Below are 57,160 nucleotides of genomic sequence, written 5' to 3' on the forward strand. Positions count from 1 at the left end.
CCCCCCCCCCCGTCTCGGGATCAGTGGCCACCACCCGGTCTCCCAGCTCCACCTCCTCGATCGGCTTGGTCGAGCCGTCGGCCAGCAACACCAAAGTGCCGGGGGCGAAACTATTACAGTCGCCCGCGTCGTGTTTCTTGCGCAGCTCTTTCAGCTCTTCCTGGAGCTTGCTCTCCAGCTTCGGGCAGTTCTTCTTCGCATCCGCTACTTTGTTCGCCCACTCGACCGTCCTCTCGACCACGCCCGGGGATCTTGGCCGCGTGGGACAGCTTCTTGAGCGGGATCACATTAGCCAACGCCGAGAGGCACGAGCCGAAACTTTCACCGGACAAACAGCTTTCGACTTCACCGATCCCCAGAAAGTCTTCGGCTATAAACTCCCGCCATCCGCTCCCGTCGCAAACCACGGCGCCGTAAAACCACCTAGCTGCATGCTTACAAGGCCTACGACATCCCGCTCTACACGCCTAGCTCCGCACCGTGGAATCGTCACCCCTATCGCCTGCAAAGGCATCGACACCAGCGACACACTGGGCAAGCACCGATGGGTCATCGAACGCATGGGCGCCTGGCTGACCGGATACCGGCGCCTGACCCTGCGGTAGGAACGCGAAGCCACCCACCTCCACGCCTTCCTCACCCTCGCCTGCCACAACAAACTCACCAAATGGGACAAGCTGTAAAAACCGTGTCTTATGTGGTCCTATTCAGCTTCAAGACCATCTACATGCCAGGCATACTGCAACTGCTCGGCAGGATCCCAGCCTTCGGGGCGCGCCGAGCTTTCTACCCAACGATACCCCGACTCTCTCCATTTTTTCCTAGCACGAACGACACCCGCAGGCGTCGCGTCTTCATATCCAAATTCAACCCCACAGCAATCACAGATCTCGTAACTTGGATCCTTTCCGTCTTCGCCCCATGGCGGCTCACTCTGCAAGAGGCCACAGACTCGACAGTGCAGACCACCCTTATTATTGGTCATTGAAATAGTCCATATTAGTCGCGTATCCGTGAGATTCTGGATTCGGCTTGAAATAGGTCCTTGGAACTCCAGAGGAGCTCATGACCCCGAACTCGTCCGTAGCTGGATTAAATCGAACTATGTCTCCATTTGCCCTCGTTCGCGTCAAAACATTCGGGTTGGCACTGCGGAGGAAATTTGTCGCTGCCTCAACATATTCCTTTGCGTTGTTGAGATTCGGGAACTCAGACTTGTGTTTGTCCCAGTGACCATAGGCATTCTCAACGGACGACTTCTTCTTCGTCGTGCTCCAACAGCTTGCGTTGTGAACCAACACCGGGGTGGCGCCCGCCAGCACATGGTAGGTGTGGACACCGTTGATGGTGAGGTTGTGGACCCGGGTGGTGGCGGTGTAGGTGCGGACGTCGACGACCCGGACCTTCTCACCGTCAGGGGTGCGGAGTTGGTCTCCGGGATCGAGGTCTTCGGCGTCGTACCAGCCCGGTGCTTCGCCCCACGGGCCGTGGGCGGCGGGCTGGAGGAGGCGGCCGTGGTCGTCGACCCAGAACGGGTGCTCCGCGGTCGCGGTGATCGTCTCCACCGCCTCACCGGCATCACCGTCGACATCGACGGTGATCTCCACCAGGTCCTTGTGGCCGTGGCCGACGATCGTGGCCACCACCTTCTGCGAGACGGTCTCACCGGTCTCGGGGTCGGTGGCCAACACTCGGTCTCCGAGCTCGACCTCTTCGATCGGCTTGGTCGAACCGTCGGCCAACAACACCAGAGTGCCGCGGGCGAAACTATTACAACCAGCTGGCTATCATGCAGAACACTAGCCAAAACTCAGGGCTGAGAACGGCGCCAAACTCGCTAGATGAAACGGTCTCTATTTCCCTATTAGCACCAGATCAGGGAGCCTAAGGGGGAGTCCATATACCGACATGTGCCCCCCCCCCCCCCGCTTGAACCTTGTGATACTAGCTGATAGTGCTACTGACCACATACTTCCACCTCGGCATTACTAATCGCACATCAGGTGAAATTCAAGTGGAACCGCCCACTAAACCCCATAGGAACAAGTACCATGACGATGCTAAGCTAATTCAAGCAGAACCCGATCAATCCAATCTCCACCATTAGCGTAGATTCGAATACCCACCGTTGATTTCGAACACTGCACGATAAGAGAGACGGAATCTTCCGGATCGTGAACTCTGAGAACCCCATGCTTCGTATGAATGTTCCCCGAAAACCGAGACTCAAGATCCCTCACCTCTTCACTAGGCGCTGGTTCATCGTAGACGCTAACCTTCACCGGTCCGTCGACTGAGGGAATTACGCCCAAGTAGATGGAATCGGGTTCAATGCTTACCAAGCTTGCGGATTCTCCCCATTCCTGATGTCGAGCCCGAGATTCGGGGTCTTCGATTATCAACATTCCATGCTGAAAGTACACGGTAAATTCGCCACGGAAACCAGACTTAGAAGTCATAGTTATTCTGATCCATCTGTCTCACTACCCCACCTTGCTGCCTGGCACAGGATAAGCAATGCGGGTATGCAGTCTGTGGTGTCCCCCTCGGCACCAACTTTGTCGGCGGCTGGTGATCTCTAAGAGCATGTCTCATTTCGCGAGTTTCTTGAAGCAGGTGAGGGCTGCGGCGAGAGTGAGGAAGGCGCAGAAGTGGTTGGCGTAGCGCTCGTAGCGTATGGTCAATCGTCGGTATCCGAACAGCCACGCGATACATCGTTCGATGACCCAGCGGTGCTTGCCGAGTTTCTGGCTGGATTCGATGCCTTTGCGGGCGATGCGCACGGTGATTCCTTGCTTGCGTACCCAGTCTCGGAGTTCGGCCTGGTCGTAGGCTTTGTCGGCGTGGAGCTTGTCCGGCTTGCGCCGGCGGGGCCCCCGCCGGGATTTCACGGCGGGGATGGCCAGAATCAGCGGTTTGAGGGCGTGCGCGTCGTTGGTGTTCGCGGCCGAGATCGCGACCGCCAGCGGCAGTCCCGCCCGGTCGGACAGTGCATGGATCTTCGAGCCGGGTTTCCCGCGGTCCACAGGACTGGGACCGGTCAGAGATCCCCCCTTTTGGCCCTGACGGAGGCTCCGTCCAGGACCGCGCGGGACCAGTCGATCATTCCCTGGCTGCCGAGTTCATCGAGTACCGCGCGATGCAACCTGCGCCATAATCCGGCTTTCGTCCACTCGGTGAAGCGACGATGCGCGGTCGGGACCTTCACTCCGAAGCTGGGTGGCAGGTGTCGCCAAGCGCACCCGCTTGTCAGCACGAACACGATCGCGGTGAACACAGCACGATCATCCACGCGCGACCGTCCGCCTCCCTGCGGACGAACCTGATGCGCAGGGACCAGCGGTTCGACCAGTGCCCACAGCTCATCAGGCACCAACCGCCGCGACAACTCATCAACCACGAACCAAGATCATGCCCGCAACCCAACCAAGATCCAAACGAGACACGCTCTTAGCTAAGCGCTAGCTCGGTCCAAAACATCCAGGTCACCTTCGAAGGAGACCACCACAACCCACGATCTATCCTCTGCGAGGAAGTAATGGTGCTCCGGAACCTCAAGAAGCGCGACCGTAACCGAATCGACTTCGCTCTCAGTAAAACGCACACCGTAGGGTGAAAGCCCATCTCCCACATGCTCTACCACAGAGCCGGACTTGATTCGCGCACGAATCTCCCTGGAAGCACTCTCTGCAAGCAACCGCTCATCGTCGATTCTCCAATGCTGATGCCTGCCAACCACACGACTCCAGTCAATTTTTCCCGCAGAAAAAGGCAAGTGACCTTCCAGCCAGCTAAATACTTTTGAATCATCTATCCTCTCCAGGTAAGCCAGGGGTGAAACAGAAAATACTTCCTCTTCCCAGTAATTTTCAGACAAATTACACCTCCATTAGCCACATCCATGCAGGCGTTGAAGCTTCGTCACAGTTTTTTCGGTAGCATCGAACTGGAAGTGTGGCCCCTTTTCCTTTCCTGCCCATACATTTATGTGAGCCCCACTCCGCTCGTCGAACTCGATCCGAAACCCGACTTTTCCATTCACTGTCTGCATTCCGACCGGCCTACCCTTGATGGCGCCGAACTTTCCAAGCGTAACCTTCTCGGCTTTGAACCCACGCGGAATCAGCCAATCTAAAGCCTGGTTTCGCGCTTGATTGAAGTCATCGGCGGCAGGCTTGCCACCCTTATTATGCACCAATACTGGCGCAGTCCCCGCCAGCACATAATACGTGTGGACACCGTTGATGGTGAGGTTGTGGACCTGGGTTGTGGCGGTGTAGGTGCGGACGTCGACGACCCGGACCTTCTCACCGGTGGGGGTACGCAGCCAATCTCCGGCATCGAGGTCTTCGGCGTGGTACCAGCCCGGGGCTTCGCCCCACAGGCCGTGCACGGCTGGGTTGAGGAGACGACCGTGCTCATCCACCCAGAACGAATGCTCCGCGGTCGCGACGAGCGTCTTTAAAATAACTTGGGCTACCCATCGTAATTTTTAACAAAGGGGCAAGAGAACCAATCTGGTACTTTTTGATCGCGAAAAGTCAAAGAGATGTAATCATTTAACGCCTCTCTCGCTCGCAAGAAATTTCCAAACTCATCGCACCATTCTCTGTCCGAAATATAGTCCGGAATTCCTTGCACGGCGACAACCTCGACTCCCAACTCACCCCAGCATCCCCATTTGCCCGAAGGGCCTGACACCGCAAAGACGCGAGCCGAGAACACGAGCGCACCCGTTGGATCGCCATCAGGTTCATAGCTCACCGAATTCCAGTAGTCATCCTCGCTGGAATCAACAGGCAAAGAAATCGCTGGATATATGCCGTATCCTTCACGATAGTAGGTTTCGGCATCAGGTTCGAGGACCAAGAAGTCGATTCGATCGTCACCATGCACACGGGCCAGCCGCTGAATAGCAGGCCAAAAACTCGGCCCCATAACTCCCAGGTCCTGGCAAAACAAAGTACGTGGTTTGGGATTTTTAAATACCGACTCAGGAAAACGTCTGTCCAGATGGAAATCCTTGGAGACAGTCTCCCGAACAACCTCGAACTCTCGGCGCTCGGACACTAGTCCAGTCCTCATTAATTCTCACCCCCTAGTCTGATCTTCACGGTTTTTTTGCCGGATGCAAAGCGATCCAAATTCCATCCTTCATGACTGTTTGCATGCTCGCGAAGAATGTACTTATCACCGTCTTTAGTGTAGATGTAAACCTTACCATCTTTGGATGGCTGCCTACTCCACCCGGATTCAATCAAGTTCTTGTCGACCTCGTTATGATCGACATCCGTAAGCCTATTAGGAATACTTTTTCCTTTTGTTATGTCCTCATATTTAACGAAGGCACGTGGACAGTTGTCGTTGTGTGTGAGGACGGCCCGGCCGCCTACTACCACATGGTAGGTGTGGACACCGTTGATGGTGAGGTTGTGGACCGTGGTTGTGGCGGTGTAGGTGCGGACGTCGACGACCCGGACCTTCTCACCGTCAGGGGTGCGGAGTTGGTCTCCGGGATCGAGGTCTTCGGCGTCGTACCACCCCGGGGCTTCGCCCCACAGGCCGTGCACGGCTGGGTTGAGGAGACGACCGTGCTCATCCACCCAGAACGGATGCTCCGCGGTCGCGACGAGCGTGGACACCGCATCCCCGGCCTCACCGTCGACATCGACGGTGACCTCCACCAAATCCTTCTCACCATGGCCGACGATCGTGGCCACCACCTTCTGCGAGGCGGTCTCCCCCGTCTCGGGATCAGTGGCCACCACCCGATCCCCCAGCCCAACCTCCTCAACCGGCTTGGTTGAGCCGTCGGCCAGCAACACCAGAGTGCCCGGGACGAAACTGTTCCCCCCAAGACAACTCGTCAGCTTGGCCTGCTCAGCCCGAATCTCACCCTCAAGCTCCGGGAAACTCCGCCGAGCGGCCTTGACCCTGGCCCGCCACTTGAACGCATCCGACACCGCATCGAAGATCTTGCCCGCATACCGCAACTTCGACACCGGAATCGCACCGATGATCGCCGCGACACACGAACCCAGACTCCCCGAAAAACAATCCTGAACATCCGACAAACCCGTCAGATCCGCAGCCAACTCCGGCAACTGCGCCAAGACATAGTCGAAGAAGCTTTGCTTCGAATTGGCCAGCGCCCGCATCTCCTCGTACTCGGCGGCGCTGATCCCCCTCTCCGCCAACACCTGCTCACGCGCGATATGCGGCGCATACGACTTCCACGCCAGCCGCTGGAAACTGCGCACCACCGCCGGCGAATCACCGCGCTTCCGCATCCAATACGACCGCGTCTCGATGTAGTCCCGGCGATCCATCCCGGCCGGCCTGCCACACAGAATCCCGTCCGGACCACACGCCGCGCCCCACAACAACCCCGACGGATCACTGAACGTCACCGGCGAGTTGTTCGAATACGCATACCCGTGCATCTGCTGCGGATCCGTCAAATCCATGATCGGATCCACCGAGATGAACCGCCCCAGCGTCGGGTCGTACTCCCGCGCCCCCAAATGCGTCAAACCCGACACATCACGGGTTCCACCGACGAACCCGTGATCCGTCGGCCACGACTCCGGACGCTCGCCCCGCGGAGCGCCGAACGGTGTGAAGTATCGCCGTGACACCGACAATTCCGGCTCGGATTCGATCGACTCCGTCGCCGTGCCCTGGTGATCGCCGAACAGCATCGTCAGCCCGCCGACCGACGACCGCACCGCCACCGTCGTGCCCGCGTGCTCGTAGAAGCGCTTGGCCGTGACCTCACCCGATTCGACGTCCAGCGTCAGTTCCATGCCGGGCAGGAACAACACCGTCCGCTTGGGATCCTTCGTCAGCAGCCGGTTGCCGTCGGCGTCGTACACATACGAACTCTGAGACCCGTCCGCATACTCCACGCGCTCCACGCGGTTCTCGGTGTTCCACTCCAGTTCCTGCGTGTCCCCGGCAACCGTGCGCGAGACCGTGTTGCCCACCGCGTCGTAGGCGAACTCGTCCCGCGACGTCCCGCCGGGGCCCTCCTGCGTCACCGCCGTCAACGTGTGCGGCTGCGCCTGCCCCGCCGACGGATACTCGTAGGTCCGAGTCGTGTCGCCCTCGGCCTCGTGCCGGACCTCCGACAACCGGTTACCGGCCTTGTCGTAGGTGAACTCCATCCAGTACGGCGCCGTCCCACCGAGCCCCGCGACACTCGGCTCCGTCTCGCAGTCACCCGAGGCGGGCGTATGCGCCGAGGCCAATCGCCGCAGGTAGTCGTAGGAGAAGCACTGCACATCTCGCGGCCCGTCCTTGGGCGTGTTGGCGATGCTGGTGATGTTGCCCGCCGGGTCGTAGGAGTAGTGCCGATCCGCGACCCGGTAACCGGTATCGGTGTTCCGGTCCAGGACGGTCTGGTCGAGCCGGCGCGTGCCCTCGGTGAAGTAATTCGTCACCCACGCCCGCCGGCCACCTTCGCCGATCGTCAGCCGCAGCGTCTCCCCGTACGGGGAGTACAGGTGCTCCTGGGCGTAGACCTCCCAACCGTGGGTCTTGGTCGGCAGTCCCAACTCGTTGTACTCGTAGCCGATCGCCTCGGAATCCAGACCCCCCGCCGCCGGCATCGAGTACGCCTCCACCAGGTCGGAGTTCGAGAAGTACCTGGTGCGGAAGGTGTACGTGCCCGCGAGTTCGTCCTCGACCTCGGGGATGATCACCTGTTCACTGGTGACCCGGTTCTGCTCGTCGTAACTGGCGACCTTGGTGGTGTAGGCGTGTCCGTCGACGAACCGGGTGGAGGCCGTGGGCAACCCCTTCTTCAGGGTGTCGTAGGTCCACTCCGCGATCTTGGTGCCGTCCGGGCCGCCCTCGAACATCGCGGTCCGGCGGCCCAACTCGTCGTAGGTGTAGGCCAGCGTCCTCCCGCGTGCGTCGGTCGTGGAGATCAGCTGGTCGAGTTCGTCGTAGACGTACGTCGTGGTGCCGCTGTCGGGGTCGTGCGAGGAAATCTTGCGCCCCAACACGTCGTAGGAGTAGCTCCAGGTGTTGCCCGCCGGGTCGGTCACCGACTCCAGCTCACCGCGTGGGGTGTAGGTGTAGGTCGTGGTGTCGAACTCACCGCTGGGCTCGTCACCGTGGTACTGCCGACGCTCGACCATCTCGCCCTGGGCGTTACGGATCACCGTGGTCGGTGTTTCCCCGTCGGGCGGATCGATGTGTACCCGGTCGCCGCCGTACGTGGTGGTGGTGCGCCACTGCTCCTCACCGAGCTTGCGGAAGATCACCGCGGTCGGCCGTTCCAAGGCGTCGAACTCGGTGATCGTCTGGTGAGGTACCGCCTCGTCACCCACCCCCAACAGAGCGTCGCTGGGTGGTTCGTCGTTGAAGTAGGCGTCGTTGACCTTCCACGCCAGGCCGCGCGAGTCGTACCACGTGTCGGTGACGATCCGTCCGCCGGGAGCGCCCGCGAAGTCCTCGTCGTCACGGGGATCGGACGGGACTTCCTTGTTGTCCCCGGCTGCCGGAAGTTGACTCTGGCGTTCGCGAAGGAAGCCGTCGTAGAAGGTGTAGGAGGTGTTGTATCCGCCGTCCTGCCGGAGCGAGTGAGTGGCGACCACCGTCGCGGCGTCGGTGCGGTAGTGGTACTCGTACTCGACGTTCGCCGGATCGCCCTTGCCCCTGTCCTGTCCGGGTAGCCACGCCTTCACCAGCCGACCCAGCGGGTCGTAGACGGCCTCGCTGCGCTCGCCGTTCGGCCCCGTCTCGACCAGGGGTTCGCCCCACGCCGGTTCCAGTTCGGTCGTGGAGGTGTGTCCGAGGGGGTTCGTCGTGACGACCTGCGTCGTCGCCCCCGTGTCGGGCACGTAGTCGATGCTCGTCGTCGCTCCCGACGCGTCGGTGCGGGAGGTGATCCTCCCGTAGACGTCGTAGGTCGTTTCGGCGACCGTCCGGTACTGCTCGCCGTCCCACCGTTGGACGGTCGTGATCTCGCCGCGCGTCGGTGCCGCGCCGAACTCCTGTCCGTCGTAGAGGTTGCGGACGTCGCTGATGACGTCGTTGCCCTCGCCCTCGCCCGCCGAACACGGCAACGCGACCTCCCGCGACCGCGAGACGTAGTTCAGCATCCAGGCGTCGGTGTTCCGCACATAGCTGGTACGCGTGCATTTCTCGTCACCCTCGACAGCCACGTCTCCGGCGTCGTCGATCTGGGTGACCAAGCCGTGCTCGTCGTAGGTGCGGGACACCTTGGTACGGCGCCACGTACCGTCCTCCACAAGCTCGCGTCCCCGAACCTCGGCCACGGCGAGCGCGTAGGCCTCGTCGTCACCGTCGACGGCGGTCGGTCCGTGCAGCCACGGATCGGTCACCGAGGCCGACACCACCTCCTCGCCGTCGTACTGCAACGTCTCTCGTGCGAACCCCGCGAGCCGATCGTGGTCCTCGATGCGTCCGCCTTCGGAGTCCTCGACCCACACGTCACGCTTCTTGCCGCCCGGCAGGGTGTCGTCGTCCATGCCGCGCAGGTACAGGGTCTCGGTGACCGACTGTGTGGTGCCCGGTTCCCCGACGACGGTGCGGACCCGTCCGTACCCCCGCCACGACGACCAGGTGCGGTGTTCGGACTTGAGGAAATCACGGTCGTCGAACCGCCACGCGGCTCCGCCCAGGTACTCGTACGTCGTTTTCCGGAGTGCCGACCCGCCGGTGCGATCGTCCTCGGTCACCGCCGTGACCACGTACTTGTGGAACCAGTCCAACATCGGTTCGGGTGCGTGCTCAGGCGACCACCACACCGGATAACACCGCATGGTGTTGGTCTCCGGCTTGTCCGGCATGTTCTCGCCGCGCACACACTCCGGCCCGGAGTACTTGATTTCGATGTGACCGCCGGTTTCGTTGCGGATGTCGGTCAGCCGGTACCGGGTCAACGGAGCGATGCCCTCGTCGGCGTCGACACGGTTCTGCAGCGAGTGCCCGCCGAACACCATCTCCGGAACCGACTCCGTGCCGCCGACATGGCCGGTCCGCTTGATTCCCGCCAACCACAGCGCCGGCGCCAGGCCATCACCGGACTCGGGGAACGACTGCCGCAGGGTCCAGGAGTCGACGTCGTGCCACCCGGATGCCCTGTTCACCTGCGTGGTGATCTTGGTCAGGCGCTTGCGGGTGAAGAACGACGGGGAAGTGCGGTACTCACACGATTCGTCCGCGGCACAGATGCGGTCGAACGGGACATCCGGCCACGACTCCGCGGTGTCCTCGGTGAGTTCGTCCGGTCCACAGTTCACTCCGATACTCGGCAGACACCGCTCGGCCATCGTGAACCGCACCCGCGCGGCGGCATCGCCGAAGAAGTCGTCACTACGCAGACCGTACTCGATTCGATCGAGGTATCCACCGCGCACATACCTGGTACCGGCGTCGGCGTCCAGATTGCGCCCGTAGTAGTTGGACTCGGCCTTGTAGTAGAAGGTCGTGACGTTGCCCTGTGGATCGATGCTGTAGTCGAGATTCCAACGCCACGCCTGCCGACACCAGGAATCGGCGTAGCTCTCGGCGTGGCACGGCTCGCCCGCGTGGTTACCGAACACCGGGACGGTCCACGCCGAGGAGGTCTCCGGGTCGCCTTCCTTCCACCCCGGCATCCGGTTCATGCCCAGGAAGTACTGGGTGCCGTCCTTGGTGGTGACCTTCCAATACTCACCGTTGTTGTCGCCGTTGTCGGCGCCGAACAATCGCTCGATGCGCGAACCGTCGTCCGACTTGGGGCGCCACCGGCCGGTCTTCTCGTCACGGACCAGCTCGGTCGACACGCCACCCAACATCATGGTCGCGTTGTCGCTGGCCCAACACAGATCGCCGGTCTCGCGCGTCCCCTGGTTGCCGTTCAAGTCCTGCGAACACGCCGTGTACTGGCGCTCGATGTAGCCGCCGGCGGAAAGTTCCCACCCGTCACCGACCACCGAGGCCTGGTTGTTGGTCGTGCTGGTGCGGCCGTCCAGTGACGCGGACGAGTACTGCAGCGACACGTTCGGCGCTTTCCCACCGGGGGACGGCGGCATCACCAACGGATAGGAGAAGTTGAACGCCCCGCCGGAGCCCCCGGCAGACCACGACGAGGAGGGCGAAAGCGAGGTCGCGGTGAACGACCCCGCCGACGACTCGGCGTCCGCCGCCACGGCCAGGAGGACACCGGACTCCTTCGCCTCGGGAAGGGCGACGTCGGCCGTCACCGTGCCGTTTCGCTCGTCGTTGACGGTCTCGATCGGCTCACCCGCTCGGCACTCCGCCTCGTCGGGGGTCTTCAGAGCACACTCCGGCAACCGCGTCAACTTCAGTCGCGATCCGTAGTTCGCCCCGTAGGCCGCCGCGAACTTGGAGTAGTCGACCCGGACGGACACCGTGTCCCCGGCCGTGCCCCCGGCGTCGGACACTCGAAGCAGCAGGCCCCGCAAACCCACGTCCGCCGCGGTGTCCTGGTCGAAGGTCTCGACCTCGACCTTGGCCGATTCGGAACTCGCGGCCGCGACGGCACCGTCCTTGGCCGACAGTCCCACCAGGACGGGGAGCTCGCCGGCTCGACGGTATTCCGGTGCTTGCTCGTCCTCGCTTCGGGAAGCCGTTCGGGCGGCGGCGAGGTCCACCACGGCGTTGTCGTTTCCCGGCCACACCGGTCGAGGCATCGCCTCGATGGCCTTCTTCGCCGTCTCGCTCTCCGGCAACGGAGCCACCGTCACCGGTTCTCCGGGCACGGAGCGTTCCCGTTGCAGTGGCGGGAGTTTTTGGTCGGTGTCGATTCCCGGCGGAGCTGCCACTGCCGGGGTCAACGAGCCCAGCAGTGACACGCCGAGCACCAGGATCAAACCACGCTTGGCGAACCGGCTCACGCGCACGGGTCGTCCTTCCTCAATTGACGAAACGAGTTGAGCTGGCAGAGCTACCGGAACGAGAGCTGGAAGATCTCCCCGTCGCTGGGCACCCCGGCGAACACACGAACCTCGTCGACGGCCCCGTACCAGGGGTCGGCCGGAAGGCCTGTCCAGACCGTACGGCCGATGAGAAGTTCCCCGGAGTTGTTCCACGAGTGCACGTCGGTGGCCTTCCCGGCGAACCTGCCGTTGATGTAGAGCCGGACCTCGCGTTTCTGGGCGTCGTACACGCCGGTGAGGTGGACCCATTCGTCGGCCCTCGGGCGCTCGACGCTGCTCGCCACTCCTCCACCACGTTCACAGCCCTTGCTCTCCGGGCAGGTGACGGCCATCGACCACCGGCCGGTGTCGATCCGGTAGCCGAGGGAGAAAGGCGTGTACTCGGCATCCCCCATGCTGACAGCGGCTTCCTGGCGGGTCAGGTCGTCCGCCTTCACCCACGCCGCCACCGTGTAGGACTTGTCGGTGCGGATGTCCGGGCGCGGCGCGGAGAGGTACTGCCAGTCCGTCTGGTCGTAGCTCAGCCGGACCGAGGTGAACTCCCCGACCTCCCAAGACGCGGCACCGTGGAAGACGGCCTCCTGCCCCGTCACCTCGTCGCGCGTGGTGGTCCCGCTGCCCTCTTCCATCGCGTAGTGCGCCCTTAGCACCGCCTGTTGAGCCAGCAGTGCCACCTCGGAGTTGGTCAGCACGCGGTCATACACCCGGACCTCGTCGATCGAGCCGGAGAAGTGGTCGACGTGGTTGTCGCTCCACAGCGCTCGCCCGATGGCGAGTGGGCCGCTCGCGGTCCACGCGCCGCTGTGTGCCCGCACGCCGGCGGGTCTTCCGTCGACGTAGAGCCTCAGCTGCTGCGCAGCGGCGTCGTACACACCCGCGACGTGGGTCCAGACCTCGGGCTCCACCCGTTGCGACGAGCGCACTCGGCTGTGGACGTCACCTCCGCCGACGGCGTCCTCGCCGAACATCGCGAAGGCCCATTCGCCGTTTGACGTGGACTGGAGCTGGAATCCGCTGACGTGTTCCCCGTCCTGGGAGACGATCGTGCGATTTCCTTCCGCCGTGCTCGGCTTCACCCACGCGGCCACCGAGAAGCTTTCGGCGGTGTCGACACCGGTCGGCTCCCACAACCAATCGGTCGCCCCATCCAGCAGGGCCGCGGAGTTCTCGTATCCGGGCGCGTCGAGGACGGGAGCCCCTTCCGCCGACAGAGTGCGTCCCTGAGCACTCTCGTCCGCCAGGTCACCGTCGAGTTTCCAGTGGCCCGTCAAGCCCGAGGTCAGCGGATCGTGTGCCCTGACGAAGACCTTGTACCGGTAGATCTCCGATCGGTTGCCCGCTCGGTCGACCGAGCGCACGAACAGGGTTTGAGGCCCGTCCAACGTCGGTGTCCAACGGATCCACGCCTGTCCGTCCTGTGCCGGGACGCGGGTCTGCGGATCGTCGGTCTGGTCCTCGGTGAACGAGTACAGGAAGTGATCGACGTCGGTGCCGTCCTCCACGGCCAGCAGGAAGTCACCGGTCTGTCCGAGGCCGCCCGCCGGGGTGTCGTACGGGTAGTCCTCGGACGTCACGGTCGGTGTGTCCGGAGCCACCGTGTCCACCTCGAACTCGCAGTCGTCCGACCACGACGTCAGCTGTCCGTCCGTGGACCGGAGTCGCCACGTGTACAGGCCGTCCTCGGTGATCATGCCGTCCTTCACCGTCACCTCGGCGAACGAGCCGGACGGGACGTTTCCGGTGACGATCTCGTCACCGTCCCAGGTGGCTTCCGAACCGACCCCCACGAGCAACCGGAATCCGGCCTCGAGCATTCCTCGGTCGGGATCGGAGACACGGGCCCGCAGGCGGGGAGTTTTGGTCGGAACCGCCGGACGTTCGGGACTCGTCGCGCACTCGACGAGCCCACCCTGCATGGACATCTCCGTGGGCTTGTTCGGGTAGGAGTTGTATTCGACCTCCAGCACGGGATCGAGGTCGAAGCGCCGCCAACTTGCTCGGGACGTGTCCACCGCCTTGAGCATGAAGGTCAGCTCGGACCTGCCGTTGGCCACGGCTCCCTTGACGGTGTTCGTCAATTTGATGTCGACGCCGCCCTGGCTCGGGCAGTACTGGACGTTGTTGTGGACGTTGAAGTCGGCGAGCTTCGAGTTCCAGCTCGGCTGATCGTTCCACGTGGTGCTGCGCGAGATCGACTCCGTCAGCCAAAGCTCGGTTCCGCCTCCGGAACAGCCGTGGGAGTGTCTCACCCTGGTGCGAAGGGTGGCCTCGTTGATGCGTTTGCCCTTCACACCGGAAAGGTCGAGCTCGACGTAGGAGCGGGAGATTCCCGAGGCGTCACCGGCGTTGCCGACCTTCAGATCGTTCAGGTCACCGGTGCGTTTGTCGTAGTTCCGCTCTTCTGGATATCCACTCTGGACAACGACGTGGTGATTCGTCCTGCCGGCCCAGTTGTAACTGGGGTCGACGAACACGGGGTACCGGGTGTCCGGGTCGGTGAGGAAAGCCCGATCCGGCCGCACGGTGATCTCGTCGCCGGACACGTCCGCGCTCATCGTGGCCTGCTCGGCGGAGGCCGGGGGAGCGACGACCTCACCGGAGGCGTTGGTACCGGAGGAGTCCCACATCCGCGAGGCGTCTCCGACGAACTTCACCCTTCCCTCGGCGTCCCTCGCCTCCAAGCCGTCGGCATCACCGCTCACCGTCACGTTGCGGACGTGGGAGCCGTAGGTGATCTCCTCCAGTTCCGGATGCTCGGCGGCTTCTCGTGTCTTGATCTTCAGGACTTGGCCGAAGCCTTCGGGATTCGCCGTGACGACGAGATCGACGTCCGGCAGCACGTCCGGATACGTGGCGACGGGACCGTCCAAAATGGGCTCGGGTAATTCTCCCCGCCACTTCAGACCCACCTCGTAGCCGTCCTTCGAGGCGACCACCAACGGCTCGGTCGAACCGCCCGGTGACAAGGTGAGGGCCACCGGTGTCGCGACCGTGCGAACGACACCGTCGTCGCCACGCTCCCAGGTCGTGTCGATGGAACGCCACTTCCCGTCCCGCTTCACGCGTTGCGGAGTGAGGCTCTGCCGCCAGGTGAAGGTGCCGTCCGGATTGGCCAGCACCTCGACCGTCTCGGTGGTCTCCTCCTCGACACGGACGGGCTTCCCTTCCGCTTGCGCCCGTGCCGTCGCGGACATCACCTCGACCGACTCTTCCGCACGAGCCGCGGGAACGAGGACCACCAGTGTGGCGACGACAGCGAGTACCACCGAAACGGCGACCGACCGCACTCCCACGTGAGCAGGGCACGGCGACAACCGCGTATGCACTTGCCAGAACCCCCAGTAGATCGTCTCGCGCAGACCCCTCACGCTGCGCGACTAGTCGCACGCAGCCTGGCACCCGGAACGGGCCCCCGAATCGGCCAAACGGGTCAATACCCGCTAAAAAGATGTGATTTGGATTGCAACAAGAACGAGCGCACGACGACTTCATCAAGCTTCGGTATCGAAAACGAGCCGCCGTGCCCGGCCCGAGATCGAAACGACATCACCCGCCGCTTCAGCGTTCCGTCGACGTGCGTACCGAGCTCTCCCGCACCTTCAGGCGAGTCGGCAGTACCTTTCTCTCCGGTTCGGCGTTCGGGTCCGCGATCCTGCGCACCAACGCCTCGGCCGCCACTCGCCCCTCGTCGTAGGTCGACCGACCGACGGTGGTGACGGTGGGTCGTACGAGTTCCGCCCACGGCAGGTCGTCGAATCCCACCACACCGACCTCGTCGGGCACGGACAAGCCGTGATCGGCCAGACACCGCAACACCCCGAGCGTCATGAGATTGTTGGCGGAGAACACCGCATCGGGCCGTTGTGGACACTCTAAAAAGGACTCCATTGCGGCGCGGCCGCCCGGCTCGCGGAAGTCGGCGAAGCGCACCAACGACTCGTCCACGTCACGCCCGGCCTCGATGAGCGCCGCGCGATAGCCGCTCAGGCGTTGCGCGGCCGTGCTGTACTCCTCGGGCCCGGTGACGCACGCGATGCGTTCGAAGCCCTGCTCCACGAGGTGCCGGGTGGCGACGTAGGCGCCCTGTTCGTTGTCGGCCAGCACCGCGTCGGCACGTACCCCGTCCAGTTCCCGGTCGACGAGCACCACCGGACACCCCGCACTCACCAGGGAATCGACATGCTCGGTACGGGACGACGACGGCGACAGGATGACTCCGGCCATGCGTTCGGCCAACGCCACGTCGATGTAGTCGGCCTCCTTCGTCTCGTCCTCGTCGGAGTTGCACAGCACCACCGAGTACCCCTCGGCGGAGGCGACGTCCTCGATGCCCCGCACCATGTCGGTGAAGAACGGGTTGCGCACGTCGGCGATGATCACCGCCCACAGGCGGGTACGCCGAGTACGAAGATTGCGGGCGACGAGGTTGGGGCGATAACGCAACGCGGCGACCGCCTGCGTCACGCGCCGCGCGAGCACGGGATCGACCGAACCGCCGTTGAGCACCCGCGACACCGTGGCGACCGACACGTCCGCATGCCGCGCCACGTCGTAGATCGTCGCCACGGGATCGTCTCCTTGTCGGCCCGTCCGGGTTGACCGATGTTAGCAGTGGGTAGTCACCACGTTCGGGGAAAGGAGGGGCGGTGTCGCACGGTCACCAGCACACCACCTCGGCGGAACACCGACACCACGGCGCCCCCGCGGCCGGGTGGAGCATGGCCGTGTCGGCGACGTTGCACTGCCTCACCGGCTGCGCCGTCGGCGAGGTCCTGGGGATGGCGATCGGGACGGCGTTGGGCTGGAGCACTCTCCCCACCCTCGTCCTGGCCGTCGCCCTGGCGTTCTTCTTCGGCTACGCGTTGAGCATGCGCGGTGTCCTGCGCGCGGGCGTGGGTTTCCGGCAGGCGTTGCGGGTGGCACTCGCCGCCGACACTGCGTCGATCACGGTCATGGAACTCGTGGACAACGGCGTGTTGCTGGTGATCCCCGACGCGATGGACGCCGCGTTGAACTCTCCGCTGTTCTGGGGCTCACTCGCCGTGGCCCTCGCGATCGCGTTCGTGGTCACGGTGCCGGTGAACAAGTGGCTCATCAGCCGGGGCAAGGGCCACGCCGTGGCACACGCCTACCACCACTGACCCCGACCCGCTCCTCCGCGAGCGACGGCACGGCCTCGCGCGGGGGCGATGCGGTGACCGGCGCACCACCGACCGGCTTCGCGTTCCGACGCCACGGAACCGACCGTGGTGCGCCCTCGCAACGCCGTGCGGAAACCGCACGTCTCACCGCTTGACGGCCACTCCCCCGAGCATGAGGTGCTCCTCGGGCCACGGCTCCCTCGTCCGAGGTCCGGCGGGCCACCAGTCGTCGAGCCGCACGAGGCCGGGGGACAGCAACTCCAGCCCGGCGAACATATCCTCGATCTGTTCCCGCTTGCGCCAGTACCCCGAGCCGAGGCCCGCTTCCCGCACCTTGTTCTCCAGCTCCCGCGCCTTCCGCGACAGCTCCGGGTCCTCGTCAGCGGGGTCCCAGAAGTGCGTGATCGCCAGGTAGGAGCCCGTCGGCAAGGCATCGACGTAGGTGCGCATGATGCCCACCGGGTCCTGCTCGTCGGACACGTGGTGCAGCGTGCCGATCTGCATGAGCACGAACGGCCGGTCGAGTTCGAGGTGTCGCGTGATCTCGGGGTGCGAGAGCACGTCCTTCGGTTTGGTGAGGTCGGCCTCGACGAACCGCGTGTACTCGTTCTCCTCCAGCAGCGCCCTGCCGTGCGCGTTGCAGATCGGGTCGATGTCGACGTAGACGACCTTGGCCTCGGGGTTGCTGAACTGCGCGACCTCGTGGGTGTTCTGCACCGTGGGCAGGCCGCTGCCGAGGTCGAGGAACTGGTCCATGCCCGCCAGCTCGGTGAGGTAGCGCACGACCCGCACGAGGAACCTGCGGTTCATCCAGCTCACGTCGCCTTGGTGGGGCGCCACCTGCTTGACCTGCTCGAAGACCTGCCGGTCGACCTCGTAGTTGTCCTTGCCCCCGAGGCTGGCGTCGTAGACACGGGCGACCGTCGGTTTGGTGGGGTCCAGCTTCGCCGAGGGCGGAATCTGCGGTGTTACGTCCTGCACTGCGTCGGGCTCCTTCCAGTGGCGGTGTCGATGTTGATCAACACTGTGCCACCGTGCGTGATGGATCACGCCGAGTGTGTCACCTCACGAGGCGTCGCGGAACCCTTATTGATCACAGGGACAAACCGCCCCAAAATCGACACCTCGTGCTCAGTCAAGTACGACGCGCCGAAAGTTGCGGGAAAATTAACCGAATCGTTGTGGTGCACATCAAGTTTAGTAGAGGGCGATCTTGTCGTCCTCGCATAGTCGCCAGTGCCCCGATTCGAGTGCGTCGGCCCCCCACCGATGTGCTTTCCCCCGACACCATTGGAGTTCGCACATAATGCGTGCGCGTCATGTCCGGCGAGCCGCACCGATCGCGCTGCTCGCCTCACTGACCCTGATTTCCACCCCCGGCGTCAGCTTCGCCGACCCCGCCCCCGCCCCCCAGCAGAACGTCCAGGTCCGGCAGGCCGCCGCGCAGGACGAGAAGCCTCTCGACGAGCAGATCGCGGAGGCGGAGAAGGCGCTGGAGAACGCCAAGAAGCAGGCCGAGGACACGAAGCGGAAGCTCGACAACACGACAGCCGAGCACAACAAGGCGAAGCAGGCCACCGCCGACGCTCGCGACAAGCTCGCCAAGGCCCGCGACATCGCCGCGGACGCCGAGGCCCGGCTGCACCGGGCTGAGGAACGCGTCGACGCGCACTCCGGGTTCAGCTTCGCCGGTGTCGTCGACTCGGTGCTGTCCCTCCTCGGCTCCGACATCACCAACTCGATGAGCCGGGAAGTCGACGACAAGCGCGACGCCGTCTCCGACGCCGAGAAGACCCTCGGCAAGGCCGAACGCGAGGAGACCAAGGCCGAGCGCGCCAAGGTGAACGCCGAGAAGGCTCACGAACAGGCCACGGCCAAACAGGACGAGAAACAGTCCGAATTGGACAAGCTGAACGAGCGGAAGCAGGCCGAGGAGGCTCCCGCCGACGGTGGCGCCGCCCCGGCCGCCGCGCCGGACATCGTGAAGCCCGCGGAGGGGACCTTCACCTCCGGCTACGGCGCCCGCTGGGGCACCACGCACTACGGCGTGGACATCGCCAACAGCATCGGCACCCCGATCTACTCCGCCATGTCGGGCACCGTGATCTCCTCCGGTCCCGCGAGCGGTTTCGGACTGTGGGTCCGCGTGCAGCACGACAACGGCCTGATCACCGTCTACGGCCACATCAACGAGTCGTTGGTGTCCGTGGGCCAGCGCGTCGAGGCGGGCCAGCAGATCGCCACGATCGGTAACCGTGGTCAGTCCACCGGCCCGCACCTGCACTTCGAGATTCACGAAAACGGCGTGAAGATCGACCCGCTGCCCTGGCTGGAGGCCCACGGCATCACGCTGTGACCCCCCGCCCGAGGCTCGAAGGCCGTCGCCACCGTGACCCGGTGGTGACGGCCTTCTTTCACTCTTCTTCCACGCGCGGTGCGCGAGCGGCCGACGTGCCCTCACGCACCAGTTCCCCGGTGAGGTTGCCGTTGGCCCCCGACCCGAGGAACACGATGAGCCGCGCGACGTCGTCCGCTGTGGACAGTCGGCGAGACGGGATCGCGGCGGCGAAGTCTTCCACCAGAGGCGAATCCGCGCTCGGGGCTCGCTCGGTGAGCGTGAAACCGGGCGCGACGACGTTGACGAGCACACCGTCCGCGCCCGCGTTCCAGGCCAGCGCCCGTGCCATGCCGTGCAGGCCCGACTTCGCGGTGCCGTAGGGACCGGGTCCCGGCAAGCCCTCCTCCGCCACCCCCGAGGACACCAGCACGATGCGTCCCCAACGTCGTGCCCGCATGGACGGCAGCACGTGTCGCACCACCTCCACCGTGCCGAGCAGGTTGGCGTCGACCATCGCCTGCCATTCCTCCGGCGACACGTCCTCGAACCTCAGCGAAGAGTCCGGTGGCGTGGCACCCCAGCGCACGGCGTTGGCCACCAACACGTCCACTCCACCCCAGCGCTCCACGACTGTCGACACCGCCGCGCCGATCCCCGAGCGGTCTTCGAGATCCAGCCGGACGGTCAGGGCCTCGCCACCCGACCGCTCGACGTGCGCGGCCACCTCCTCGGCCTTCTCCCGATTCGTTCGGTAGGTGAGGGCAACCCTCGCCCCCTCCGCCCCGTACAGGCGAGCCGTGGCCGCGCCGATTCCCGTCGACGCCCCGGTCACCAACACCGTGCGCCCTCGCAAGCCCATGTCCATCGCACATCTCCCCATATCGTTCGACAACGAGATGAGTTTATTTACAGATGATTTTGAATCAAGACTATTTTTCCCGGGCTGTTACCGTATCGACGTGAGCCGACTGCACAACGACCTGCACTGGGCACTCGCCCGGCTCAAACTGGCCCTCGGCACGGCGGAAGCCGAGGTGGTCGCTCGGCACGGCATGGATCTGTGGGGCTACATCGTGTTGATGGCCGTCGCCGACGCCCCCGCCCGGACTCAGCTCGCGCTCGCCCACACCGTGTCGGTGGACAAGAGCAAGCTCGTCGCGATCCTGGACGAACTGGAGGCCGCGGGCTACGTCGTCCGCAAACCCGATCCGGCCGACCGCAGGGCCCGCATCATCGAGGCCACGCCCGAGGGCATGAGAGCGCTGGAAACCGCGGCCGCCGAGGTCGCCGCCGTTGAGGACGAACTGCTGGCCGGCCTCGGGGAGACGGAGCGGGAGACGTTCCGCGCCGCCGTTCGCACGCTCGTCGGCGACCCCATGAGCCGGCTTGCCGGGGACGCCCCCGGCCCCGGCGCCTGTGCCGCGCAGCGTGGCTGCCCGGCCGCTCACAGTCCGAACACGAGCCGCGCCACGACGAAGTAGATGACGAGCCCCGTGGCGTCGACGAGCGTGGTCACCAGCGGCGCGGAGATCACGGCGGGGTCGATGCCCACCCGCTTGGCCAGCAGCGGCATCGTCGAGCCGATGGTGGCCGCCCACCCGCACACCGCCACGAGCGACGTGGCCACGCTCGCGGCCACCGTGATGTCCACGAGCAGGGTCCCGATGACGAGCGCCACCACGGCGAGCATGGAGCCGAGCAGGAAACCGACCCGACACTCCCGCCACGCGACCCGCAGCACGTCGCGCGTGCGCACCTCCCCCACGGCCAGGGCCCGGACCGCCGCCGTCGCCGCCTGCGCCCCCGCGTTGCCGCCCGTGCCCACTAGCAGCGGGATGAACAGCGCCAACGCGGTGACGCTCGCCAACGTGTCCTCGAAGAACTGCAGCACGTTCACCGTCAACGTGGCGGCGATGATCAGCAGCAGCAACCACACCGCCCGCGATCGGGCCAGCTCCACCACGCTCGCCGACATGTAGTGACCCGCCCACGGCGCCGACCCCGACTGACGAGCGATGTCCTCGGTGTCGGCGGCCTCGATGACCTCGAACGCGTCGTCGATCGTGAGCAGGCCCAGGACCCGGTTCTCGCTGTCGGTGACCGGCAGGTCGAGCACGTTGGTGTCCTGCATCAGCCTCGCGGCCTCCTCGACGTCGGCCGTGGCGCGCACGTGCGGCGTGTCGGCGTCGGCGATCTCGGAGACCGGCTTGTCGGGAGGGCTCAGCACGAGGTCGCGCAACGACACCGTGCCCAGGAAGCAACGGCGGTCGTCGATCACCGGCAGCGTGTACACCGTCTCGGCGTCCCCGCCCTTCCGCCGCACCACCGCCAGGGCTTCGGCCGCGCTCATGTGGTAGCGCACGGCCACCGTCTGGGGAGTCATGTAGCGGCCGACGGAGTGCTCCGGGTAGCCCAGCAGCGCGGCGGTGTACTCGCGTTCGCGCGGGCTCAGCCCCGCGAGCACGTGTCGGGCGAACTTCGCGGGCGCCTCCCCGAGCAGTCTCGCCCGGTCGTCGGGCGCCATCCGCTCGACGACGTCGCGAAACGCGGGCTCCCGCAGCCCGGCCAGCACCTTCTGCTGGTCGGTGGGATCGAGTTCCTCGAAGACGGTGAGCGCGCGGTCCTTGTCGAGCAGCCGAAACAGGAGAACGGCGTGAACGGCGTCGGCGCGTGCGATCTCGTCGGCGATCTCGTACGGCTGGTGCTCGACGAGCCAGCCCTGAAGGCCGGGGAGATCGTTGTCCTCCAGCAGGTCCCGCAGTGTCTGAGTCGGCTGTGCTGCCATGGCGGCCACGTACTCCCTCCAGTCGGTGCCCAGCGGGATACCCCGGGGACAAACGTGACTACCTCCCTCCCCACCGGCGTGTCCGCAGGCTGTGCACCCGTGTCCGCAGGCTGTGCACCCGTGTCCGCAGGCTGTGCACCCGTGTCCGCAGGCTGTGGACGTGAGGTCGCGCCGCAGGCTGCGGACACGAGTACGAAACCTGCGGACACGCGTGCATGAGGTGCGGACACGAGTACGAAACCTGCGGACACGCGTGCATGAGGTGCGGACACGGCGGGGCGCCACGCCTTGGCCGGCGGCGGCCGCGGCCTAGGATCGCGGAGGTGGGGAATTCGCAGACACTCGACGTCCTCAAGCGCGTCTTCGGCTACGACTCGTTCCGCGACAACCAGCAGCAGATCATCGACCACGTCACCGACGGCGGGGACGCCCTCGTGCTGATGCCCACCGGTGGCGGCAAGTCGCTCTGTTACCAGATCCCCGCGCTGGTGCGCGACGGCGTCGGAGTGGTGATCTCCCCACTGATCGCCCTCATGCAGGACCAGGTGGCCGGGCTGCGCACCGCGGGCGTGCGCGCGGGGTACCTCAACTCGACGCAGGACCCGGACGAGCGCCGGATGGTGGAGGCGGAGTTCCTCGCGGGCGAGCTCGACCTGCTGTATCTCGCGCCCGAACGGCTGCGGTCCGAGTCCACGTTACGGCTCATCGAACGCGGCCCGGTGTCGGTGTTCGCGATCGACGAGGCGCACTGCGTCTCGCAGTGGGGCCATGACTTCCGTCCCGACTACCTGGAGCTGTCGACGCTGCACGAGCGCCGACCCGACGTGCCGCGCGTGGCCCTGACGGCTACGGCCACTCCCGCCACCCGCGACGAGATCGTCACCCGGCTGAAGCTGGAGAACGCGCGGGTGTTCGTCTCCAGCTTCGATCGGCCCAACATCCAGTACCGGATCGTGCCGAAGAAGGACCCTCGCAAGCAGTTGCTGCGTTTCATCCGCACCGAGCACGTCGGTGACGCGGGCATCGTCTACTGCCTCTCGCGCCGCTCGGTGGAGGAGACCGCCGAGTTCCTCACCCGGAACGGTGTCGAGGCGCTGCCGTACCACGCGGGGCTCGACGCGGGGACCCGCGCCCACCACCAGGCACGGTTCCTGCGCGAGGACGGGCTCGTGGTGGTGGCCACCATCGCGTTCGGCATGGGTATCGACAAGCCCGACGTCCGCTTCGTGGCACACCTCGACCTGCCCAAGTCGGTGGAGGGCTACTACCAGGAGACGGGGCGGGCGGGGCGCGACGGACTACCCGCGACGGCATGGCTCGCCTACGGTCTCGCGGACGTCGTGGCGCAACGGCGGTTGATCGACACCTCGGAGGGCGACGCGGCACACCGGCGACGCCTGTCCACCCACCTCGACGCCATGCTCGCCCTCTGCGAGACGGTCGACTGCCGCAGGGCCCGCCTACTGGCCTACTTCGGGCAGGACGGCGCCGTGAGTCGTTGCGGCAACTGCGACACCTGCCTTTCGCCCCCGGAGTCCTGGGACGGCACCGTGGCCGCGCAGAAACTGCTCTCCACCGTGGTGCGCCTGCGCCGGGAACGCGGGCAGAAGTTCGGGGCGGGCCAGATCATCGACATCCTGCGTGGCAAGCGCACCCCCAAGGTCTCCCAGTACCGGCACGACGCGCTGTCGGTCTTCGGGGTGGGGACCGACCTCGGCGAGGGCGAGTGGCGCGCGGTGATACGGCAGTTGCTCGCCCAGGGCCTGCTCGCCGTCGAGGGCGACTACGGCACGCTCGTCACCACGCCCGCCTCCGACGAGGTGCTGTATCGGGGCCGGACGGTGCGCATGCGTAAGGACCCGGCCGGGATCACGGTGCGCTCCTCCCGCACGACGACGTCGAAGGGCGCCGAGACGCAGGAGCTGGACGCCGAGGCGTCGGCCGTGTTCGAGCGGCTGCGGGCCTGGCGTGCCAGCACCGCCAAGGAACAAGGGGTCCCGGCGTACCTGATCTTCCACGACGCCACGCTGCGGCAGATCGCGACGCTACGACCGTCGAATCGCGACGAACTGAGCACGGTCAGCGGTGTGGGCGAGACCAAGCTGAACCGCTACGGCGACGAGGTGTTGGGCGTACTGGCGTCGTAAGCGCCCCTTCCAAGGACGGGAAGCAGACCCTCGCATCCGAACAGTACACATAGGACCATAACGACGTCCGAGACGTCCACCACGGGCGACAATGAGCGGAACACGAGCGGCTTTTCACGATACTCGCGGCAAACTTTCATACTATCGGGCCATTTGCACACCCTCCACCCAATACGCTTCGCTCTTCACCAGACACCGAAACGGGTAACACCCCCTGCGCAATCGAGTGTCCAACTACGAAACGCAACCTGCATTTATTGCATATCCGCTGGTCGGAGCACTCCTGGGTGCTTATCAAAGGAATCAAGTGATTCACATCACCACAGAACGGGTGATCCCCTTCGGCTTCATTTTGCCGTGTGCCCCCGTTGTCGTGCTTGTAGATTCGTGGTCGGTTGCGGTGAATTCCCAACCGCAGCAGAACGTCACTCGAGTCGATAGGAATGGGTTAAGGTGTTCAAGAAGACTGCTATTGTCGCCTCCGCTGCGGCCGGACTGCTGATGATCGGCTCGCCCGCTTTCGCGACCACGCCGGCGGACGTGGAGGCCAACGACAACACGAACCAGATTGGCCTTATCAACGTTGATGACGTGCTGAGCAACAACGACATCAACCTCTGCGACACGCTGGACCTCAACCTGATCGCTCTGCTGGGCGCCAACGTCACGGGCGACACGGTCTGCACCAACGCGGAGGCGAACAACGACTGAGCGTCGTTACTCCAGCCACGGGTGGGAGGCCACAGGTCTCCCACCCGTTTCCATGTTCGGGTCAGTCCCTCCACCGCGCGATCGCGCGCAACAGCGGCTCGGCCAGCTCGGGACGGCAAATCAGCAGGTCGGGAAGGTACGGCGACACGCCGTTGTAGCTCAACTCGGAGCCGTCCACACGCGAGGCGTGCAAGCCCACCGACCGGGCGACACCGACGGGCGCCGCCGAATCCCATTCGTATTGACCCCCCGCGTGCACGTAGGCGTCGGCCTCCCCACGCGCCACCGCCAGAGCCTTGGCTCCCGCGGACCCCATCGGAACCAGTTCCGCGTCGACCTCTTCGGCAACTTTTTTCGCGAATTCGGGTGGTCGTGTGTTGCTGACCAGAATTCGTTTCTTTTTTCCGGGTAATTGTGAGGAACTTTTCCTCGGCTCGTCGGTGCTCATCACCAAACCCGAGTCCGGTTGAGCGACGGCGGCGGCCGTGATCCCGATTCCGGCTTGCCACAACGCGACGTGCACGGTCCAGTCCGGTCGCCCCAGCCCGTACTCCCGTGTCCCGTCGAGCGGATCGACGATCCACACCCGAGACGCGCGCAGCCGTTTCGGGTCGTCGGCCGACTCCTCGGACAACACGGCGTCGCCCGGCCTGTGCTCGGCGAGTGTCCGCACGATCAGGGCGTTCGACTCCGCGTCACCCCGACGTCCCAGTGCGCGGGGGTCCCGGACGGGTTCCCGGCTCGTCTCGTCCCTGATCCGGAGCAGCAGTTCCCCGGCTTCGGCGGCGAGCCGCGCGGCAAGTCGTGCGTCGGTCATCACGTCGAGCAGCGTAAAGGCCCCGAGAACGTGGGTATCCGTAGGTAGCGACCGCGGAAGGGGAGGAAGATGGCTGCCCAGCTAGCCGTGATCACGGGTGCGTCGACGGGAATAGGCCGCAAGCTTGCCGAGGAGTTCGCCCGGAACGGGTTCGATCTCGTGCTGGCCGCCGACGACGACGCACTGGACGCCACCGTGGCCGAGCTCGAATCGTCGGGGCGAAAGGTGTGGGGCGTGGCCAGCGATCTCTCCCGCTACGGGGGCGTCGTGGAGCTGGCCGACCGCGTCGAGGCGCTCGACCGTCCGGTGGACGTGCTGGTGCTCAACGCCGGGACCGGGGTCGGTGGGCCGTTCGCCACGAGCACGGAGTCGTTGGACGAGCAGTTGCGTGTCGTCAACCTCAACGTGGTGGGCACCGTGCATCTGGCCAAGCGCCTGGTACCCGCGATGGTCGAGCGGGGCGGCGGACGGCTCGTCGTGGTGTCGTCGACGGTGGCCGGACTGCCCGGCCCCTACCAGGCCACCTACAACGCGTCGAAGGCGTTCCTGTCGTCGTTCGCCGCGGCCCTGGGCGAGGAACTACGCGGGAAGGGCGTCACCGTCACCACGGTGTTGCCCGGCGTCACCGACACGGAGTTCTTCGCGCGATCGGGGATGCTGCGCACGAAGATCGGCGCGACGTCGTTCAAGGACGACCCGGCACGCGTGGCACGCGAGGCCTACCGGGCGACGATGGCGGGACGAGCCCACGTCGTCACCGGCCCGTTCTACAACTGGGCGTTCGTCCTGGCCGGACGGCTGCTTCCCGATCGCCTGCTCGCCCGGATACACCGTCCGTTCTCGAAGCCGGGCTCCGCGCACGTCGCCGGGTAGGGCGCTCCCGCCCCGCGGCGACGGTGACGGACGGAGCGCCCCACGGAATCCGTTGCACTTGTATCTGTAAGACATCGCGAAGTGCGAGGGACCACCATGCCTGCCAAGACCGGCGAGCGTGGCATGGTGCTGGCGAACGAACGTCAGTTGAATCAGGCCCGGCGGGTGGTCGAAGCGCTTCCGCACGCTCGGCAAAGCTTCACGGCCACCGCGCCGAGTGGCGAATCGATCCCGCTACCGCCGGAGCTGTCGGCAATCATGAGCAGAATCCTGCGTGCGATGGCCGGGGGCGGGACGATCACGGTCAGCGCGATGCCCGAAGAGCTGACGACCACGATGGCCGCCAAGCAACTGGGCGTGTCCCGACCGACCTTGATGAAGATGATCCGGGAGAGGGAGATCAAAGCGCGCAAGGTCGGCACCCACACCCGACTGCGCACCGCGGACGTGCTGAAGTTCCGGCGGCAACGTCGTGAGCGCCGGAGGCGGGCCTTCGCGGAGCTGCGTGCCCTCGAAGAGGAGGGCTGGGCCTCGGGGTCGAACGGGCTTTCCTCGGCTCCCCCGTCCTCTGGCCCGCGTCCATGCCGATCACTAGGGTGCTCGTCGACGCGAACGTTCTCTACTCGAAAACCCTGCTGGAGTGGCTGGCGCTTCTCTATCTGCGCCAGGAAGACGAAATTTACAGCGTCTACCGGACCGAGGACGTCCTTGCCGAGACCATCCATCGGCTGAGACGCCACCACCCGCACTGGAACGGCGGGAAACGGCGCTAACGAAGCGACACCGACAGGGCCTGGGCGATCTCCCTGCCGAGCGCGTGCGTGGTGTCGGACGGGGGCTGCCCCACCCGCACCACGATCGGACCGCCGAACGGCTGGCGTTCGAGGACCTCGATACGCTGCCCGAGCCCGATGGCGCGGTCCGACAGGTACCGCAGCAACTCGGGGTCGGTGTCCCACACCCGCACGATCTCCCCCACCGTGCCCGCGGGCAGATCCTCCAGCAGCTTCGTGGACACCTCCTCGACGGAGCCGTCCACCGCGGGGATCGGGTCGCCGTGCGGGTCGCGCACCGGGTTGCCGAGCTTCGCCGCGATGCGCTCGACGAGGCGGTCGGACACGACGTGTTCGAGCAGGTCGGCCTCGGCGTGGACCTCGTCCCACGTGTAGCCGAGCTCGGACACGAGGTATGCCTCGATGAGTCGGTGTCTCCGCAGCACCGACCGGGCGAGCAGCCGACCGTCGGGGGTCAGTTCGATCCCCCGGTACGGCACGTGCTCGACCAGTCCCTGCTGCGAAAGCTTCGTGACCATCCCCGAGGCCGAGGACGGGCTCACCGCCAACCGGGCGGCCAGCGACGTGTTCGTCACGTCCTCACCGCGTTCCTCCAGGCCGTAGATCGCCCGTAGGTAGTCCTCGATCGAGGCCGATCGACGGTTCGAGGCACCCACCATGCCTCCTACGATACGTACCGCTCAACCGCGCCAGCGATAGCGCACCCAGCCCGGCACGGGCTCGGCTCCGAGCTCCGCGTAGAACGCGGCGGCCTTCTCGTTGCCCTCCTGCATGTCCCACTCGACCCTGCCGTCGGTACGCGCCTTGAGCTCCTTCAGCAGCTGCGTGCCGAGACCGAGCCTGCGGTAGTCGGGCCGCACGAAGAGGTCGTCGAGCCAGATCCCCGGCTTGGCCTCCCACGTCGAGAAGTTCCACGAGCAAAACGCCATGCCCGCCGCCACGCCGTCCACCTCGGCGATGATCACCCACGCCTTCGGGTCGGGGCCGAATAGGTGCCGGGCCATGTCCGCCCGGTCGAGGACCAGGTCGTTCTTGCCCTCGTAACGAGCGTGTTCCTCGATCATCGAGCAGATGTCCTCGATGTCACCTTCCACAGCGTCTCGAATCGGCATGACGGAAACCCTATCGATCGATCGATCGTATGGCTAGGCTACGCAGCCATGGGGCGAGACGTTGCGACCGTGGACCTGGAGCTCGACGACCGCGTGGCGACGGTGTGGCTCAACCGGCCTCACCGCCTGAACGCGGTGACCCCCGAGCTCGTGGACGACCTGCTCGACGCGCTGGGCCGCGTCGCGGGTGACCGTGCCGTCGGGGCGGTGGTGCTGGCCGGCCGAGGCCGGGCCTTCTGCTCGGGGCACGACCTCAAACAGCCGCCGCCGGAACAGGAGTCCCGCACCCGGCTGGAGCGGCTACAGGAGGTCACCCGTGCGCTGCGGGACCTGCAGCAGCCCGTGGTGGGTGCCGTGCACGGCTACGCCATCGGCGCGGGCGCGGAGTTCGCGCTGGGCTGCGACCTCGTCGTGGCGGCCGACGACGCGGTGTTCGCGTTTCCCGAGGTGGGGCTGGGCCTGAGTGTCACGGGCGCCGCCTCGCGACTGCTGCCGCTGCTGGTGGGGCCGATGCGGGCCAAGGAGCTGATCATGTTGGGCGAGCGGATCGACGCGGCGACGGCGCACTCCATGGGGCTCGTCAACACGGTCGTCCCGGCGGCCGAGCTGGTGGAGCACGCCCAAGGCGTGGCGCGTTCGTTGGCGGGCAAGCCCGCGTCGGCGCTGGCTCTGGCGAAGCGCGCGATCGACCGCGGCCTCGACTCCACCGTGGAGGCCGCACTGGAACTGGAGGTCAGCCACGCGCTGATCACCGAGCACACCCCCGAGGTAGCCGCGTCGAAGCAGGAGTTCGAGAACCGGTGAGCGACGATCTGATCAGCCTGATGCGCCACGCCGCGAAGGCGTGGCCGGAGAAGGCCGCCTGGGTGTTCGACGCGACGGGCGAGCGCCTGACGTTCGCCGACGTCGCCGACCGCACCGACTCGGTCGCGGCCTCGTTGCACGCGCTCGGCGTGCGGCGAGGTGACCGCGTGGCCGTGATGCTCGACAACCGACCCGAGTTCCCGCTGCTGTGGTTGGCTCTGGCCCGGCTCGGCGCGGTACTCGTGCCGGTCAACATCAATTACCGGGAGCTCGACGGCGAACACGTCCTGGCGCACTCGGGCGCTCGCTTCGCCGTCGCGGGTGAGCAGTTCGTGGAGCTGCTGCGCACCATCGCGCCGAGGACGTCGGTGGAGCGGGTGTTGACGCCGTCCGAACTGCCCGACGGCGGCGAGCTTCCCCCATACGCGCTCGTGCCCGAGTCGCCCACCAACATCCAGTACACCTCCGGCACCACGGGAGCCCCGAAGGGGTGCGTGCTGCCGCATCGCTACTGGACCACGCTCGCCCACGGACTCGTCTCGCACTTCCCCAACATCTCCGCCGACGACACGATCCTCACCGCGCAGCCGTTCCACTACATCGATCCTCAGTGGAATGTCGCCTTGGGACTGGCCTCCGGCGCCACCCTCGTGGTGCTCGACCGGTTCCATCCCTCGACGTTCTGGCAGAAGGTGCGGGAGCACGGCGTCACGTGGTTCTACTGTCTGGGCCTCATGCCCACGCTGCTGCTGCGCATGCCGCCCTCGGAGGCCGACCGAGACCATCGCGTGCGGGCCGTCAGCGCGTCGGCCATTCCCAAGGACCTGCACGCTGAGCTCGAACGCCGCTGGGGCGCGCCGTGGTTCGAGGCGTTCGGCATGACCGAGACGGGCGGCGACATCCGCATGTACCCGGAGGACCACGACGAGTGCGTCGGCACCGGATGCCTCGGCCGCCCCGCGCCCGGCCGCGAGGTGATGATCGCCGACGACCGGGGGCGCCCGCTCCCGCGTGGTGAGGAGGGCGAGCTGCTGGTGCGCGGGGTGGGGCTCATGCACGGCTACCACGACGACCCCGAGGCCACGGCGAAGGCCTTCCGCGGCGGCTGGTTCCGGACGGGTGACGTGGCCCGGATGGACGAGCAGGGCCGCGTGTTCTACATCGGCAGGACCAAGGACATGATCCGCCGCAGTGGCGAGAACATCGTCGCCGACGAGGTCGAGCGCGCGTTGCTGCTGCACCCGAGCGTCCGCACCGCCGCCGTGCTGGGCGTGCCCGACGAGTTGCGCGGCGAGGAGGTGAAGGCCCTCGTGGTGCTCGCCGACGGCCACGACGTCACGCCCGACGAGCTGGCCGAACACTGCGGCACGAAGCTCGCCTACTTCAAGGTGCCGCGGTACTGGGCCTTCGTCGACTCGCTGCCGCTCACCGCGTCGGAGCGCGTGGCCAAGGGCGAGCTCCGCAAGGCCGGTGCCGCCACCCCCGAAGACTCCTACGACCGGGTGGAGCAGCGGTGGCGTTAGACACGCGCGAGCGGGTTCGCAGGGCCGCCGTGAAGCTGTTCGCGACCAAGGGCTTCCACGGCACGGGCATCCGCGACCTCGCCCAGGAGTCGAATCTGTCGACGGCGAGTCTGTACCACTACATGGGCTCCAAGGAGGAGCTGCTCGCCGACATCATGCGCGACTGCCTGCGAACGTTGCTCGACTCCGCGGAAGCCGAGCTGACCGGGCTCACCGACCCCGCCGAGCGCCTGCGCAGGCTGGTGAAACTGCACGTCAGAGCCCATGCGCGCAAGCCGAGGGAGACGCGCATCGTGGACCATGAGCTGCACGTGCTGGCCCCCACCACCCGTCGGTCGATCGTGGAGCTGCGCGACGCCTACGAACGGCTCTGGGCCGACGCCGTGGGCGACGGCGTGGCGTCCGGGGTGTTCACCACGGCACATCCCGGCGTGACCCGGATCGCGTTGCTGGAGATGTGCAACGGCGTCGCGCGGTGGTATTCGGCGCGCGGTTCGTTGTCGCTCGACGACCTCGCCACGCACTACGCCGAGGTGGCGCTACGGGCCGTCGGAGCTTGCCCGCAGCGCTCGGCTGAGGGACAGTCGAGGGGTGAGTGAGGAAACCATCCAGCTGGAACTCAACGATGCCGGTGTCTCCCCGAAGCTGCCCCAGCCTTCGGACCCGCGCGACCGGATCCAGGACGTGCCCTACCGACCGGTGGAGTTCCGCGACGACGATCTCTCCGCCGCGTTGGAGCGCTGCGCCGGTTGGCTCCGGCAGGCCCAACAGTGGCTCGGGGAGCCGGTGGACGTACTCGCCGTCCACCTCGACTACGACGAACGTGACGGCTACCCGTACTACGACCTGAAGCTGCTGTGCAACGAGGAGGACCTGGCCGGCGTGCCGGTCGCTCTCCGGGAACGGGCCGCGAGGTAGTCACCGAGCACCACAATCGAACAGCGACGCGAAAGAAGTGACACGGACGCCGTGGGGCGCGTAGCACCCACGCTCCACGGCGTCCCCGTGGTCGGTGCGCGTCAGCCCAGGACGCCGCCCACCTTCACGTGTCCCTTGAGCAGGTTGCGGGCGATGGTGCGCCGCTGGATCTCGTCGGTGCCCTCGTAGATGCGCAGCAGACGCAGCTCGCGATACCAGCGCTCGATCGGCAGCTCCCTGGTGTAGCCCATGCCGCCGTGGATCTGCAGCACGCGGTCCACGATCTCGTTGGCCTTCTGACCTCCGTACAGCTTCGCCATCGACTGCGCGTGGCGGGAGTCCATGCCCTTGTCGACCTGCCACGCGGCGTGAAGCACCAGCCAGCGCAGTGCCTCGATCTCCACCCCCGAGTCCGCGATCATCCACTGGATCGCCTGCCGCTCGGCGAGAGGAGCGCCGAAGGTCTCGCGGGTGTTGGCGTGCTCGATGGCCATCGACAGCAGCCGTTCACACGCGCCGATGGCTCGGGCGGGCAGCAGGTAGCGGCCCCGGCCGATCCACTGCATGGCCAGCGCGAAGCCCTGGCCCACCTCGCCGAGGACCTGCCCCTCGGGAACGCGCACGTCCTCGAAGATCAACGAGGCGGGGCCCCACTCGCCCATCGTGTCGATGTACTCCGACCGCCAACCCATGTCGCGGTCGACGAGGAAGCACGTCACGCCGCCGTTCGCGCCCTTCTCGGGGTCGGTGACGGCGAAGACCATGGCGAAATCGGCCTCGTTACCGCCGGTGATGAAGGTCTTCTCCCCGTTGATCACCCAGTCGGAGCCGTCCCGGCGCGCGGTGGTGCGGATGGCCTTGGCGTCGGAGCCCGCACCGGGTTCGGTGATGGCGAAGCAGGACTTGCGCTTGCCCTCGATGGTGGGCAGCAGGTAGCGCTCCTTCTGCTCGTCGTTGGCGTGGAAGAGGATGTTGTCCGCGGCCCCGCCGAAGCTGAACGGGACGAACGTGCGGCCCAGTTCGGCTTCCAACAGCGCCGTCATGACGGCCGACAGCCCCATGCCGCCGTACTCGGGCGGGGTCTGCACTCCCCAGAACCCGGACTTCTTCGCCTTCAGCCGGAGTTCGGTCAGCTCGTCGTCGGTGAGGCCGGGTTGATGGGCCCGCTCCCGGCGCAGCACCTCCTGTTCGAGAGGAACGAGCTCTCGCTGGACGAACGTCCGGACCCAGTCCCGGATCTGGCGTTCCTCGTCACTGAGGCTGAAATCCATCGGCTCACGCTCCTAGACGGCGTCGTCATGCTGACTAAGCGATTGCTTAGTGGAACGGTAGCGCAAGAACCGCCTTGGCGGCAGCCCCGGCAGCGCCTAGATTGAGTCCGGCCGGACCAACACGGGGCGTGAGGGGGCCTGCAGACACATGACCGACTGTGCCGTGTGGTGGGCGGAGCCGATCACCGCGACACCGACCGCGCTGGCCCTGCTCGACTCCGCCGAGCGCCAGCGCTACGAGGCCTACCGCCGGCCGGAGGACCAACGCCGGTTCCTCACGGGACGAGTACTCGCCAAGACCGTGGCGGCTTCGCGGCTCGACCGTCGTCCCGAGGAGATCCGTTTCGACGCCACCTGCGAGGACTGCGGCAAGCAACACGGCCCCGTGCGCGTCCCCGGTGCCGCGCTCCAGCTCTCCATCTCCCACGCGGGCGACCGCGTGGGGGTGGCCGCCACCTCGGGCGCCCCGGTGGGACTCGACGTGGAGGCCACGCGACGCGACGCCGACGACTCGTTAATCTCCTACGCCCTCACCGAGACCGAACAAGCGAGCCTGCCCTCGGACCCCAAGGGCCGCGCCCAGGCGTTCTTCGTCTTCTGGACCCGCAAGGAAGCGCTCATGAAGGCCACGGGGCGCGGCCTGCGCATTCCCCTGCGCTCGCTGACCCTCTCCGGCGCCGACGAGCCCGCCCGGCTGCTCGCCGCGCAGGACGGCTCCCTGTCCCCCGCCACCACCCGCATGACCGATCTCGACCCCGGTCACGGTTACCGGGCGGCCGTGGCGGTCATTACGTCGGAGGAGATCGACGTCACCGAGTCCTGGTGGACGCCCGAGGCCGGACTCGGCGGACAATAGGAACGAACAGCGGCGACCGCGGAAAGGGGGCCGGACGTGACCGGGCGAGGCCCTCTGGAACTCCTTGCGAACTACCGGCGCGGGGACTTCTTCCTGGCCACGGCGGAGCGCACCCTCCTGGGCCGGGGCGTCCACACCGCGGTGTGCGACGCCGACGAGTTCGCTCTCGCCGAGCGCGTGCGGACGACGTTACGCACCGCCGCCCCCGACCACCCTCCCATCGCGGTGGGCGCGTTGCCGTTCCACAGCGACACCGCCACTCCCGGTTACGTCGTCGTCCCGGCGGAAGCCCACCTCGCCGGCGCCGCCCACCCGCGGGCCGCGTGGCTGCCCCGGCGGAAGGTGCGAACCCCCGTCGCGATCCGGCCCGTACCCGAACCGACGCGACACCTGGAGGCCGTCGCCTCGGCCGTCACGGCGCTGGAGGAGCGCAAGCTGCGCAAAGTGGTACTGGCCCGCGCCCTCGACGTCGAGTTCGACGCTCCCACGCAGCCCGAGGAGATCCTGCACAACCTCGTCGCGGACAACGAGCGCGGCTACACCTTCGCCGCCGCGCTGCCGGGCGGCGGCACGCTGCTCGGTTCCAGCCCCGAGCTGTTGCTGTCCCGACGCGGGGGGACCGTGGTGTCGCACCCCCACGCGGGGTCGGCACCCAGATCGGCCGACCCCACCACCGACGCGAAGCACGCGCAGGCTCTGATGTCGTCCCGGAAAGACCACCTCGAACACGCGGTGCTCACCGAGGCCGTCGTCGAGACCCTACGGCCGTACTGCCGGAGGATGACGGTGCCGTCCCGCCCCACGTTGGTGTCCACGCCCACCATGTGGCACCTCGGCACCACCATCACGGGGGAACTGTCGGACCCCGACGTCACCGCACTGCACCTCGCCGTCGCCCTGCACCCGACTCCCGCCATCTGTGGCACGCCGACGCCGTCGGCGCGACAGCTCGTCACCGAGTTGGAGGAGTTCGACCGCGGCTACTACGCGGGCGCGGTCGGCTGGGTGGATGCGAAGGGCGACGGCGAGTGGACCGTGTCGATCCGGTGCGCCGAGGTGGCGGCGCAGTCGCTACGGCTGTACGCGGGCGGCGGGATCGTGCCGGAATCCGATCCGAAAGCGGAACTGGAGGAAACGACGGCCAAGTTCGCGACGTTGTTGCGCGCGATGGGCCTGCCCCAGGAGTGATGCCGACCGAACGGAGGGTCGGCGCCCGATCTTCTCGCCTCGCCGTCGAGGCGTCGTTCGCGTGCCGAGGGTGATCACACCCTCAGCACGTCACTTCAGAGCGTTGATGAGGGTTTCCCGCTGACGATCGCCCAGACCGGCAGCCCTGCGGTCGGGGTCGATGCCCGCCTGCTCCATCAGCGCCGCGACCTTCACCTGGCCGAGGCCCGGCACGGCCTTGAGCAGTTGCACCACCTTCGTCTTGCCGACGGTCCTGTCTTCTTTGGCCCGGTTGAGCACCGATTCGATGCTCTCCTTGCCCGACTTGATGTTGGCCAGCAGCTCGGACCGCGCCTTCCTGGCTTCGGCGGCCTTGGCGAGCGCCTCGGCCCGTTGCTCCGGGGTCAAGGTGGGAAGAGGCAACGTAGTGATCCTTTCGTGCTTTGTCGAACACCGCGTACGCGCGGCGACGGGACCCGACCGGGCCACGCCGTCTCGCGGGGCCGTCGAGGTCCTGGGCCTCAGTAAACGCCAAGTACGACGGGGACGCGAAATCGACACGCGAGGTTTCCCCGACCGGGCCATTCCCTGCTCACGTGCGGTGTCGAACCGGCGACGAGGAGCACCGTTGGGCGCTGCGCACAAGCCTCGAACGTGCGATGCGCACTACAGTCGCCTCAACCTGGACCTCGATCTTCGGTGGGAGGCTCAATGTTGAGCACGATGCAGGACGACCAATTGTCGTTGGCTCACCTGCTGCAGTACGGCGCACGCATGCACGGTGACACCGAGGTGGCCACCTGGACCGGCAGCGGTTCGAGGAGGACGACGTTCGGCCAGGTCGCCAAGCGAGCGGCGCAACTCGCCCACGCGCTGCGCGAACTCGGCGTCACCGACGACCAGCGCGTCGGCACGTTCATGTGGAACAACGCCGAACACCTGGAGTGCTACCTGGCCGTGCCGGCGATGGGCGCGGTGTTGCACACCCTCAACATCCGGCTGTTCCCGGAGCAGCTGACCTACGTGGCCAACCACGCGGAGGACCACGTCGTCGTGGTGGACGGCTCGCTCCTGCCGCTGTTCGCCAAGCAGCTCCCCGAGATGAAGACCGTCAGGCACGTGATCGTGGCGAACGGGGACGCCGCCGCGCTGGAGGCCCCCTCGGGCGTCACCGTGCACTCCTACGAGGAACTGCTGGCGGGCAGGCCGGAGACCTTCGACTGGCCGGAGATCGACGAGCGTTCCGCCGCGGCCATGTGCTACACCTCCGGCACCACCGGCGACCCCAAGGGCGTCGTCTACTCCCACCGCTCGATCTGGCTGCACTCCATGCAGATCTGCATGACCGACATGATGCGCCTGACCGACTCGGACAGGGCGCTCGTCATCGTGCCGATGTTCCACGCGATGTCGTGGGGCATGCCGTACGCGGCGTTCATGATCGGAACGTCGATGGTGCTGCCCGACCGGTTCCTGCAGCCGGCGCCGATCGCGGAGATCCTCGCCGCGGAGAAGCCGACGTTCGCGGGCGCGGTGCCCACGATCTGGCAGGGGCTGCTCCAGCACCTCGACGCCAACCCCCAGGACATCTCGCACCTGCGTGAGGTCGTGGTGGGTGGCTCGGCCGCCCCGCCGGCGATGATGCACGCGTTCGAGGAACGCTATAACGTGTCCGTGCTCCACGCGTGGGGCATGACCGAGACCTCGCCGATGGGCAGCGTGGCCCGGCCCCCGTCCGGGGCGACGGGCGAGGAGGCCTGGCGCTACCGCTACACGCAGGGCCGTTTCCCCGCGCTCGTCAAGGCTCGGCTCGTGGACGACGAGGGCAACGAGGTGCCGTGGGACGGGAAGAGCGTCGGCGAACTCGAGGTGAAGGGACCGTGGATCACGGGCTCCTACTACGGCGGGGCCGACCCCGACAAGTTCCACGACGGCTGGCTGCGCACCGGAGACGTCGGCCGGATCACCCCGGACGGCTACCTGACGCTGACGGACCGGGCCAAGGACGTCATCAAGTCCGGCGGCGAGTGGATCTCCTCGGTGGACCTGGAGAACGCGGTGATGGGGCACCCGGCGGTAGCCGAGGCCGCGGTGATCGGCGTGCCGGACGAGAAATGGGGCGAGCGGCCGCTCGTCGCCGTCGTCGTACGGGAAGGCGAGCAGGTGACGGCGGAGGAACTGCGGGAATTCCTCCGGGACAAGGTCGCCAAGTGGCAGCTTCCCGAGAACTGGACGTTCGTGAGCGAGGTGCCGAAGACCAGCGTCGGCAAGTTCGACAAGAAGCGGCTCCGGGCCGCCCACGCCGAGGGCAAGCTGGACGTCGCCCACCTCTAGGCCACGGCGTGGCTGGACGATCACCGCTCGGTACGGCAGGGTTACGCGAATGGACACGGTATCGGCCGCCGGCCTCGACGACGAGGGCACGGCTTTGTTCCACCGCACCATGCCGTTCACCGAGCGGTTGGGCATCGAGGTGTTGCGGCACTCCCGCGAACTCGTCGTGGCCCGGCTCGCGCACGACGCAAGCCTCTGCACCCTGGGCGGCGCACTCCACGGCGGCGTGCTGATGTCGCTGGCCGACTCGGCCGCCGCCGTGTGCGCGTTCCTCAACCTGCCCGAGGGTGCGCAGGGCACCACCACCATCGAGTCGAAGACGAACTTCCTCCGCCCCGTGCGTGGCGGGCACGCCACTGCCTCGGCAAGACCTCTGCACGCCGGTGGTCGGGTGATCGTGGTGGAGACCGAGGTTCGCGACGACGAGGGGCACCTGGTCGCCAAGGTCAGCCAGAGCCAGGCGGTGCTGCGAGCTTGAGGCCGCTCCGCTCGGCCGTATGGTGAGTGGTGTGGACATCGACTACCACTCCTGGAGCGGTGAGGCGGACTTCCGCGGCGGTGAGTCGTCGGGCATCGAGGTGACGGGCGCGGGACTGCGCGTCGGGTCGATCACCGGGGTGGGGGACGGCGGCGAGTACGCGTGGTGGACCTCGCCGGAGCACGAGCTGCCTTTCACCGCCGACGACCTCGTCGTCTCGTGGAACGCGGTGACCCCTCCGGGGACGTGGCTGACCGTCGAGGCGCAGGCACGCACCGACTCGGGACAACAGACCCCGTGGTATTCGATGGGACGTTGGTCGTTCGACGAGACCGACATGCGGCGGACGTCGGTGTCCGGGCAACGCGACGAGCTGGCCCGCGTGGAGGTCGACCGGCTCGTGACCGCCGACGGCGTGCGGCTGCGGGGTTATCGGGTCAGGGTGACCCTGGGGCGTGCGGAGGGAACCGAGGCCACCCCGACACTGACCGCGGTGGGAGCTGTGGCGTCGACTGTGGACGATCGCACCGAGGTTCCCACGTCCCCGCCGGGTCCGGGGCTCGGCATCGAACTCCCCGTTCCTCGCTACGCCCAGTACGTCCACAGAGGTCACTTCCCGGAGTACGGCGGCGGTGGCGAGGGCTGGTGCTCCCCGGCGTCCACGGAAATGGTGGTCGAGTACTGGGGCGCGGGGCCGACGAAGACGGAACTCGCGTGGATTCCCCGCGAGCACCCGGACCGCACCGTGGTGTACGCCGCCCGCCACACCTTCGACCACGCCTACGGCGGTACGGGGAACTGGCCGTTCAACGTCGCCTACGCGTCGCAGTACGGGCTACGCGGGCGAGTGACCCGGCTGGCGTCGTTGCGGGACGTCGAGCACCACATCGCCCACGGAATTCCCGTGATCGCCTCCGTCTCCTTCACCTCCGGTGAGCTGACCGGAGCCGACTACGACACCGCGGGGCACCTGCTGGTGATAGTCGGGTTCACCGACACCGGTGACGTCATCGCCCACGACCCGGCCGCCGAGACCGCGGCCGCGGTGCGACGGGTGTATCCCCGAGGGGAGTTCGAGACCGTCTGGCGACGCGGCAGACGCCGAAACGCCGACGGCGACCTCGTCGACACCAACGCGGGTGTGGTGTACCTCATCGCGCCGGCCGGGAAGCCGCTGCCGTCGATCGGCCGACACGCGTACGCAGACCGCTGACACGCGTACGTAAGCTGCGGACACGCGTGCACAGACTGCGGACACGGTGGCGGATTACAGGCCGAGTTTGCCGGGGTTCAGGATTCCCATCGGGTCGGTGGCGTGTTTGGCCGCCGCCAGCACCGACATGCCCACGTCACCGATCTCAGCACGCAGGTACGGCGCGTGGTCCGTGCCCACGGCGTGATGGTGGGTGATGGTGCCGCGACCGTCCTCGCTGATCGCCTCGCTCGCCGCCCGCTTGGCGCGTTCCCACTGGCCGAACGGGTCGTGCGGGTCGCGCGCGGCGAGCACCGTGAAGTACAGCGAGGCACCGGTCTCGTAGGCGTGCGAGACGTGGCACATCACCACCGGGCGGTCGAGCGCGTCGTACAGGGCCTCGCGCACCTTGTCGTAGAGCTCGCCCAACCGTGACCAGTGCGTGGCCGTTTCCAACGTCTCCACGCACACCCCGAGATCGAGCAGCGCGTCGCGCTGGCGGGGGCCGGAGAAGCGACCGTGTCGCCAGGCCTCCCCCGGTGCCTTCCCGAGTGGGACGGCACCCGCCGCCTTCAACAACCTCAGTGCCCGCGCCCGCTGTGGGGCGGCTCCGAGCCAGCCGAGGATCAGCAGACACGGCTCGTGGACCCCGCGAACGGCGAGATAGCGGCGTAGGGCTTTTGCCGCGAACCCACCCTTGAGCGCGAGCGTCACCTCCGTCTCGTCGACATCGGACACCCGCGTGACGTCGGCCAACAGCCCGTGCTGCGCCAGCACGCGCACGACCTCGGTGGCGTGCCGCCAGCCCCGGAGGACGAAGCCCTCGTAGCGTTCCCGCTCCGGCAGCGGCCTCACCCGCACGGTGACCTCGGTGATGATTCCGAGCACCCCCTCGCTACCGACGGCCAGCGCCCGCAGGTTCGGTCCGGCCGCCGAGGCCGGTGCCACGCCGAGACGCCACGGCCCCGAGGGCGTCGCCAGCCGGACTCCCTGCACCATGTCTTCGAACCGGCCGTATCCCGACGACGCCTGCCCCGCCGAACGCGTCGCGGCGAAGCCCCCGAGCGTGGCCCGCTCGAACGACTGCGGCACGTGGCCCAGGGTGAGACCGTGCGCGGCGAGGAGACGCTGCGCGTCGGGGCCTCGGACCCCGGCTTGGAACACGGCCAACCGCGAGGTCGGATCGACGGAGACGAGCCGGTCGAGCCTTGCGAGATCCACCACGATCACCGCGGCCTTGTCCCCTCGCAGCGCGGTCACCCCACCGACGACGGACGTGCCTCCGCCGAACGGCACCACCCCGACGTCGTGGGCCACGCACGCGTCCACCACCCGCTGCACCTCGTCGGGGTCACCGGGCAGCACCACGGCGTCGGGCACGGCGAGGCCGTCGGGATGGCGGCGGCGCAGCAGGTCGAGATAGGACATGCCACCCGCCCGGCCGAGTCGCTCCCGCTCGTTCTCCAGCACGTGTTCGGCACCGACCGCCTCGACGAGGGCGGCGCGAGCCGCGTCCGACAGCCGCGACGGCGGAACGGCGTAGGCGGACTCGGGCGCGACGGGGGCGGAGGGCGACAACGGTCCGATGCGGTGGGCGAGCCACCGCACCGCGTGGGGCGGCAACGCGGCGGCCTTCCCCGCCTCCGGGGTCCAGGAGGTGCGAAGTCGATGGTCGACGACGTCGTTCACGGCTAGAGTGTGACACATGGAGCTTGAACGTCACAGCCCCGTGCGGACGGGTGCGATCGAGGAGGTGGCCGAGCGCGCCACCACCCGAGTACCCGACGACGTGCTCCTCGACGCGGCACGGACCTGCGTGCTGGCGGACGGCGTCCGCCGCACCACGCTCACCGACATCGCGCGAACGGCGGGCGTGAGCCGCATGACCCTCTACCGGCGTTACTCGGACGTCCGCAGCGTTCTCGCCGCCCTCATGACCCGCGAGTTCGGCGCCCTGCTCCACCGGGTCGGCACCGGCATCGACGCCACGCGGCCCGCTCGGGCGCGGCTCGTGGAGCTGGCCGTGTCGGCCGTGCGCGCGCTCAACGCCGATCCGCTGCTGCGCACCGTGCTCGACCGCGACGCCGAACTGCTGCTGCCCTACGTCACCGAGAGGCTGGGCAGCACCCAACGACTCGCCGAACGGGTGGTGAGCGAGCTCCTTATCGAGGGCCACGCCGACGGGTCCGTTCGCCGCGGCGCGCCGGACGCGCAGGCCAGGGCTCTGCTGCTGACCGTGCAGTCGTTCGTGCTCTCGTGGCGTCCCGCCACCCGCGACGTCCGCAGCGAGGCCCTGCTCTCCGAACTACGACACCTACTCGACGAAAGCCTGAAACCATGACGGGAACGAACGTGATCCACGCTTCCTTGACCGCACGGAGGCGCGCACGGGAACTCGACGCGCTCGCGTCGGGGGAACGGGTCGACGTGATCGTGGTGGGCGGCGGGGTGACCGGCGCGGGAGTCGCGCTGGACGCGGCCTCGCGCGGCCTGTCGGTGGCGCTGGTGGAGGCCCACGACCTCGCGTTCGGGACCTCCCGGTTCTCCAGCAAACTCGTCCACGGCGGACTCCGGTACCTCGCGCACGGGCACGTCGGCCTGGCCAGGGAGAGCGCGGTCGAACGCGACATCCTCATGCGCCGCACCGCCGTCCACCTCACCCGGCCGATGGCCCAGCTCTTCCCCCGCTACGCCGACACCCCGTCGCGCGACTACGCGCTCACCGCCGCCGGTCTCACGGCGGGCGATGCGTTGCGCCGGCTCGCCCGCACTCCGTCGTCGCTGCTGCCCCGTCCCCGCACGGTGCCCGCCGCGCAGGCTCTCACGCTCGTCCCGGCACTGCGAGAAGCCGGCCTTCGCGGTGGGCTGCTCGCCTTCGACGGCGCCCTCACCGACGACGCGCGTCTCGTGGTGGCACTCGCCCGGACGGCCGCGGGGCTCGGCGCCCGTGTCCTCACGCGAGTGCGGGCCCTGGAGTTGTCCGCCGAGCGCGTGCGTGCCCGCGACGAGTTGACCGGCGAGACCGTCGAACTACGAGGGCGGCAGGTGATCAACGCCGCGGGCGTGTGGTCGGGGGAGTTGGTCCCGAGCGTGCGGTTACGTCCCTCTCGTGGCTCGCACCTCGTGCTGGACGCCCGGAGCGTCGGGCTCGGCGAGACGGCGCTCATGGTCCCGGTGCCCGGAGAGCTGAACCGGTTCGTCTTCCTGCTCCCCCAACCGGGTGGGAGGGTCTACCTCGGTCTGACCGACGAACCCCTCGACGGCAGGCCCACCGACGTCACCGAGGTGCCGGAGTCGGACGTGGACTTCCTGCTCGACGTGGCGTCGCGCGTGCTGGCCCGCCCCCTCACCCGCGACGACGTACTGGGCTCCTTCGCGGGGCTGCGGCCGCTGCTCGACAATCCCGGCGACAGGACCGCCGACCTGTCCCGCGAACACGCCGTGCTCACCGATCCCGCCACCGGAGTCGTCACGGTCGTGGGCGGCAAGCTCACCACCTATCGGGTGATGGCGCGGGACGCCGTCGACCGCGCCGTCTCGCGGGCGGGCCTCCGGGCGCCCGAGTCGCGCACGGCGCGGCTTCCGCTCGTCGGGTCCGCGAAGCGAACCAATCTGGCCACTGTGGACGCGCCACGTCGGTTGGTCGGCAAGTACGGAAGTGAGGCCCCTCGGGTGGCCGCGCTCGGTGAGGTCGATCCCGAGCTGGCGCGACCGCTGTTCCCCGGATGTCCCGTCACGGCGGCCGAGGTCGTGTGGGCGGTGCGCCACGAGGGAGCCCTCGACGCCGACGACGTGCTCCATCGTCGGACTCGGCTCGGGCTGGTCCCCGAAGAGGCGGAAGCGGCCCGCCCCATCGTGTCCGACCTGGTCGAACGGTCGTTGGAAGGGCTCACCTGACGTATGCTCACCCCCGTCGCGACCGCGGGAAGGGGGGGGGTGGCGTGCCCGAGGACTTCCCGGTCGCCCGGCGGGCGACCGCGACCGTGTGCACCGTCGCGGCGCGGGAGCTGCGCGGCCACTCCCGTGCCGGTTATTTCGTCACCAGCACGGTGCTCGTGCTCGCCCTCCTGCTGGGCTACCTGCTGCTGCACGCCTCGGTGTTCACGCGTCTGGGCGGCACTACGGTGGGATTGGTCGGACAGGCCACCGCCATGGCGGAACCGTTGCGGGAGGCCGCGAACGACGTGGGCGAGGACCTCGACGTCGTTCCGTACCGCGACGCCGACCGAGCACGGGCCGACGTGGCACGCGGGGAACTGGACGTCCTCGTCTCGGGTAGCCTGACGGACCTTCGGACCCTGTCCGGGTCCGAACTGGACGAGTCGCTACGGGCGCTGCTCATCGGCATCGCACGGGACGAGGTACTGAACGCCAAACTCGTGGAAAGCGGGCTCGACCCCACCGACGTGCACGGTGACGTGGCGACCGCCCGCGTCACCGCGGAGACCGTCGAACCTCCCGTCGCGACACGCACCGAGCGCACCTGTCTGGCGTTGGCCACCGTGCTCCTGCTCGGCTTCGGCATCGCCGGAAGCTCACTGATGGCGGCGCGTTCCCTCGTCGAGGACGGCGGACGTTCCCGGTGGGTGGCGCTCGGCAAGGTCGTCGGCGTCGGCCTCGCGGGCGGAACTCAGCTCCTGCTCCTCGGGGCGGCGGCCGTCGCGGTCACCACCGCCACGGGCGCGCTGTCCACCTTCGGAGCAGCGGCGAGCACGTTGGCGTGGGGCCCGGTGTGGTTCGCCCTCGGCTATGCGCTGTACTCGCCGCTGTTCGTGGCCGCCGGCTCCGGTGGCGGCCCCCTCCGGTCGGTGATCCCCTCCGTCGCCGCCGTGGTGGTGGCCGGGCTGGGCACGAGCATGCTCGTGCTACCGCATCCCACGGGCATGATCGGGCTCGTGGCGTCGTTCGTGCCCCCGCTGTCGCCGTTCGCGGTGGCAAGCCGGGTCGCGACCGGCGCCGCCGAGCCGTTCGAGGTGGTGGCAGCCGTCCTGCTGACCGTGGCGAGTGCCGTCGTCCTGACGCGAGTGCTCCACGCCCGACACCGAGCGTTCGCGAACCCGACAGCGGCCGTTACCGGTGGCCCGCCCGGCTCGGGGTGAATCGCACGGGCAACGACGTCAGGTTGCGGTTCCACAGCGACGGGGTGAACGTCAGTTCCTCCACCGGCACCGGCACGGTGATGTCGTCCAACGAGTACAGCACCGTCTCCACGGCGATACGCGCGATCAGCCGGGCCGCGCGCTGTGCCGGGCAGGCATGCGCACCGGCGCTGAACGACAGGTACGCGCGGTTGCCGATCTCCAACCACGGGTCGTTGGTGCGCACCCGGAAGTCCGAGTTGCCCGCCGCCAGGCCGAGGATCACCGCGTCGCCCCGCCGGATGGGCTTTCCGGCGAGTTCGCAGTCGGCCGCCGCGTACCGCCCCATCAGGTTCGCCGTGGGCGGGTCACGCCACAGCACCTCGTCGAGCGCCTCGTCGATACCGAGCCTGCCGCCGCGCAGCCGGGCGGTGAACCGCTGGTCGGTGAGCATGAGCCGCAGGGCCATCGCGATCCAGACGCCCGTGACCTCGTACCCCATCCCGATGACCATCATCATCGCGTGGAGCACCTCGGTGTCGTCGCGGAACGACGGATGCCGCACGAACAGCGAGGTCAGGTCGTCCCGAGGCTGGGCGCGCCGTTGTTGCACCATGTCCGTCAGCAACCGCAGGAAGGAGTCGTCGGCGAAGTACGACTCGATGCCCTTCAGCAGCGTCGCCCTGAGCTTCTCGCGGTCCTCGGGCGACATCCCGAGCAGCGACAGCATCACGACCATGGGCACGGCGGCGGAGTACTCGGTGACGAGGTCTGCCTCCCCACGGGAGGAGAACCCGTCGATGAACTCCATGCAGACCTGCTCGACGGTGCTACGCAGCCGGTGCTCGTCGAGGTTGTCGAACCCCTCCTCGACGGGCGCCCGCAACCGCCGGTGCTTCTCGCCGTCGGCGTACACGGCGTTCTCCAACGGCGACAGCAACGTCGCCAACGGCGAATCCGGCGGGATCACGCCGCTGGCGTACTCGCGCCACGTGCGCGGGTCGTGGGAAAACAACCGCTCGTTGCGGGCCACCTGACAGATCTCGGCATGTCCCATGACGAGCCAGCCGTTGACGCCCGGCATGAGCTCCACCGGCGCGACCTGACCCCACCGGGCCCGCAACTCGCTGTAGACGGCCTGCGGGTTCTGGGAGTTGACGATCTGCAACAGCGGAGTCAGGCCAGTCATCTCGGCCAGAACCAGCGACTGCGACGCCTGCGACGACATCGTCACGCCACCTCCGAGCGCTTGCGCACCTCGATGGCGTACTCGACGAGCTTGATCAGGGCTTGCACCGACGACTGCCGCTCACGCGCGTCGCAGTACACGATCGGCGTCTCCGGCAGCAGGTCGAGGGCACTGCGAAGCTCTTCGGTGTCGTACGTCGGCGAGCCGGGGAACTGGTTGACGGCCACCGCGAACGGGACGCGGGTGTGCAGCTCCAACTGGTCGAACACCTCGAAGCTGTCCTGCAGCCTGCGGGTGTCCACCATGACGAGAGCACCCACGGCACCGTCGGCCAGTCCCTCCCACAGGTTCCAGAACCGCTTCTGCCCCGGCGTTCCGAAGAGGTACAGCACGAGCTCCGGATTCAGAGTGATGCGCCCGAAGTCCATGGCCACCGTGGTGCTGCTCTTGCTGTCGAGCCCGGCGAGGGAGTCGACGCCGACGCTCGCGGCGGTCATGGTCTCCTCGGTGCGCAGCGGTGGAATCTCGCTGACCGAGCCGATCAGGGTCGTCTTGCCCACGCCGAACGCGCCGACGACCAGGATCTTGACCGACTGCGTGACGGTCGACGGCACATAACGCTCAGAGCTTTCGGAGCCCATTCAGCACTTTCTCCAGCAAATCGATTTCCGGTATGACGAGTCGCTGCGGGCTGGAACGCACCACGAGATGTCCGGTGTCGACCAGATCCGACGCGAGCACCACGACCACACTCACGGGCAGACGCAGGTGCGCCGCGGCCTCGGCGACCGAGAGCACGCCTCGGCACATCTCCACCAGTGACCGCTTCTCCCGACTCGTCGACACCGGAAGCTGCGCTTCGGGGTTGGCCACCAACAGGGTTTCCGGCCGCAGCGTGTTCCGCGTGGGATGGGCACGACCACCCGTGATGATGTACGGCCGTACCGGCCTGTCCTGGTACTCCTCCGAGTGGTCCATGATCAGCGCGTACGGGTGGGTGTGCTGAGGGTCCGCTCGCCGATCTGGAGTACCTGGAGCTGCATTTGTTGCGCGATGAGGCCCGGATCGATGACCGGCTCGGTGACCACGGCGAGCCGGGAACCGTCGCCCGCACCGCGCACGAACAGGAAGCCACCGTCGAACTCGACCATCACCTGCTTGGGGTCTCCCCCGGAACCGAACTCCTCACCGACCCCCCTGCCGAGCGAGGTCAGACCCGCGCACGCGGCGGCGAGCTTGTCGGCGACGTCGGTGGCGGTCTGCTCGGTCTTCACCTTCAGCAGACCGTCGGAGGTGAGCACGATCGCATGCCGCACCCCGCGCACGCTTCTGATCTGCTCCAGCATCCAACTGTTGTCACTGGCGTGAGCAACCATCACTCCTCCGAAGTGTCACGAGGGTCGTAAGGCGAATTCGAGTCGGTGGTCCGGTCGTTCGCGACCTCGCCCGAGCTGAGGAAGGCACTCATCCACTGGCCCGCCTCCTCCGCGGCTCGGCGGGGATCGACGGGCTCGGCCGGGACGGCGGACAGGTTCATCGTGATCTCGTTGCTGTTCTCGGCGACGACCTCGCCCCGGCGGGACTTCCGCCGGGGCAGCTCGGGCGACCCCTCACCCGAGGAGGCGGGTGTCTCGGCGAGCTGCTCTCGTTGGGCCGAGGCCGGTTCGGGTGTGGGCAACTGCTGAGCCTGCGGCGACGGGGCGGGCACCGGCTCCGGCGCCCCGACGGGCCGGAGGTTGTCCGCCGTGGTGTGCTGGCGGGTCAGCGCGAGCTGCCCGCTGATCGAGGCGTGTCCGGGCGCCAATGGCTCGGTCAATTCGGACGGCACCATGACGATGGCGCGCACCCCGCCGTAGACGGACTCGCCGAGGTCGACCCGGAACCCGTAACGCCGCGCGTAAGTACCGACGGACGGCAAACCGGTCTGCGGGACCTCGCCGAGCGTGAAGAGGTCGACGAGTTTCTCCCCCGACGCGATGGCGCGGGCCTGTTCGAGCCTCCGGTCGTCCATGCCGACACCGCAGTCGTCGATCTCGATGACCGCACCACGCTGGACGTGCCGCAGGGTGACCAGCACGTTCGTGGTGGGAGGGGAGGACTGCGCCGCATTGGCCAGCAGCTCGGCCACGATGTGGATGAGTGGCTCGACCACTCGGGCCGTCACCGCGATGGCCGGGTCGCCGGACGCCTCCACACGCTGGTAGGCGGTGATGCGGCCGGCCGCGCCGCGCACGATGTCCGACAGCGGTAGCGCCTCGTTCCACTGCTGCCCCGGACGTTCACCGCAGAGCGCGGCGAGCGACTGCGCGTATCGAGCCTGCTGGGCGGCGGCGTGGTCGATCCGCATGCTGGTCTCCAGCACGTCCGGGTCGTTCGGGTGCCGGTTGACCATGCGCCCGGCTTCCTCCTGCATGCGGTGTGCGGAGGTCTGGACCCTGCGGGCCAGCGACACGACGGCGGAGTGCACGGCGCTGCGCTGAGCGGCGTAGCCGTCGAGAGCCTTGCCGAAGAGCGCCTTCATGCGCTCGTACGCCTCCGCGGCCTCGGGATGCGACGGGCCCGGCTCGAACGGGGGCGGATTCGGGTCCCGCGTGAGCGCCTCCAGGTGGCGCATGAAGATCTCGTACACCTCACGTTGGGCGACGTACCCCTGCTCCAGGGAGGCGTACCGATTCGCGAGGGCCGTGTGAGAAGCGGCGGCGGTCCGGGCGGCGCGTGCGGTGAGCACGACGTGGGCGACCAACGCGACGAGCGCCACCGCGCCCGGTAGCAGCCACCACGGCTGCCCGGCGTCACCGACGGCCAGGACGATTGAGACGACGACCACGTAACCGGCGGCGAGCGCGCCGCACACCCACGCGAGGGGATGCGGTCCACGCGGCGAAGTCGGCGAGAATTCCATGTTCACCCAGATCAGTCGGGTCGGTCAGAACGTGTCAGCACACCGTGTCACGGGCGCGCCGGAAAACCGCATACCCCAGTGCACCTCCATGCTTTTCCCAACATGAACGGCGGCACGAACGGCCCACCCTGTTACTCCGCTCAGCGTAGTCGATCTCTGTGGCCCCCGTACAGGCCGTCACGATCACAAAAGCCGCACCCGTAATGGTCAAAACTGTCAACAATGGACTTTGCCAACCACGGACGACGAAAATGGGGGTAGGGGCGTGGAGATACGGCTCCGGGAACCGTGGCCGACGACGGTGGCCGACGCCGTGGAGACACAGCTACGGCTGCGCGGCGAGGTACGCGCGGTGGACGAGACACCGCGGCCCGTGCGCACGGTCGCGGGTGTGGACGTGGCCTACGACCGGAATTCGCCGCGTCTCGCCGCGGCGGTGGTTGTGCTCGACCACACCACCCTGGAGGTACTCGAAACCTCCACCGTGGTGACCACCACGGAGTTCCCCTACGAACCGGGACTGTTCGCGTTTTGGGAACTGCCCGCGGTGGTGGAGGCGCTCCGACGTCTCAGGACCACACCGGACCTGCTGGTATGCGACGGACACGGCCTCGCCCACCCACGCCGGTTCGGCCTCGCCTGCCACCTCGGAGTCCTCACCGGCGTCCCGACGTTCGGGGTGGCGAAGACGGTGTTCGTGGGTGAGTTCGTCCCGCCCGCGTCCAAACGGGGCTCGTGGTCGCCCCTCGTCGCCGACGGCGAGGTCGTCGGAGCCGCCGTGCGCACCCGCGACGGCGTCAAGCCGGTGTTCGTCTCGATAGGACACCGAATCGACCTCGACACGGCACGTGATCATACGATCACTCTTTGCACGAAGTACCGGCTCCCCGAGACCACCCGGCACGCCGACCACCTCTCCCGCGAGGTGCTGGCGGGCCGGATCAGCCCCAGCGTTGAAGGATGAACGAGGAGAGGAACCCCACGGTGGTAATCAGCCCGGTGAGGACGTGCGTCCGTTGGAACGCCTCCGGGATCATCGTGTCGGCCACCATGGCGAGAATGCCTCCCGCCGCCACCGCCGTGATCACCGCGACCGTGGCGGGAGGGACCTCGTCGAGGAGCAGCCGGCCCAGCAGCGCGGCCACACCGCAGACCACCGCGATCCCGGCCCACACGCCGAAGACGTAACTCGCGGGACGTCCGGCGCGTTTCATGCCCGCGGAACTCGACAACCCCTCGGGCACGTTGGAGATGAACACCGCGGCGAGGACGGTGACCCCCACTCCCCCACCGCTCGGAACCGACAGCCCGAGAACCACCGACTCGGGTATGCCGTCGAGCAACGCGCCGATCGCGATGGCCACGCCACTGCCCTTGGCCTCGTCCTCGGACGGTTGCACCCGAGCCGACCGCTTTCGGTGCCGGGCACCACGCCGGGACAGCAGTTCGTTCGCCGCCACGTAGGCGCACGCACCCAGCAGGAACCCCAGGGACGTGGCGAACAGCCCGCCACTGCGTTCGGCCTCGTCCACCAGCTCGAAGGCCAGCGCCGAGACCAGCACGCCCGCGCCGAATGCCATCACCCAGGCCACAACGGCGGCAGGCACCGGAAGCCACCACCCCGCGGCCGCGCCGAGCAGCAGCGCCGATCCGGCGAGCAACCCCCACAACCCGGCTTCCAACCACACCGCCATCGCGTCTCCCTCCTCCGAGGAGGAGTACCCCGGCGTGTCCGCACTTTGTGCACGCGTGTCCGCAGCTTGCGCACACGTGTCCGCAGCCTGCGTCCGCCCGCTCCGATGTGAATCCCCGAGGTAACCCACCCGAGACTCCGGGTCGGTATGGTGTCCATCACAGTGAGGTCACACCTGGGGGGCTGATGCTGGAGTGCCTGGGGCTCGACGAGCGTGCCGAACAGGCCTACCGCCTGCTGCTCGATCGTCCCGAGAGCGAGGCCTCGCTCGTCGGGGAACACCTCGGTCTGTCACCCGACGCCGTGGCGGCGACGCTGGAGAAACTCCACACGCTCGGACTCGTCGAGCACCTGCCCGGCGACCGGGTCCGCCCGGTGCACCCCGCCATCGCCTTCCCGCCGCTGCTGGCGAGCGCCCGCCGCGAGCTGCGCGCCGAGGAACAACGGCTCGACCTGGCCGCCGCCGCGGTGGAGGAACTGACCGTGCACGCCGGGCGGAGTCCCGCGACCGCCTCGCCCGAGACCAGGGTCAACCACGGGACGGCCGCGGCACTCCAATGCCTCGAACACATCACCGCCACCGCCACGCGAAGCGTCGACGCGCTGGCCGCCGCCGGTCCCGCACCGGGCATCACCGACCCGACCGACTACACGCCCATCATCGAGTTCGCCATCCGCCTCGCCGAACGCGGCGTGCGACTCCGCGTGATCATGCTCGACAGCATCAACTACCTCACCCCGCTCGTCGAGGGAGCACACCGCATGCGCGCGGCGGGCGTGGAGATCAAGACCGCACCGGCGCTACCCGTCTGGACCCTCGTCGTCGACGGCGAGTACGTCGTCTCGGCGCTCGCCCCCGACGACCACACGCGGGGCAGCCTGCTCGTACGAACCCCCGGCGCGGTGGCCGCCGCGGCGGACCTGTTCGAGAAGTACTGGCTCACGGCCACTCCACTCGACGGCGTCGATTCGCCCGGTCACGACGAGACCCCGTTGACGCGAGCCCAGAAACAACTGCTGATCATGGTGGCCAACGGCAACAAGGACGAGACCGTCGCGCGCCGGTTCAGCGTCTCCACGCGTACGGTGCGCCGCATGATCGCGGAACTCTACGACCTCGCCGGGGTGTCGAGCCGCATCCAGCTCGTCTTCCGGGCCGCTCAGCTCGGCTGGCTCGACGGTTCCGAACTCGACCGGGTCTGACCCCTGTCCTGGGGCGGCCATGTCCGCTCGCGGACGGAGCCCGCCTTCCTCGTCGCCGCGTCCCAGCGCACGACGGACGCGAACAGGCGAAGGAAGGAGCGGTGATGTCGCGGGCAGAAGTGGACAGCGAGGAACTGCGCACGGCCGCACGGAGTGCCTCACGGGCGGGAGACTCACTGGCCGACGATGGCGCGGGCACGGTGCTCGACTCGGCCGCGGGCGGCCTCGCGGGCTTCACCTCGGGTGCGGCCCTGACCTCGGCCGCGAACACCTGGAAGACACGGGTGCGGGAATTCTCGGCCGACCTGCGCTCACTCGGCGACCGCCTGGCGCAGGCGGCGGACCGCTACGAGGCCACCGACAACGACGCCGCCGGGGGACTTCGCCGAATTCTGGACCTCCTGAATCGGGTGGGGGTGGCGGCGTGATGAACACCGAGCAGCTCTACTCGGCCGACTTCGGTGCCGTCGATGCCGACGCCTCCGCGTGGCGGGCGTTGGCCGACGCGCTCAACCGCTCGGCCCAGCAGATGAACTCCGAGGTCCTGGCCGCCATCGAGGGCGGCTGCTGGCGAGGTCCCGCGGCCGACAAGGCATGTGACGCGATCTCCCGGAGCCGCACGAGCCTGACCACGTCGGCCGACGATGCGGAGCACGTCGCGACCGCGCTGGCGAGAGCCGCCCAGGGCTGGCGAACGGCTCAGGGAAAGCTGCGTCGCGCCTGTGACCAGGCGCCGGCGCTGGGGCTGCGTATCGCCCCGGACGGCACCGCCGAGCCACTTCCCGGCCGGGAGCCGCAGCCGGCGGACGCGCGGGAACTCACCGCTCTGGCCAAGGGGGCGCTCGCCGAGGCCGGGCGAATCGACGCCGAGCTGGCGTCCCTGCTGGGGGAGGCCGCGGGCGTACCGAACCCGCACGGCATGGGCGGGGCGTCCCTCACGATCCCCACCGGCAAGACCCCGGCCGAGGTCGCGGCCTGGTGGAAGGGCCTGACGCCCGCGCAACGCGAGCAACTCATCGCACAGCACCCCGAGCTGATCGGTGGCCTGGACGGCGTTCCCGCCGAGGACCGCCACAAGGCCAACCTCGCCGTGCTCGACGAGAAGATCGAGGATGCGAGCGGTGACAAGCGCAAACGCCTGGAGATGATCCGGGACCGCATCGCCGACTCCCGAGCCGACACCGACGGAGCCGACGACGTGTACTTGTTGAAGCTCGACCCCTCCGGGGACGGCAAGGTCATCCTCTCGATCGGCAACCCCGACACGGCCGACGACGTGTCCGTCTACGTGCCCGGCACCACGGCCTCGTTGTGGAACGGTTTCGAGACGGACCTGGATCGTGCCCAGACGATGTTCGACGCCGCGAGCAAGAAGGGCGGCAACGTGGCGTCCGTGCTGTGGCTCGACTACGACGCTCCGGACAACGTGCCGAAGCATGCGTGGGATCCGAGCTACGCGGACAAAGGCGGCCCCACGCTGCGGTCGTTCGTGGACAGTCTCGGCTCCACCCATCAGGACGGCAAGCCGCACACCACCCTGGTGGCGCACTCCTACGCCTCGCTCGTGGTCAGCGAGGCGGCGCGGCAGGCGCCGGGAATGAACGCCGACGTCATCGCCGTCGGCGGCGCCGGATTCGGCCTCGACGACTCCTCGACCAACGACGTCGCGAAGGACCTGAAGATCAACGGCAAGGTCTACTCCGCCACGGGCGGGTCCGATCTCATCCGTCTCGCCCACGGCTTGGAGGTGCACGGTGACGGTCCCGGCGAGTTCGAGGGCACGGAGAAGCTGAACGTCTCCCCGAGCACCGAACACACGGAGTACTGGGAGGACGAGAAGTTCCTGAACGACGCCGCCGCCGTGATCACGGGTGACAAGCAGGCCGTGTCCGGCCCCTCGTTCGTCCAGAAAGTCGTGGACGAAGCGTGGGAAAGCAACGCGATCGGGGACGAGATCTTCGGCTTCGGAGGCTCAGTCGCCCTCGGCCTGATCAAGGCGGGCAAGAATGGGCTCGACGTGGTGGAGGACGGCATCGACACCGCCAAGGACTTCCTGCGACGCGTGTTCTGACGACACGACGAAGGCCACCGTCCCTCACACGGGATGCGGTGGCCTTCGATCGTCTTCGGCGTCGAGACGCTCAGCGCTCGGACAGCGGCTTGTAGTCGCGCTCCTTCTCACCGGTGTAGATCTGACGCGGGCGACCGATCTTGGTGGCCGGGTCGCTCATCATCTCGCGCCAGTGCGCGATCCAACCGGGCAGGCGTCCCAGGGCGAACAGCACCGTGAAGAACTGCGTCGGGAAGCCCATGGCCCGGTAGATCAGGCCGGTGTAGAAGTCGACGTTCGGGTAGAGCTTGCGCTCGATGAAGTAGTCGTCGGACAGCGCCCGCTCCTCCAGGCGCTTGGCGATGTCGAGCAGCTCGTCGCCACCCTCGATCTTGGAGAGGATCTCGTCCGCGGTCTGCTTGATGATCTTCGCGCGCGGGTCGTAGTTCTTGTAGACCCGGTGCCCGAAGCCCATCAGGCGGACACCCTTCTCCTTGTTCTTGACGCGGTTGACGAACGCGTCGACGTCACCGCCGTCGGCCTTGATACCCTCCAGCATCTCCAGCACCGCGCTGTTGGCGCCGCCGTGCAGCGGGCCGAACAGAGCCATGATGCCCGCCGAGATGCTGGCGAAGAGGTTGGCCTCCGAGGAGCCCACCAGGCGCACCGTCGACGTGGAGCAGTTCTGCTCGTGGTCGGCGTGCAGGATGAACAGCAGGTCGAGCGCCTTCGCCATCGTCGGGTCGATCTCGTACGGCTCGGCGGGCAGCCCGAACGTCATCCGCAGGAAGTTCTCGACCAGGCCCAACGAGTTGTCCGGGTACAGGAACGGCTGGCCGATCGACTTCTTGTAGGCGTAGGCCGCGATGGTGGGCACCTTCGCGAGCAGCCTAATGGTCGACAGCTCCACGTTGGAGATGTCGGAGGGGTCGAGCGAGTCCTGGTAGAAGGTCGACAGTGCCGCCACCGCGCTGGAGAGCACCGGCATCGGGTGCGCGTCCCGCGGGAAACCGTCGAAGAATCGCTTCAGGTCCTCGTGCAGCAGCGTGTGCCTGCTGATCTTGGAGGTGAAGTCCTCCAACTGCTGCTTGGTGGGCAGCTCACCGTAGATCAGCAGGTACGAGACCTCGATGAACGTCGAGTGCTGCGCGAGCTGTTCGATGGGGTAACCGCGGTAGCGCAGGATGCCTTGCTCACCGTCGATGTACGTGATCGCCGATGCCGTGGCACCGGTGTTCACGAAACCCGGGTCGTACGTGATGTATCCGGTCTGAGCGAGCAGCTTGCCCAGTTCGATACCGGGCGCGCCCTCCACGGCGCGCACGACGTTCAACTCGTGTTCGCCAGTCGGCAGACGGAGTTGGACCTTTTCGCCCCCGGTCTGCGCCGCAGTCGCGTCGGACATGCACATGCCTCTCACGGTCACACGGGCCGGTTGTGACCGCAGGTCGTGCGGGTCACCTACTTCGCACACCGCCCCGCTGGGGTATGAATGCCCTCTAACGCTAGTCCAGAAGAGGCGGGTTACGCAGCCGTGGCGTTACCCACAGCTAACGTAGTGCGACCAGGTTCACACGCACTGCTGCAGTTCGTCCTCGGTCGGTGGTTCCGCACCACTGCGCGAGACCGTGACCGCCGCCGCACGCGACGCGTACGTCAACAACTCGCGGCAGTCGTCCTCGGACAACGCGGAGAGGTCTTTCACCTGGTTACGCACCAGCCATGCCAGCAGGGCCCCCTGCACCGTGTCGCCCGCGCCGATCGTGTCGACCACCTCGACCGTGGCACCGGGCACAGTGACGTCCAGTCCCGAGGACGTGAGAAGAACCACTCCCTCCGCGCCTTTGGTCAAGACCACTGCGCTCGGGCCGGCGTCGAGCCACGACCGCGCGGCGGCGAGGACGTCGGCGACGTCGGTGACCCCGGCGAGCCAGCAGGCGTCGTCCAGCGACACCTTGAGCAACTCCACCGACGGCAGCCACGACGAGAAGCGCACGCGGTAGGCGTCCGGATCGGCGATCATGTCGGCCCGGACGTTCGGGTCGACAGCGGTCAACACCCCGCGTTCGTGCTCGCGGCGCAACACGGTCTCGTACACGCTCGCGCCGGGTTCGAGCACCATTCCCAGGGTTCCCACCGACAATGCCGTGGTGCCCTCGGGCAGAGGGCCGGGGTCGGAGACGAGACGATCGGCGGTGCCGTCGGTGTAGAAGCTGTACCGGGCACTGGAGTCGTCGTCGAGTGTCACCACCGCGAGCGTGGTCGGTTCCGGTCCCCGCTGCACCAGCGAAGTGTCCACCCCGGACGCCTCAAGCCTGCGGACGAGCGCGTCACCGAAGGCATCGGTGGACACACGGGACAGAAACGCCGTGGGCGCGCCGAGACGTGCCGCGGCGAGTGCCACGTTGTACGGACCACCCCCGAGCCGGGGGGCCAGCAGGTCACCTTCGGGACCGGCCGGGACAAGATCGACGAGCGCTTCGCCACCGGAGACAATCACAGTCGCGCATGCTAGTGCCTCACGCGGTGAGTTCCCGGGGGACGAGACGCTCGGTCTGACGGCGTCTCGCGCTATACCCGCAGCCCGTTCAACAACAGTTCCGCCAGTGCCTCGAACGCCTCGGCGTCGGTCGTGTGGGCCCGTGAACCCACCACGCCGGACTGGATCGCTTCGACGAGGATCCCGGTCATCTCGGCGATCGCATCGGCGTGGGCGTCGCGGAAGACCCCCTGCTCCACGCCGTCGGCGATGAACTGCCGGATTCGCCGCGCCGCGGCCTCGGAGTTGAACGCGTACACCGCGCGGGTGGGCTCGAACGCCGCAACGTCGGCCAGGAACGCCGCCGAGGCACGGTCGAGCTCCTCCGACGCCCCGGCCAGGTAGGTGCGCACCGCCACGGCGGCGTCGGTGATGCCCGCGACCCGTGCCTCGATCCGCTCGGTGGCGCCTCGGAAGAAGTGCGCCACGACCTTGACCGCGAGCTGCTCCTTGCTCGCCGCGAGCGCGTACAGCGTGGTCTTCGAGCAGCGCAGTTTCGCCGCCAGGTCGTCGAGGGTGAACGAGAGGAAGCCCTCGGCGAGGAACAGCTCCTCCAACTCGGCGAGCAACGCCCGCTGCCGACGGGTCCGGGGCCCAGTGGAAGACATGGACACCATCGTACGTTTTAGTACTCTAGTTGAGACTTCAGTACTATTCGCAGTACACCTTCGGAGGCAACGATGCCCGCGACGTCCGCGCGGCCCACCGTGCAGCGCCTGCTCCCCGACACCGAGTCCGAGGACCTGCTGGCCCTCGCCCGCGAGATCGCTCGTGACGAGCTGGCGCCCCTGGCGGCCGAGTACGAGGAGAAGGAGATCTTCCCCCGCGAACAGTTCCGCGTCCTGGGCCGAGCCGGCCTGCTGGGACTGCCGTACTCGCAGCGCTGGGGCGGCGGCGAGGTGCCGTACGAGGTATATCTCCAAGTACTCGAAGAGATCGCCGCGGCCTGGATGTCGGTGGGCGTCGGCCTGTCCGTGCACACGATGTCGTGCTACGCGCTCGCCGAGTACGGCACCGACGAGCAACGCGACCGCTGGCTGCCCGCGATGCTGGAGGGCGAGCTGCTGGGCGCGTACGCGCTGTCGGAACCCCACGCCGGCTCCGACGCCGCCGCACTGACGACGCGGGCTCGACGTGACGGTGACTGCTACGTGGTCAACGGGGTGAAGGCGTGGACCACCCACGGCGGCCACGCCGACTACTACACGACGATGGTGCGCACGTCGGACGACGGAGGCCGGGGCATCAGTTGCCTGCTCGTGGACGGTGCCACGCCCGGACTGTCCGCCGCGCCGCCCGAGCGGAAGATGGGCCTCACCGGGTCCGCCAC

The 57,160-nt window shown here is 67.4% G+C and carries 49 protein-coding genes and 3 pseudogenes (1 of these 52 cut by a window edge); 25 read left to right on the forward strand and 27 right to left on the reverse strand.

From position 1 onward, the window contains the following. A pseudogene (locus SACGLDRAFT_RS22560) lies at positions 1-241 on the reverse strand (hypothetical protein); the annotation flags it as partial. 138 nt (positions 242-379) lie between these two features. On the opposite strand from SACGLDRAFT_RS22560, the pseudogene SACGLDRAFT_RS22850 reads away from it, so the two are divergent. Next, positions 380-683 (forward strand): annotated as a pseudogene (locus SACGLDRAFT_RS22850) (IS5/IS1182 family transposase); the annotation flags it as partial. Positions 684-974: 291 nt separating this feature from the next. Here the strand turns inward: SACGLDRAFT_RS22850 and SACGLDRAFT_RS17835 are convergent. The 8 genes and pseudogenes from SACGLDRAFT_RS17835 to SACGLDRAFT_RS17865 form a co-directional block, all read right to left on the reverse strand. Continuing rightward, positions 975-1,754 (reverse strand): annotated as a pseudogene (locus SACGLDRAFT_RS17835) (polymorphic toxin-type HINT domain-containing protein); the annotation flags it as partial. A gap of 837 nt (positions 1,755-2,591) precedes the next feature. Continuing rightward, positions 2,592-3,400, reverse strand: a protein-coding gene (locus SACGLDRAFT_RS22100) for an IS5 family transposase (RefSeq protein WP_005463988.1) whose coding sequence is annotated in 2 segments (ribosomal slippage) — positions 2,592-3,058 and positions 3,058-3,400 — 810 coding nt in all. Because the reading frame shifts where the segments join, the coding sequence is not laid out codon by codon here. A gap of 54 nt (positions 3,401-3,454) precedes the next feature. Further along, positions 3,455-3,877 carry a hypothetical protein gene (locus SACGLDRAFT_RS22380; RefSeq protein ID WP_143090686.1) on the reverse strand — a complete coding sequence of 141 codons (423 nt, stop codon included), beginning with the start codon at positions 3,875-3,877 and terminating at the stop codon, positions 3,455-3,457. A 12-nt stretch (positions 3,878-3,889) separates the two neighbouring features. Continuing rightward, a complete protein-coding gene (locus SACGLDRAFT_RS22565) occupies positions 3,890-4,426 on the reverse strand; it encodes a polymorphic toxin-type HINT domain-containing protein (RefSeq protein WP_005466327.1) in 537 nt (178 codons plus the stop codon). Between the two features lie 50 nt (positions 4,427-4,476). After that, entirely contained in the window at positions 4,477-5,070 is a 594-nt protein-coding gene (locus SACGLDRAFT_RS22110; protein ID WP_005466328.1) for a hypothetical protein, read from the reverse strand. Positions 5,071-5,084: 14 nt separating this feature from the next. Next, on the reverse strand, positions 5,085-11,873 hold the full coding sequence (locus SACGLDRAFT_RS17855) for an RHS repeat-associated core domain-containing protein (RefSeq protein ID WP_232283995.1): 6,789 nt from the start codon (positions 11,871-11,873) through the stop codon (positions 5,085-5,087). Positions 11,874-11,923: 50 nt separating this feature from the next. After that, positions 11,924-15,208: a LamG-like jellyroll fold domain-containing protein gene (locus SACGLDRAFT_RS17860; RefSeq protein ID WP_232283996.1), complete on the reverse strand. Its 3,285-nt coding sequence runs from the start codon at positions 15,206-15,208 to the stop codon at positions 11,924-11,926. 265 nt (positions 15,209-15,473) lie between these two features. Next, complete coding sequence (locus SACGLDRAFT_RS17865; RefSeq protein WP_005466331.1) at positions 15,474-16,481, reverse strand: LacI family DNA-binding transcriptional regulator; 1,008 nt, start codon at positions 16,479-16,481, stop codon at positions 15,474-15,476. Positions 16,482-16,561: 80 nt separating this feature from the next. Here SACGLDRAFT_RS17865 and SACGLDRAFT_RS17870 point away from each other — a divergent pair, with 80 nt between their 5' ends. Beyond that, a complete protein-coding gene (locus tag SACGLDRAFT_RS17870) occupies positions 16,562-17,056 on the forward strand; it encodes a DUF4396 domain-containing protein (RefSeq protein ID WP_005466332.1) in 495 nt (164 codons plus the stop codon). Positions 17,057-17,200: 144 nt separating this feature from the next. Here the strand turns inward: SACGLDRAFT_RS17870 and SACGLDRAFT_RS17875 are convergent, their stop codons facing one another. Continuing rightward, positions 17,201-18,037, reverse strand: coding sequence for an SAM-dependent methyltransferase (locus SACGLDRAFT_RS17875; protein ID WP_005466333.1), 837 nt, complete (start codon positions 18,035-18,037; stop codon positions 17,201-17,203). A gap of 325 nt (positions 18,038-18,362) precedes the next feature. On the opposite strand from SACGLDRAFT_RS17875, the gene SACGLDRAFT_RS17880 reads away from it, so the two are divergent. Further along, positions 18,363-19,412 carry a M23 family metallopeptidase gene (locus SACGLDRAFT_RS17880; protein WP_005466334.1) on the forward strand — a complete coding sequence of 350 codons (1,050 nt, stop codon included), beginning with the start codon at positions 18,363-18,365 and terminating at the stop codon, positions 19,410-19,412. 58 nt (positions 19,413-19,470) lie between these two features. Here the strand turns inward: SACGLDRAFT_RS17880 and SACGLDRAFT_RS17885 are convergent, their stop codons facing one another. Further along, complete coding sequence (locus tag SACGLDRAFT_RS17885; RefSeq protein WP_005466335.1) at positions 19,471-20,259, reverse strand: SDR family NAD(P)-dependent oxidoreductase; 789 nt, start codon at positions 20,257-20,259, stop codon at positions 19,471-19,473. Between the two features lie 94 nt (positions 20,260-20,353). On the opposite strand from SACGLDRAFT_RS17885, the gene SACGLDRAFT_RS17890 reads away from it, so the two are divergent. After that, a complete protein-coding gene (locus tag SACGLDRAFT_RS17890) occupies positions 20,354-20,875 on the forward strand; it encodes a MarR family winged helix-turn-helix transcriptional regulator (protein WP_005466336.1) in 522 nt (173 codons plus the stop codon). On the opposite strand, the gene mgtE is transcribed toward SACGLDRAFT_RS17890, so the two are convergent. Continuing rightward, a complete protein-coding gene (gene mgtE, locus SACGLDRAFT_RS17895; RefSeq protein WP_232283997.1) occupies positions 20,839-22,179 on the reverse strand; it encodes a magnesium transporter in 1,341 nt (446 codons plus the stop codon). The two genes, SACGLDRAFT_RS17890 and mgtE, sit on opposite strands and share 37 nt — an antisense overlap. Before the next feature lie 323 nt (positions 22,180-22,502). On the opposite strand from mgtE, the gene recQ reads away from it, so the two are divergent. Beyond that, complete coding sequence (recQ, locus tag SACGLDRAFT_RS17900) at positions 22,503-24,326, forward strand: DNA helicase RecQ (protein ID WP_005466338.1); 1,824 nt, start codon at positions 22,503-22,505, stop codon at positions 24,324-24,326. A gap of 453 nt (positions 24,327-24,779) precedes the next feature. Beyond that, on the forward strand, positions 24,780-25,037 hold the full coding sequence (locus SACGLDRAFT_RS17905) for a hypothetical protein (RefSeq protein WP_005466339.1): 258 nt from the start codon (positions 24,780-24,782) through the stop codon (positions 25,035-25,037). A 61-nt stretch (positions 25,038-25,098) separates the two neighbouring features. On the opposite strand, the gene SACGLDRAFT_RS17910 is transcribed toward SACGLDRAFT_RS17905, so the two are convergent. Then, the gene (locus SACGLDRAFT_RS17910; protein WP_005466340.1) at positions 25,099-25,854 is read right to left on the reverse strand and encodes a 3'(2'),5'-bisphosphate nucleotidase CysQ; all 756 of its coding nucleotides are present in this window, start codon (positions 25,852-25,854) and stop codon (positions 25,099-25,101) included. Positions 25,855-25,923: 69 nt separating this feature from the next. Between SACGLDRAFT_RS17910 and SACGLDRAFT_RS17915 the strand changes: the two genes are divergently transcribed. Together SACGLDRAFT_RS17915 and SACGLDRAFT_RS22115 are read left to right on the forward strand one after the other, a co-directional pair. Continuing rightward, positions 25,924-26,727 (forward strand): SDR family NAD(P)-dependent oxidoreductase, encoded by an 804-nt coding sequence (locus SACGLDRAFT_RS17915; RefSeq protein ID WP_005466341.1) that lies wholly within the window; start codon positions 25,924-25,926, stop codon positions 26,725-26,727. Between the two features lie 96 nt (positions 26,728-26,823). Continuing rightward, positions 26,824-27,459 carry an excisionase family DNA-binding protein gene (locus SACGLDRAFT_RS22115; protein WP_232283998.1) on the forward strand — a complete coding sequence of 212 codons (636 nt, stop codon included), beginning with the start codon at positions 26,824-26,826 and terminating at the stop codon, positions 27,457-27,459. Positions 27,460-27,496: 37 nt separating this feature from the next. On the opposite strand, the gene SACGLDRAFT_RS17925 is transcribed toward SACGLDRAFT_RS22115, so the two are convergent. Both SACGLDRAFT_RS17925 and SACGLDRAFT_RS17930 read right to left on the reverse strand, forming a co-directional pair. Continuing rightward, entirely contained in the window at positions 27,497-28,180 is a 684-nt protein-coding gene (locus SACGLDRAFT_RS17925; protein WP_040919256.1) for a metal-dependent transcriptional regulator, read from the reverse strand. Between the two features lie 21 nt (positions 28,181-28,201). Then, on the reverse strand, positions 28,202-28,633 hold the full coding sequence (locus SACGLDRAFT_RS17930; protein WP_005466345.1) for a GNAT family N-acetyltransferase: 432 nt from the start codon (positions 28,631-28,633) through the stop codon (positions 28,202-28,204). A 48-nt stretch (positions 28,634-28,681) separates the two neighbouring features. Between SACGLDRAFT_RS17930 and SACGLDRAFT_RS17935 the strand changes: the two genes are divergently transcribed. Genes SACGLDRAFT_RS17935 through SACGLDRAFT_RS17950 form a run of 4 tightly spaced genes read left to right on the forward strand, consistent with a single transcriptional unit; the run spans position 28,682 to position 31,878 of the window. Beyond that, positions 28,682-29,437 carry an enoyl-CoA hydratase/isomerase family protein gene (locus SACGLDRAFT_RS17935; protein ID WP_005466346.1) on the forward strand — a complete coding sequence of 252 codons (756 nt, stop codon included), beginning with the start codon at positions 28,682-28,684 and terminating at the stop codon, positions 29,435-29,437. Continuing rightward, positions 29,434-30,960 carry an ATP-dependent acyl-CoA ligase gene (locus tag SACGLDRAFT_RS17940; protein ID WP_005466347.1) on the forward strand — a complete coding sequence of 509 codons (1,527 nt, stop codon included), beginning with the start codon at positions 29,434-29,436 and terminating at the stop codon, positions 30,958-30,960. The genes SACGLDRAFT_RS17935 and SACGLDRAFT_RS17940 overlap by 4 nt, the downstream gene beginning before the upstream one ends. Continuing rightward, positions 30,951-31,559, forward strand: coding sequence for a TetR family transcriptional regulator (locus SACGLDRAFT_RS17945; protein WP_005466348.1), 609 nt, complete (start codon positions 30,951-30,953; stop codon positions 31,557-31,559). Before SACGLDRAFT_RS17940 ends, SACGLDRAFT_RS17945 begins: the two co-directional genes overlap by 10 nt. Continuing rightward, the gene (locus tag SACGLDRAFT_RS17950; RefSeq protein ID WP_005466349.1) at positions 31,552-31,878 is read left to right on the forward strand and encodes a hypothetical protein; all 327 of its coding nucleotides are present in this window, start codon (positions 31,552-31,554) and stop codon (positions 31,876-31,878) included. The genes SACGLDRAFT_RS17945 and SACGLDRAFT_RS17950 overlap by 8 nt, the downstream gene beginning before the upstream one ends. Positions 31,879-31,979: 101 nt before the next feature. Here SACGLDRAFT_RS17950 and SACGLDRAFT_RS17955 read toward each other — a convergent pair whose 3' ends face one another. Beyond that, positions 31,980-33,149, reverse strand: a complete 1,170-nt coding sequence (locus tag SACGLDRAFT_RS17955) for an acyl-CoA dehydrogenase family protein (RefSeq protein WP_005466350.1) — start codon at positions 33,147-33,149, stop codon at positions 31,980-31,982. Positions 33,150-33,297: 148 nt separating this feature from the next. Here SACGLDRAFT_RS17955 and SACGLDRAFT_RS17960 point away from each other — a divergent pair, with 148 nt between their 5' ends. Together SACGLDRAFT_RS17960 and SACGLDRAFT_RS17965 are read left to right on the forward strand one after the other, a co-directional pair. Then, positions 33,298-34,005 (forward strand): 4'-phosphopantetheinyl transferase family protein, encoded by a 708-nt coding sequence (locus SACGLDRAFT_RS17960; protein ID WP_005466351.1) that lies wholly within the window; start codon positions 33,298-33,300, stop codon positions 34,003-34,005. A gap of 36 nt (positions 34,006-34,041) precedes the next feature. Further along, on the forward strand, positions 34,042-35,193 hold the full coding sequence (locus tag SACGLDRAFT_RS17965; RefSeq protein ID WP_005466352.1) for an isochorismate synthase: 1,152 nt from the start codon (positions 34,042-34,044) through the stop codon (positions 35,191-35,193). A gap of 90 nt (positions 35,194-35,283) precedes the next feature. Here the strand turns inward: SACGLDRAFT_RS17965 and mihF are convergent, their stop codons facing one another. Beyond that, positions 35,284-35,595 (reverse strand): integration host factor, actinobacterial type, encoded by a 312-nt coding sequence (gene mihF / locus SACGLDRAFT_RS17970; protein WP_005466353.1) that lies wholly within the window; start codon positions 35,593-35,595, stop codon positions 35,284-35,286. A gap of 288 nt (positions 35,596-35,883) precedes the next feature. On the opposite strand from mihF, the gene SACGLDRAFT_RS17975 reads away from it, so the two are divergent. Genes SACGLDRAFT_RS17975 through SACGLDRAFT_RS17985 form a run of 3 tightly spaced genes read left to right on the forward strand, consistent with a single transcriptional unit; the run spans position 35,884 to position 39,197 of the window. Next, positions 35,884-37,506 (forward strand): long-chain fatty acid--CoA ligase, encoded by a 1,623-nt coding sequence (locus SACGLDRAFT_RS17975; protein WP_005466354.1) that lies wholly within the window; start codon positions 35,884-35,886, stop codon positions 37,504-37,506. A 49-nt stretch (positions 37,507-37,555) separates the two neighbouring features. After that, on the forward strand, positions 37,556-37,984 hold the full coding sequence (locus SACGLDRAFT_RS17980) for a PaaI family thioesterase (RefSeq protein ID WP_005466355.1): 429 nt from the start codon (positions 37,556-37,558) through the stop codon (positions 37,982-37,984). 31 nt (positions 37,985-38,015) lie between these two features. Beyond that, a complete protein-coding gene (locus SACGLDRAFT_RS17985) occupies positions 38,016-39,197 on the forward strand; it encodes a C39 family peptidase (RefSeq protein ID WP_051036273.1) in 1,182 nt (393 codons plus the stop codon). Between the two features lie 54 nt (positions 39,198-39,251). Here SACGLDRAFT_RS17985 and SACGLDRAFT_RS17990 read toward each other — a convergent pair whose 3' ends face one another. Beyond that, on the reverse strand, positions 39,252-40,865 hold the full coding sequence (locus tag SACGLDRAFT_RS17990) for an FAD-binding oxidoreductase (protein WP_005466357.1): 1,614 nt from the start codon (positions 40,863-40,865) through the stop codon (positions 39,252-39,254). A gap of 16 nt (positions 40,866-40,881) precedes the next feature. On the opposite strand from SACGLDRAFT_RS17990, the gene SACGLDRAFT_RS17995 reads away from it, so the two are divergent. Genes SACGLDRAFT_RS17995 through SACGLDRAFT_RS18005 form a run of 3 tightly spaced genes read left to right on the forward strand, consistent with a single transcriptional unit; the run spans position 40,882 to position 44,275 of the window. Next, positions 40,882-41,517 carry a TetR/AcrR family transcriptional regulator gene (locus SACGLDRAFT_RS17995; protein WP_005466359.1) on the forward strand — a complete coding sequence of 212 codons (636 nt, stop codon included), beginning with the start codon at positions 40,882-40,884 and terminating at the stop codon, positions 41,515-41,517. Then, positions 41,514-43,073: a glycerol-3-phosphate dehydrogenase/oxidase gene (locus SACGLDRAFT_RS18000; RefSeq protein ID WP_005466360.1), complete on the forward strand. Its 1,560-nt coding sequence runs from the start codon at positions 41,514-41,516 to the stop codon at positions 43,071-43,073. Before SACGLDRAFT_RS17995 ends, SACGLDRAFT_RS18000 begins: the two co-directional genes overlap by 4 nt. A gap of 44 nt (positions 43,074-43,117) precedes the next feature. Further along, positions 43,118-44,275: an ABC transporter permease gene (locus tag SACGLDRAFT_RS18005; RefSeq protein ID WP_005466361.1), complete on the forward strand. Its 1,158-nt coding sequence runs from the start codon at positions 43,118-43,120 to the stop codon at positions 44,273-44,275. Here SACGLDRAFT_RS18005 and SACGLDRAFT_RS18010 read toward each other — a convergent pair. Genes SACGLDRAFT_RS18010 through SACGLDRAFT_RS18030 form a run of 5 tightly spaced genes read right to left on the reverse strand, consistent with a single transcriptional unit; the run spans position 44,247 to position 48,345 of the window. Next, positions 44,247-45,482 (reverse strand): cytochrome P450, encoded by a 1,236-nt coding sequence (locus tag SACGLDRAFT_RS18010; protein ID WP_005466362.1) that lies wholly within the window; start codon positions 45,480-45,482, stop codon positions 44,247-44,249. The genes SACGLDRAFT_RS18005 and SACGLDRAFT_RS18010 overlap by 29 nt on opposite strands. 2 nt (positions 45,483-45,484) lie before the next feature. Then, complete coding sequence (locus SACGLDRAFT_RS18015) at positions 45,485-46,084, reverse strand: GTP-binding protein (RefSeq protein WP_005466363.1); 600 nt, start codon at positions 46,082-46,084, stop codon at positions 45,485-45,487. Further along, entirely contained in the window at positions 46,065-46,421 is a 357-nt protein-coding gene (locus tag SACGLDRAFT_RS18020) for a DUF742 domain-containing protein (RefSeq protein WP_005466364.1), read from the reverse strand. The genes SACGLDRAFT_RS18015 and SACGLDRAFT_RS18020 overlap by 20 nt, the downstream gene beginning before the upstream one ends. A gap of 2 nt (positions 46,422-46,423) precedes the next feature. Continuing rightward, the gene (locus SACGLDRAFT_RS18025; RefSeq protein WP_005466365.1) at positions 46,424-46,819 is read right to left on the reverse strand and encodes a roadblock/LC7 domain-containing protein; all 396 of its coding nucleotides are present in this window, start codon (positions 46,817-46,819) and stop codon (positions 46,424-46,426) included. Then, the gene (locus tag SACGLDRAFT_RS18030; RefSeq protein ID WP_005466366.1) at positions 46,819-48,345 is read right to left on the reverse strand and encodes an ATP-binding protein; all 1,527 of its coding nucleotides are present in this window, start codon (positions 48,343-48,345) and stop codon (positions 46,819-46,821) included. The genes SACGLDRAFT_RS18025 and SACGLDRAFT_RS18030 overlap by 1 nt, the downstream gene beginning before the upstream one ends. A gap of 265 nt (positions 48,346-48,610) precedes the next feature. Between SACGLDRAFT_RS18030 and nfi the strand changes: the two genes are divergently transcribed. After that, a complete protein-coding gene (gene nfi / locus SACGLDRAFT_RS18035) occupies positions 48,611-49,309 on the forward strand; it encodes a deoxyribonuclease V (RefSeq protein WP_005466367.1) in 699 nt (232 codons plus the stop codon). On the opposite strand, the gene SACGLDRAFT_RS18040 is transcribed toward nfi, so the two are convergent. Beyond that, a complete protein-coding gene (locus SACGLDRAFT_RS18040) occupies positions 49,287-50,039 on the reverse strand; it encodes a ZIP family metal transporter (RefSeq protein WP_005466369.1) in 753 nt (250 codons plus the stop codon). The two genes, nfi and SACGLDRAFT_RS18040, sit on opposite strands and share 23 nt — an antisense overlap. Before the next feature lie 185 nt (positions 50,040-50,224). Between SACGLDRAFT_RS18040 and SACGLDRAFT_RS18045 the strand changes: the two genes are divergently transcribed. From SACGLDRAFT_RS18045 to SACGLDRAFT_RS18055, 3 genes are all read left to right on the forward strand, one after another. Next, positions 50,225-51,241 (forward strand): helix-turn-helix domain-containing protein, encoded by a 1,017-nt coding sequence (locus tag SACGLDRAFT_RS18045; RefSeq protein ID WP_005466371.1) that lies wholly within the window; start codon positions 50,225-50,227, stop codon positions 51,239-51,241. 104 nt (positions 51,242-51,345) lie between these two features. After that, entirely contained in the window at positions 51,346-51,669 is a 324-nt protein-coding gene (locus SACGLDRAFT_RS18050; protein WP_005466372.1) for a type VII secretion target, read from the forward strand. After that, complete coding sequence (locus SACGLDRAFT_RS18055; protein WP_005466373.1) at positions 51,669-53,312, forward strand: alpha/beta hydrolase; 1,644 nt, start codon at positions 51,669-51,671, stop codon at positions 53,310-53,312. Before SACGLDRAFT_RS18050 ends, SACGLDRAFT_RS18055 begins: the two co-directional genes overlap by 1 nt. A 70-nt stretch (positions 53,313-53,382) precedes the next feature. Here the strand turns inward: SACGLDRAFT_RS18055 and SACGLDRAFT_RS18060 are convergent, their stop codons facing one another. The 3 genes from SACGLDRAFT_RS18060 to SACGLDRAFT_RS18070 all read right to left on the reverse strand — a co-directional run bounded on the left by SACGLDRAFT_RS18060 (position 53,383) and on the right by SACGLDRAFT_RS18070 (position 56,438). After that, positions 53,383-54,696, reverse strand: coding sequence for a citrate synthase (locus tag SACGLDRAFT_RS18060; RefSeq protein ID WP_005466374.1), 1,314 nt, complete (start codon positions 54,694-54,696; stop codon positions 53,383-53,385). Positions 54,697-54,861: 165 nt separating this feature from the next. After that, on the reverse strand, positions 54,862-55,791 hold the full coding sequence (locus SACGLDRAFT_RS18065; protein WP_005466375.1) for a carbohydrate kinase family protein: 930 nt from the start codon (positions 55,789-55,791) through the stop codon (positions 54,862-54,864). Positions 55,792-55,862: 71 nt separating this feature from the next. Next, positions 55,863-56,438: a TetR/AcrR family transcriptional regulator gene (locus SACGLDRAFT_RS18070; RefSeq protein ID WP_040920149.1), complete on the reverse strand. Its 576-nt coding sequence runs from the start codon at positions 56,436-56,438 to the stop codon at positions 55,863-55,865. 72 nt (positions 56,439-56,510) lie between these two features. Between SACGLDRAFT_RS18070 and SACGLDRAFT_RS18075 the strand changes: the two genes are divergently transcribed. Further along, positions 56,511-57,160, forward strand: the 5' portion of a protein-coding gene (locus tag SACGLDRAFT_RS18075; RefSeq protein ID WP_005466378.1) for an acyl-CoA dehydrogenase family protein. Its footprint extends 517 nt past the window's final position; only the first 650 of its 1,167 coding nucleotides appear in the window; the start codon lies at positions 56,511-56,513; its stop codon lies beyond the right edge, outside the window.

This window comes from Saccharomonospora glauca K62, assembly GCF_000243395.2.
GTDB classification, from domain to species: domain Bacteria; phylum Actinomycetota; class Actinomycetes; order Mycobacteriales; family Pseudonocardiaceae; genus Saccharomonospora; species Saccharomonospora glauca.

What these genes read in the sequence shown, in the direction of transcription:
- SACGLDRAFT_RS17925 (WP_040919256.1), bottom strand. Translation starts at nt 28,180, where the DNA reads ATGGTGGGTGCCTCGAACCGTCGATCGGCCTCGATCGAGGACTACCTA.
- SACGLDRAFT_RS22115 (WP_232283998.1), top strand. Translation starts at nt 26,824, where the DNA reads ATGCCTGCCAAGACCGGCGAGCGTGGCATGGTGCTGGCGAACGAACGT.
- SACGLDRAFT_RS18010 (WP_005466362.1), bottom strand. Translation starts at nt 45,482, where the DNA reads ATGTCGTCGCAGGCGTCGCAGTCGCTGGTTCTGGCCGAGATGACTGGC.
- SACGLDRAFT_RS18045 (WP_005466371.1), top strand. Translation starts at nt 50,225, where the DNA reads ATGCTGGAGTGCCTGGGGCTCGACGAGCGTGCCGAACAGGCCTACCGC.
- mgtE (WP_232283997.1), bottom strand. Translation starts at nt 22,179, where the DNA reads ATGGCAGCACAGCCGACTCAGACACTGCGGGACCTGCTGGAGGACAAC.
- SACGLDRAFT_RS17980 (WP_005466355.1), top strand. Translation starts at nt 37,556, where the DNA reads ATGGACACGGTATCGGCCGCCGGCCTCGACGACGAGGGCACGGCTTTG.
- SACGLDRAFT_RS18050 (WP_005466372.1), top strand. Translation starts at nt 51,346, where the DNA reads ATGTCGCGGGCAGAAGTGGACAGCGAGGAACTGCGCACGGCCGCACGG.
- SACGLDRAFT_RS17935 (WP_005466346.1), top strand. Translation starts at nt 28,682, where the DNA reads ATGGGGCGAGACGTTGCGACCGTGGACCTGGAGCTCGACGACCGCGTG.
- SACGLDRAFT_RS18025 (WP_005466365.1), bottom strand. Translation starts at nt 46,819, where the DNA reads ATGGTTGCTCACGCCAGTGACAACAGTTGGATGCTGGAGCAGATCAGA.
- SACGLDRAFT_RS17885 (WP_005466335.1), bottom strand. Translation starts at nt 20,259, where the DNA reads ATGGACATGGGCTTGCGAGGGCGCACGGTGTTGGTGACCGGGGCGTCG.
- SACGLDRAFT_RS18070 (WP_040920149.1), bottom strand. Translation starts at nt 56,438, where the DNA reads ATGTCTTCCACTGGGCCCCGGACCCGTCGGCAGCGGGCGTTGCTCGCC.
- SACGLDRAFT_RS17960 (WP_005466351.1), top strand. Translation starts at nt 33,298, where the DNA reads ATGACCGACTGTGCCGTGTGGTGGGCGGAGCCGATCACCGCGACACCG.
- SACGLDRAFT_RS17880 (WP_005466334.1), top strand. Translation starts at nt 18,363, where the DNA reads ATGCGTGCGCGTCATGTCCGGCGAGCCGCACCGATCGCGCTGCTCGCC.
- SACGLDRAFT_RS17930 (WP_005466345.1), bottom strand. Translation starts at nt 28,633, where the DNA reads ATGCCGATTCGAGACGCTGTGGAAGGTGACATCGAGGACATCTGCTCG.
- SACGLDRAFT_RS17955 (WP_005466350.1), bottom strand. Translation starts at nt 33,149, where the DNA reads ATGGATTTCAGCCTCAGTGACGAGGAACGCCAGATCCGGGACTGGGTC.
- SACGLDRAFT_RS18020 (WP_005466364.1), bottom strand. Translation starts at nt 46,421, where the DNA reads ATGGACCACTCGGAGGAGTACCAGGACAGGCCGGTACGGCCGTACATC.
- SACGLDRAFT_RS18055 (WP_005466373.1), top strand. Translation starts at nt 51,669, where the DNA reads ATGAACACCGAGCAGCTCTACTCGGCCGACTTCGGTGCCGTCGATGCC.
- SACGLDRAFT_RS18030 (WP_005466366.1), bottom strand. Translation starts at nt 48,345, where the DNA reads ATGGAATTCTCGCCGACTTCGCCGCGTGGACCGCATCCCCTCGCGTGG.
- SACGLDRAFT_RS18015 (WP_005466363.1), bottom strand. Translation starts at nt 46,084, where the DNA reads ATGGGCTCCGAAAGCTCTGAGCGTTATGTGCCGTCGACCGTCACGCAG.
- SACGLDRAFT_RS18000 (WP_005466360.1), top strand. Translation starts at nt 41,514, where the DNA reads ATGACGGGAACGAACGTGATCCACGCTTCCTTGACCGCACGGAGGCGC.
- SACGLDRAFT_RS17975 (WP_005466354.1), top strand. Translation starts at nt 35,884, where the DNA reads ATGTTGAGCACGATGCAGGACGACCAATTGTCGTTGGCTCACCTGCTG.
- SACGLDRAFT_RS18060 (WP_005466374.1), bottom strand. Translation starts at nt 54,696, where the DNA reads ATGTCCGACGCGACTGCGGCGCAGACCGGGGGCGAAAAGGTCCAACTC.
- SACGLDRAFT_RS17915 (WP_005466341.1), top strand. Translation starts at nt 25,924, where the DNA reads ATGGCTGCCCAGCTAGCCGTGATCACGGGTGCGTCGACGGGAATAGGC.
- SACGLDRAFT_RS18040 (WP_005466369.1), bottom strand. Translation starts at nt 50,039, where the DNA reads ATGGCGGTGTGGTTGGAAGCCGGGTTGTGGGGGTTGCTCGCCGGATCG.
- SACGLDRAFT_RS17910 (WP_005466340.1), bottom strand. Translation starts at nt 25,854, where the DNA reads ATGACCGACGCACGACTTGCCGCGCGGCTCGCCGCCGAAGCCGGGGAA.
- SACGLDRAFT_RS17995 (WP_005466359.1), top strand. Translation starts at nt 40,882, where the DNA reads ATGGAGCTTGAACGTCACAGCCCCGTGCGGACGGGTGCGATCGAGGAG.